This window comes from Roseateles sp. GW821-FHT09H10 (assembly GCF_059415865.1).
This window is the reverse complement of the sequence record NZ_JBWKOB010000001.1, coordinates 1,088,252-1,144,441: the sequence shown is the minus strand read 5'-3', so window position 1 is coordinate 1,144,441 and position 56,190 is coordinate 1,088,252. Positions and strand designations below refer to the sequence as shown.

Sequence of the window (56,190 nt, the reverse complement as noted above, 5' to 3'; positions counted from 1 at the left end):
GGCGCGCGCCCTGCTGCAATCGCCCGATCTGATGGAGCGCGCCGGCCTGGGCATCGCCAAGCTGGCACTGGCGCTGCGCCACGGCTGCGGCCCCGTCTGGATCGCCTGCGGCCCCGGCAACAACGGTGGCGACGGGCTCGTCGCCGCGCGCCGCCTGGCAGAAGCCGGCGTGCCTGTGCATGTGAGCCATGAGGCACCGATTCGCCCCTCACTCGTCATCGACGCCCTGCTGGGACTGGGCCTGAACCGCGGCCCGTCGGCCGAGATGCGCATCACCATGGCTGCCATCGCCGGCTGTGGCGCGCCCGTGCTGGCGGTGGACCTGCCCAGCGGCCTGCTTGCCGACACCGGCCAGCCGGCCGGCGAACACGCCGTGCGCGCCGATCACACCCTCACCCTGCTGACCCTCAAGCCCGGCCTCTTCACCGGCGAGGGCCGGGCGCATGCCGGCCGCATCTGGTTTGACGACCTCGGCATCGCGCCCGACGAGACGCCGACGGCCGAGCTGCTGGGGCCCGCCCCGGCGCCGCGGCGCAGCCCGACCAGCCACAAGGGCAGCCACGGCCAGGTGCTGGTGGTGGGCGGCGCACCCGGCATGCAGGGCGCTGCCCGCCTGGCAGCCCGCGCGGCCCTCGCCTGCGGCGCGGGGCGGGTCTATGTCGACCTGTTCGGCCTCGGCGCCGGCGAAGTCGCGGACCCGGGCCGGCCCGAGCTGATGCGCGGGCGGCTCTCCGATGTGCCACAGGCGGTGGGGGTCGTCGGCTGCGGGGCTGGCGAAGGCGTCGCCCCTGCCCTGCCCTTGCTGCTGCAGGCGTTGCCGCGCCTCGTGCTCGATGCCGATGCCTTGAATGCCGTCGCCGCCGAGCCCGCCCTGAAAGCGCTCGTTCGCGCGAGGCCGGCCGGGTCCACGCTGCTGACGCCGCATCCCCTGGAAGCCGCCCGCCTGCTGAATCGCAGCACGACGGCCGTCCAGGCCGACCGCCTCGCGGCGGCCCGCGATCTCTCGCAGCAGCTGGGCTGCACCGTCATCCTCAAAGGCTCGGGCAGCGTCATCGCCTCGCCCAACGAGCGGCCGGCCATCTGCGCGAGCGGTGGCCCGGCCCTGGCCACGGCGGGCACCGGCGACGTGCTCGCCGGCTGGCTGGGCGGGCTGTGGGCACAGCAGCCGGATGCGAGCGCGCAGGCAATAGCCTGCGCGGGCGTGGACGCCCATGGCCGGGCCGGCGAGGTCGACGGCGTGCTGCGCGCCGACGACCTCATCGAGCGCCTAGCGGCGCTTGCGCGGCGCTGACTTCGTCGCCGTTTTCTTGGACGCCTTGTTGGCCGCGCGCTTGGCGGCCTGCTGCGCCGCCTTGACGGGGTGCAAGGACGCGACGACTTCCTTGCGGCTCTTCTTCACGTCGCGGTCGGTCTGACGCACGTCCTCCAGCTTCTCGACGGCGGTCTTGGGCGTGCGCTTCTTGGCCACGGGCTTGCCAGCGGCCTTGCCGGTCGGCTTGGGTGCGGCCCCACGGGCGATGTGGCGCAGATCGTCGTCATCGCGCACGAGGCGGAAGTCGATGCGGCGACCGTCCAGGTCGACACGGCTGACCTGCACCTGCACGCGCGCGCCGGTGGCATAGCGCATGCCGGTGCGTTCGCCACGCAGCTCCTGGCGGGCGTCGTCGAAGCGGTAGTACTCGCCGCCCAGCTCGGTGATGTGCACCAGGCCTTCGACATAGAGCTCGTCCAGCTGCACGAAGAGGCCGAAGCTCGTGACGGCGGACACCGTGCCGGCAAACACCTCGCCGAGGCGGTCGCGCATGTAGCGGCACTTCAGCCAGGCCTCGACGTCACGGCTGGCCTCGTCGGCCCGGCGCTCATTGGCGCTGCAGTGCGCACCGACGACCTCCCAGCGCTCGGCCTCGTTGCGGGCCTCGGCCGGATTGGGCGGCGGCGGACGGCCCGGGCGCTTGGGCGCCTGCGGCACGTTCATCTTGGACGCGTCCAGCGTGTAGCGCTTGTTCGCCAGCAGGCATTTGATGACGCGATGGACCAGCAGGTCCGGATAGCGCCGGATCGGGCTGGTGAAGTGGGTGTAGGCCGGGTAGGCCAGGCCGAAGTGGCCGGAGTTGGTGCCGGTGTAGATGGCCTGCTGCATGGAGCGCAGCAGCATGGTGTGGATCTGCTGGGCGTCGGGGCGGTTCTTGGTCGCCTCGGCCAGCTGCTGGAACTCGCGCGGCGACGGGTCGTCGGAGATGCCGGCCGAGATGCCCAGAGAGCGCAGGTAGTTCTGCAGCGTCTGGCGCTTCTCCGGCGTCGGGCCTTCATGAACGCGGTACAGCGAATGGTGCTTGCTGGATTGGATGAAATCCGCCGAGCAGGTGTTGGCGGCCAGCATGGCCTCCTCGATCAGCCGGTGGGCGTCGTTGCGCGTGCGCGGCACGATCTTCTCGATGCGGCCGTTGTCGTCGCAGACGATCTGCGTCTCGGTGGTCTCGAAGTCGATGGCGCCGCGGCGATGGCGTTCGCCCAGCAGGGCGCGATAGACCTCGTGCAGATGCAGCAGATGCGGCACCAGCTCGCGGCGCTTGGCGGCCTCGGGCCCATGGGTGTTGGCCAGGATGGCCGCCACCTCGGTGTAGGTGAAGCGCGCATGCGAGCAGATCACGGCCGGATAGAACTGGTAGGCCGTGACCGTGCCGTCGCTGCTGACCAGCATGTCGCAGACCATGCTGAGCCGGTCTTCATACGGGTTCAGCGAGCACAGGCCGTTGGACAGCTTCTCCGGCAGCATCGGGATGACGCGGCGCGGGAAGTAGACGGAGGTGGCGCGCTCGTAGGCATCGCCGTCCAGCGGCTCGCCCGGCTTCACATAGTGCGACACGTCGGCGATGGCAACCAGCAGGCGCCAGCCCTCGATGGCCTTCTTGCCGCGGCCTTGCTTGAAAGGCTCGCAGTAGACGGCGTCATCGAAATCGCGCGCATCCTCGCCGTCGATGGTGACCAGGGGCACGTCGCGCAGGTCGATGCGGTGCTTGAGGTCGGCGGCACGCAGCTTCTCGGGCAGCTTGGCGCTCTGCGTCAGCGTCTCGGGGCTGAAGCGGTGCGGCACGTCGTACTTGCGCACCGCGATCTCGATCTCCATGCCGGGGTCGTCGATTTCCCCTAACACCTCAACCACGCGGCCGACGGGCTGCGAGTACAGCGACGGCGGCTCGGTCAGTTCGACGGCAACGACCTGGCCGGCCGTCGCGTTGGCGATGCCGTTCTTGGGGATGAGGATGTCCTGGCCCATGCGCCGGTCTTCGGGCGCCACCAGCCAGATGCCGGACTCGAGCAGCAGGCGGCCGATCAGCGGGCGCTTCTTGCGCTCGAGGATCTCGAGCACCTTGCCCTCGGGGCGGCCGCGCTTGTCGAAGCGCACGACGCGCACGCGCAGGCGGTCGCCGTGCATGACGGCATGGGTCTCCTGCGAGGAGAGGTAGATGTCGGCCGAGCCGTCGTCGGGGATCAGGAAGCCATGGCCGTCCCGATGGCCTTGCAGCGTGCCTTCGACTTCGCCGAGCAGGCCCGCGCCGTCGCCCGTAGGCGATGCAGTTGTGTTCTTCAAGTTTTTGATGATATAGTCTCTGTTTTCCTGAAACGGCTCAGGACTTCGCTAGAAGTTTTGAGCACCTTGCCCAGGTGGCGGAATTGGTAGACGCACTAGTTTCAGGTACTAGCGGGTAACTCCGTGGAGGTTCGAGTCCTCTCCTGGGCACCAAACAAAGAAGGCCAGCACGAAAGTGCTGGCCTTTGTCGTTTGGGGCTCAGGAAGCGATGTCCAGTGGACTGAGCCCGGACCGAGCAAAGGCCCTGCGGCCTTTGCGACGCCTGGCGAAGGACTTGGCGCATGCAAGCGCCAAGGCAATCGCGTGAGGGCTCGAAGGGTTCGGAGCCATGCTCCGAAGCGGGGTCGCGGAACGTGACCGAGTCCCCGACGATGCGCCCTCGATGGGCGCTTCGTCGAGTGGTGGCACAAACCGAGCTTCTTTCGAGTCGTGCCACGCAGTCACCAATCAAACGACGAACTTCTTCGCCAGCTGCTCCGGGCCCATGCCGTCGTACTCCTCGAACGGCTGGTGGATCCAGGGCGAGGTTTCCAGCATCTCGCAGTAGAAGTCCGGCGTGTAGGCCGACACCTTCTTGGTCCAGATGACCGCCGAGCGCAGCTCGGTGATGGAAGGCATGCCGCGCAGGCGCTCGACCACCGCCTTCAGCGTGACACCCGAATCAGCCAGGTCGTCCACCAGCAGCACGCGGCCCGCCAGCTCGCCCTTGGGCATGGTGATGTACTTGGCCATGTCCAGGCGACCCTGGATGGTGCCGGCTTCGGCGCGGTAGGAGCTGGTCGACATGATGCCCAGGGGCTTGTCGAAGACGCGCGACAGCACGTCGCCCGGGCGCATGCCGCCGCGGGCCAGGCAGAGGATCTGGTCGAACTGCCAGCCCGAGGCGTGCACCTTGAGCGCCAGGCGCTCGGTCAGCAGGTGGTACTCGTCCCAGGAAACGTAGAGGTGCTTGCCGTCGTCGGTCAACATGGTGGTGTTGTCTCCGTTGGTTTGATGGTGATCAGGCGCTGTTACGCCGAATAAGGATGGCGCAGCACGATGGTGTGCTCGCGGTCGGGGCCGGTCGAGACCATGTCGATGGGCGCGCCGATGACCTCTTCCACGCGCTTCAGATAGCTGCGTGCATTGGCCGGCAGCTTGTCCCAGGCGGTGACGCCGAAGGTGGTCTCGGTCCAGCCCGGGAAGGTCTCGAACACGGGTTCGCAGGCCTCGATCTCATCGGCGTCCAGCGGCAGGATGTCGAGCAGCTTGCCGTCGAGCTGGTAGCCCACGCACATCTTGATCTCGGCCAAGCCGTCCAGCACGTCGAGCTTGGTCAGGCACAGGCCGGTGATGCCGTTGATGATGATGGAGCGCTTCAGCGCTGCGGCGTCCAGCCAGCCGCAGCGGCGGGCGCGGCCGGTCACGGTGCCGCGCTCCTGGCCGACGGTGGACAGGTGGTAGCCGACGGTGCCGGGCTGCTCCCAGTCCAGCTCGGTCGGGAAGGGGCCGGAGCCGACGCGCGTCGTGTAGGCCTTGGTGATGCCCAGCATGTAGTGCAGCATCTGCGGGCCCACGCCGGCACCGGCGGCGGCATTGCCGGCCACGCAGTTGCTGGACGTGACATAGGGGTAGGTGCCGTGGTCGATGTCCAGCAGCGTGCCCTGGGCGCCTTCGAAGAGGATGTTGGCGCCGGCCTTGCTGGCCTTGTGGATCATGTAGCCGACGTCGGCCAGCATGGGCTTGATCTGGTCGGCCATCTTCATGGCCTGCTCGAAGATAGGCTCGAAGGCGAGCGGCTCACCCTTCAGATAGCCCGACAGCGCGAAGTTGTGCAGGTCCAGCAGCTCGCGCAGCTTCTTGCCAAAGCGCTCGGGATGCTTCAGGTCCTGGGCGCGCAGGGCGCGGCGGGCGACCTTGTCTTCGTAGGCCGGGCCGATGCCCTTGCCGGTGGTGCCGATCTTGCCGCTGCCGCTGGTCTCACGCAGGGCCTCGCGCGCCTTGTCGACGGCGACGTGGAAGGGCAGGATCAGCGGGCAGGACTCGCTGATGAAGAGGCGCGAACGCACCTCGACACCGGCCTTCTCCAAGCGCTCGATCTCGGACAGCAGATGGGTCGGGTCCAGCACCACGCCGTTGCCGATGTAGCAGGCCACGCCGTCGCGCATGATGCCGCTGGGGATGAGCTGCAGCGCGGTCTTCACGCCCTTGATGACCAGGGTGTGGCCCGCGTTGTGACCGCCCTGGAAGCGCACCACGCCCTGGGCGTGATCCGTCATCCAGTCCACGACCTTGCCCTTGCCCTCGTCACCCCATTGGGTGCCGACGACGACCACATTGCGTCCACGCGCGGTTTGGCTCATGTTGATTGCCTGTCTTGCTTGAAAGGATTGGTGGTCGCCGCGCCTTACAGCGTTCGGACAACCCACTGAGTGTGCTCGCGAACCAGCTCGCGGTCACAGTCGAATTCATCGGCCTCGTGCTCATGCCCGGGCAAAACGCACACCACCGTCTCGCCCTGCTCGCGCAGGTCGCGCACGGCCTGGCGCAGCGAGGCGTCCTCGCCCCAGGGCGCACGCACGGCGGCGCGCAGGGGCGTGGCCGGCACCAGGGTGACCAGCGTCTTCAGATCGAGGCTGAAGCCGACGGCCGGGCGGCGGCGGCCAAAGGCGGCGCCGACCTCGTCGTAGCGGCCGCCACGCAGCACGGCGTCGGAGCAGCCCGAGGCATAGGCGGCGAAGCGGATGCCGGTGTAGTAGGCATAGCCCTGCAGGTCGGCCAGGTCGAAACCCAGGCTGACCTCGGGGTGGACGGCCGCCAGATGACCGGCCAGCCAGTCCAGGTCGGCCAGGGCCGCCTTGATGAGGGGATGGTCGGGCAGGCGGCGGGCGGCTTCGGCCAGCACCTCACGGCCGCCGAACAGGCCCGGCAGGGCCAGCACCGCGTCGCGCGTCACGGCCGGCATGCTGGCCGTCAGATCGGTCAGCACACCCATGTCCTTGGCGGCCAGGGCTGCGGTCAGGGCAGCCAGCGTGTCGGCGGGCAGCTTGACGCCGTCCAGCACGCCCTGCAGCAGGCGCGCATCGCCCAGGTCCAGCATCACGTCGGTGAGGCCGGCGCGGCGCAGCGCGTCCAGGGCCAGTTCGTGCACTTCCAGGTCGGCTTCCAGGCCGGCATGGCCATAGATCTCGACGCCGAACTGCAGCGGCTCGCGGCTGGTGTTGAGGCCGTCGGGCCGCGTATGCGCCACGGGGCCGCAGTAGCACAGGCGGGTCACGCCCTGGCGGTTCAGCAGATGGGCGTCGATGCGGGCGACCTGGGGCGTCGTGTCGGCGCGCAGGCCCAGCGAGCGGCCGGAGAGCTGGTCCACCAGCTTGAACAGCTTGATGTCCGAGCCGCTACCCGTGCCCGACAGCAGGGAGTCCAGATGCTCCAGCAGCGGCGGAATGACCAGCTCGCAGCCGTAGCTGCGGGCCATGTCGAGCAGCTCTCTACGCAGCTCTTCGATGCGGCGCGCCTGCGAAGGCAGGACATCGGCGATGTGCTCGGGCAGCAGCCAAGCAGAGGACATGGGCGCAGGCTAGGCGGTTAAAAACGGCATTGTACCTATGCCCTCCCCCGCTCCAGCCCCGCGAGCCTTCAGATCAGCGCAACCACAGCAGTCCAAAAAGGCCCATCAGGATGCTGGCCAGGCCGATGAAGCGGATCTGGCCATCGCTCATGGCGAGGATGCGGCTGAAGACCTCCCGCCAGCGCACCGGGCTGATCAGGGGCATCAGCCCCTCGATGACCAGCACCAGCGCCAGCGCGGTCAGCAGCTCGTTCACTTGCGCGCGGGTGCGGCGGGTGCGGCGCCGGAGCCGCCCGAGCCTCTCATGGCCTTGAAGAAGTCGCTGGACGGGTCCACGACCATCACGTCGGCCTTCTTGCTGAAGCTGGCGCGGTAGGCCTCCAGCGAGCGGTAGAACTGGGCGAACTGCGGATCGCGGCCAAAGGCTTCCGCATACAGGGCCGAGGCCTTGGCATCGCCCTCACCCTTGATCAGCTGGGCGTCGCGATAGGCCTCGGCGACGATGATTTCGCGCTGGCGGTCCGCATCGGCCTTGATCTTCTCGCCCTCGGCCGCGCCGGTGGAGCGCGTCTCGTTGGCCACGCGCTTGCGCTCGGACTCCATGCGCTTGTAGACCGAATCGGTGATGGTGGACGCGAAGTCCACGCGCTTGATGCGCACGTCGACCACCTCGATGCCGAACTGCTTGGCTTCGTCGGCCAGGCGCTTGCGCACGTCGTTCATGATCTTGTCGCGCTCGGCGGACAGCACGCCGATGACGGTGCGCTTGGTCACTTCCTCGTTGAAAGCGGCCTGCACGATGGGAGCGAGGCGGTTCTCGACATTGCGGATGTCGGAGCCGTTGTTGCGGATGAACTGGCGCGGCTCGGTGATGCGCCACTTGATGAGCCAGTCGATGACCAGGCTCTTCTTTTCGGCCGTGAAGATGGGGCGCGATTCGGGGCTGTCCAGGGTCTGCACGCGGCGGTCCAGCATGACGACGTTCTGGACCGGCGGCGGCGCCTTCAGCTTCAGGCCGGGCTCGGTGATGACTTCCTTGATCTCGCCCAGCGCGTAGACGACGGCGAACTGGCGCTGGTCAACGACGAAGAGCATCGACGACGCGAGCATCAGCACGACGATGACGCCGGCGAGGATGGCGGCAATACGGTTCATTCGGATGGTCCTCGATCAGCGGCCGTCGCGGCTGCGCTGGTTGTCACGGCTGCGCGGGTCGGAAACGGCCGGCAGCGTCTGCGGCTCGGGCACGGCGGCGGCTTGCGGCGCGGAGACGGTCACGCTGCCGCTGCCCTGCTGCAGCAGCTTGTCCAGCGGCAGATAGAGCAGGTTGGACCCGCTCTTGCTGTCCACCATGACCTTGCTGACATTGGTGTAGACCTGCTGCATCGCGTCGATGTAGAGGCGGTCGCGCGTGACCTGGGGCGCCTTCTGGTACTCGGTCAATACGCTCTTGAAGCGCTGTGCATCGCCTTCGGCGGTCGCGATGACGCGGGCCTTGTAGCCTTCGGCCTGTTCGCGCAGACGAGCGGAATCGCCGCGGGCACGCGGGATCACGTCGTTGGCATAGGCCTGGGCCTCGTTCTTCAGCTGCTCGCGGTTGGCATTGGCCTTGAACGCGTCCTCGAAGGCCGCCTGCACCTGCTCGGGCGGCTGCACGCTCTGCACGTTGACGTTCTTGATCTGGATGCCGGCCTTCAGGCGGTCCAGCTGAGCCTGGATGGAGTTGACCAGATCGGTGGCGATGGCGTCGCGCTGCTCGTAGAGCACCGAGTCCATGGTGTTCTTGCCGACGATCTCGCGCACGGCCGATTCGGCCGCCAGCAGCACGGCCTGCTCGGGATCGCGGTTCTCGAACAGGAAGTCGCGCAGGTCGCGGATGGTGAACTGCACCGTGAAACGGATGTCGACGATGTTCTCGTCCTGGGTCAGCATGGACGAGTCGCGCAGGCCGGTGGCCGCAACGACCGACGTGCGGCCGACCTCGACCTGGCGCAGCTGCGAGACCGGCTGGATCTCATGGGCCTGGAAGGGATAGGGGCCGCGCCACTGGAAGCCGGCCTCGACGGTCTTGCTGTACTTGCCGAAGGACGTGATCACGCCCTGCTGGCCTTCCTGCACGATGAAGAAGCCGCTCGCCAGCCAGCCCAGCACGACAACGCCGGCGATCAGGCCGACGCCGATGCCGGCACCCTTCATGTCGGGCGAGCCGCCCGAACCGCTGGGGCCCGAAGGCCCGCCGGACTTGCCGCCGAACATGCCCGAGAGCTTGCGGTTGAAGTCACGCCAGAGCTCGTCGAGGTCGGGCGGGCCGTCATTGCGGCCGTTGTTCAGCAGCCGGCCCGCGGCGCGGGCGACCGGCGTCATCAAACGCTGGGCCCAGGTGCTGCGGGGAGGTGTTTGAGAAGTGCTGCTCATGCCTGGGAAGGGTCTGAGGAAGATTCGATATCCGACGGGTCAGCGTCGAAACGTGGGTCCCGTTCGTCGGGAATCAAGGGCTGGGTCTGCATGGCCGTCGCAATCAGCTGGCGCAGCTCGTTCAAGCCGCTGCCGTCGAGGGCGCTGACGAAGACGCGCGGCGTCGGCTCGGTGCTGCCGTTGGGGCGCAGCATGGCGTCGACGATGTCGCGCGGACGCTGGTCGTCGGGCAGCAGGTCCTGCTTGTTGTAGACCAGGATCTGCGGCACGCCGCCGGCGCCGATTTCCTCGAGCACGCGCTCGACTTCGACCATCTGCTCATCCAGCACGGGGCTCGCGGCATCGACGACATGCAGCAGCAGGTCGGCGTCGGCCGCCTCCTGCAGCGTGGCGCGGAAGGCCTCGACGAGCTTGTGCGGCAGATCGCGGATGAAGCCGACCGTGTCGGACAGCGACACGCTGGCCTGGGCCTGCTCGAGGTAGAGGGAACGGGTCGTCGTGTCCAGCGTCGCGAACAGCTGGTTGGCCGCATAGGCGCGCGCCTTGGTCAGCGCATTGAACAGCGTGCTCTTGCCCGCGTTCGTATAGCCGACCAGGGAGACCTTGAAGACGCCGTTGCGCGAGCGCGAGCGGCGCTGGGTGCTGCGCTGCTTCTGCACCTGCTTGAGGCGCTCCTTGGTCTTCTTGATGCGGTCGTCGATCATGCGACGGTCCAGCTCGATCTGGGCCTCGCCGGGGCCGCCGCGCATGCCGATGCCGCCGCTCTGGCGCTCCAGATGGCTCCAGCGCCGCACCAGGCGCGTGGCCAGGTATTGCAGCCGGGCCAGCTCGACCTGCAGCTTGCCTTCGTGGCTCTGGGCGCGGGCGGCGAAGATCTCGAGGATCAGCGCCGTGCGGTCAGCCACCGGCACGCCCAGCACGCGCTCGAGATTGCGCTGCTGGGCCGGCGAGATGGCCTGGTCGAACAGCACCGTGTGGGCCTGGTGGGCCTGCACGAGCAGCTTGATCTCGTCGGCCTTGCCGGAGCCGACGAACAGCGCGGCATCGGGCGCCTGGCGGCGCGCGATGATCTTGGCCACCGGCGTGTCGCCGGCGGATTCGGCCAGCAAGGCCAGTTCATCCAGGCTCTCGTCGAAACCCTGGGCGGCGCGGTGGCGACCGAAATCGACACCCACAAGAATGGCGCGCGCCGCCTCGGAGGGCGGCGTCGCGTCGTGTGCAGAGGTCGAGGACAAGGGGTGGGGATCAGGCGTCCGCGGGGGCGTCGCCGGCGTGGAAGTTGACTGCGCGGCCCGGCACGACGGTCGAGATCGCGTGCTTGTAGACCATCTGCGTCACGGTATTGCGCAGCAGGACAACGTACTGGTCAAACGATTCGATGTGGCCTTGGAGCTTGATGCCGTTCACGAGGTAGATCGAAACGGGCACATGCTCTTTGCGAAGCAGGTTCAAAAAGGGGTCCTGCAAAAGTTGGCCTTTGTTGCTCATCGGTATGCTCCGAGTTATCGGGGGGATGGGGGACTACGGGTAAGACCTTAACACAGCGTCTCTGCCCCTCCAGAGGTCAGCCTAGGTCTTTTCGTCGAAGGGATTCTTCGAAGAACGTAGCTCTATCTTCAGCGGCGTTCCGACCAACTTGTAGTGGGCGCGGATGCGGCCTTCCAGGTAGCGCTTGTAGACCTCGGTGACACCATCCAGCGCATTGCCGTGGATGACGACGATGGGCGGGTTCTGGCCACCCTGGTGGGCGTAGCGCATCTTGGGGCGCGAAACGCCTGAGCGCTTGGGCTGCTGGTGCTCGGTGGCTTCCTGGATGAGGCGGGTCAGCACCGGCGTGGTCATCTTGCGGTAGGCCGAGGCATAGGCATCGGCCAGCGAATTCCAGACCGCCGACAGCCCCTGGCGCTTCAACGCCGAGATGTTGTGCATGGGCGCGAACTTCAGGAAGGCCAGGCGCTGCTCGATCTGGCGCTGCAGCGTCTCGCGCTGGTAGCTGTCGACGGCGTCCCACTTGTTGAGTGCCAGCACGACGGCGCGGCCGCTGTCGAGGATGTAGCCGGCGATGTGGGCATCCTGGTCGGTCACGCCCTGCGTGGCGTCCAGCAGCAGCAGCACGACGTGGGCGTCGGCAATCGCCTGCAGCGTCTTCACCACCGAAAACTTCTCGATGGCCTCGAAGACCTTGCCCTTGCGGCGCAGGCCGGCGGTGTCGATGAGCTTGAACTTCTGGCCGTTGCGCTCGAAGTCGACGGCGATGGCATCACGCGTCGTGCCCGGCATGTCGAAGGCGACGAGGCGCTCTTCACCCAGCCAGGTGTTGATCAGCGTGCTCTTGCCGACGTTCGGGCGGCCGGCCACGGCCAGGCGGATGACGCCATCCTGCTGCGGGCCGGCGCCGAATTCCTCGCTGGTGTCCTCGAAAGGCTCCAGCACCGCGTCCAGCAGGCTGCGGATGCCCTGCCCGTGCGCCGAAGAGATCGGGTGCGGATCGCCCATGCCGAGTTCATGGAACTCGTTCATCAGCGGCGACTCGCTCATGCCCTCGGCCTTGTTGACGGCCAGGTGCACGCGCTTGTTGACGCTGCGCAGATAGCGGGCGATGTCGCTGTCGTGGGCCGACAGGCCCAGGCGGATGTCGACGACGAAGATGACGGCATCCGCTTCGGCCACGGCCTGCTTGGTCTGCTTGGCCATCTCCTTGACGATGCCGGTGCTGCTGTCGGGCTCGAAGCCGCCGGTGTCGATGCAGATGAACTCGCGATCGCCCAGGCGGCCGTCGCCGTAGTGGCGGTCGCGCGTCAGGCCGGCGAAGTCGGCCACGATGGCGTCACGCGACTTCGTCAGGCGGTTGAACAGCGTCGACTTGCCCACATTGGGGCGGCCGACCAGGGCGATGACTGGTTTCATTCGGCCTGGATGGCGAACAGGCCGCCATTCTTGGTGGCGACCAGGGCCGTCTCGCCCAGCAGGGCGATGGTGACGACCTGCGAGCCGTCGGTGGCCAGGCGCGAACGGGTCTTGCCGCTGTCGCGGTCCAGCAGATGGACCTGGCCATCGAAGTCCCCCACCAGTACCTGCTTTCCGAGCACCACGGGCTCGGAGAGCTTGCGGCGCTGGAACTGGTCGGCAGACCAGGCCAGGTCGCCGTTGGCCAGCTTCCAGGCCGACAGGCGGTCGGAGGCGTCGCCGGCGACGACGATCTGGCCGTCGGCACCGATGCCGTTGGCCCCACCGACGACGCGGTTCCACAGCGCGCTGCCGCGCTCGACGTTCACGCAGCCGACCGAGGACTGGAAGGCCCGGGCGCAGATCAGCTCGCCCTGGCGCACGGCCGGGCCGACCAGATCGGCCAGGCGCTCGACTTCATTGGTGCCACGCGGCGTGGCCACGCTGGCTTCCCAGCGCAGCTGGCCCTTCAGCGGGTCCACGCCTGCCAGGCGCGGGCCTTGGCCGACGATCAGCGTGTCCTTGTAGGCCAGCAGCACGCCGGCCTTGGCCAGCGTCAGCGGCTCGCCGGGGCGGCGCATCTCCCAGATCTTGCGGCCGTCCAGCGCGTCGAAAGCGAGCACCTGGCGGTCCAGCGTCAGCGCGAAGACGCGCTCGCCGGCCACCAGAGGCGCGGCGACGACGGGCGTCGGCAGGGCCTTCTTCCAGGCCACGCGGCCGTTGTCCAGCACCACCAGCTCGTTGTCGCGGTTGACGACGGCGGCAAAGCGGCCGTCGCTGCCGACACCGGCCAGCAGCTTGGCGCCGGCATCGCCCCGCCACAGCTCGCGGCCGTCGGCGGCCGCCAGCGCGCGCACCTGGCCGCCGCTGCTGGCGACGATGAAGCGGTCGCCCGGCGTGGCGATGCTGAGGTTGAAATTGACGTCGTCGCCCTTGGTGCTCCAGACGATGCGGCCGCTGGCCGGGCCGGACAGGGTCTCGAGCGCGGCCGGCTTGGTCTTCTCGTCGCCGAACCAGTTGTTCCACGTCGAGCTGATCGTGGAGCAGCCCGTCAGGGAAGCTGCCACCAGCGAAATCAGGACGGCGCGCCTCATTGGGCGGCTCCGGTCGTCTCGACGGCGGTCGGCACGCCCAGCGTGGCCAGCTTGGCCTCGATGATGCGGCGGTAGTCCTGGGTCTTCTCCATGGCGGCCAGGGCCTTCTGGTACTCGGCCTTGGCGGCGTCGCGCTTGTCCTGCAGCAGAGCCAAGTCGCCACGGCGGTCGGCCACCAGGGCGGCAAAGTCGCTCGACTTGACGGCGTCCAGGGTCTTGGCAGCCTCGTCGTAGGCCTTGGCGTCGACCTGCAGGCCGGCCAGGCGCAGGCGGGCGATGTCGCGGTAGGCGCCGGCCTCGGCACCCTGCTCCGCCACCCAGGTCAGGCTCTGCTTGGCGTCGTCGGCCTTGCCCTTGTCGAGCTGCAGCTTGGCCACCTGCAGGCCGGCCTGCGCCGCGTAACCGGTGCTGCCGTAGCGCGCCTTGAGGTCGCCAGCGGCCAGGGCGGCCTTGTCGACATCCTGGGCGACCAGGGCGCGATCGAACTCGTCGTACATCGCGGCAGCCTTGGTGGCCTGGTCGCGCTGGTACATCTGCCAGCCCTGCCAGGCGGCGAAGGTGGCGAGGACGGCGGTCAGCACCCAGGTGATGAGATTGCCCCAGCGCTTCCAGAACGCTTTGAGTTGATCAAGTTGTTCTTGTTCTTCGAGGTCGAGATGGGCTGCCATGGAGAAAACTTCGAGAGAAGGAAAAGGGGCTCGGAAGGCCCGGGATTATGCGGGGAGGAGGTCGGCGGCCCAGGCGGCGACGTCGGCGAGCGGCCGGCTGACCTGTTCGCCGCCTTCGCGCAGGGGTTTGACCGCCACTTCGCCGCGGGCCAGTTCGTCGGCACCGAAGACGAGGGCGAAGCGCGCCCCGGAGGCGTCGGCCTTCTTGAACTGCGACTTGAACGAGCCGCCGCCGGCATGCATCTGCACGCTGACGCCGGCTTCGCGCAGGGCCTCCAGGGCCAGCATGGCCTGGGGCAGCGCCGATGCATCGGGCAGGATGGCGTACGCATGGGACGCGGCCGACGGCACGGCCAGGCCCAGTTCGTCGATGAGCAGCAGCAGGCGCTCGATGCCGAGGCCGAAGCCCACGGCCGGCGTCGGCTTGCCGCCGAGTTGCTCGAACAGCCCGTCGTAGCGGCCGCCGCCACAGACCGTGCCCTGGGAGCCGAGCTGGTCGGTGACCCATTCGAAGACGGTCAGGTTGTAGTAGTCCATGCCGCGCACAAGACGCGTGTTGACGCGGTATTCCAGGCCGGCGGCATCCAGGATGGCACGCACGGCGTTGAAGTGGGCCAGCGTTTCCTCGCCCAGGAAGTCCATCAGCTTGGGGGCGGCCTCAATGACGGGCTGCATCGCCGGGTTCTTGCTGTCCAGGATGCGCAGCGGGTTGCTGTGCAGGCGCTTCTTGCCGTCTTCATCCAGCTTGTCGGCATGCGCCTCGAAGTGGGCAATCAGCGCCGCGCGGTGGGCGTTGCGCTCGGCCGGCTGGCCCAGGGAGTTCAGCTCCAGGCGCACATGCTGGCCGACGACCAGGCCCAGGGCCTGCCACAGCCGGCGCACCATCAGGATGATCTCGGCGTCCACGTCCGGGCCGGCAAAGCCCAGGGCCTCGACGTCGAGCTGGTTGAACTGGCGGTAGCGGCCCTTCTGCGGACGCTCGTGGCGGAACATGGGGCCCACCGTCCACAGGCGCAGCGGGCCGTTGTAGAGGGCGTTGTGCTCGACCATGGCGCGCACGATGCCGGCGGTCGCCTCGGGGCGCAGCGTCAGCTGGTCGCCGTTCATGCTGTCGGTGAAGGAATACATCTCCTTCTCGACGATGTCGGTCACCTCGCCCAGGCCGCGCACGAACAGGGCCGTCGGCTCGACGATGGGGGTCAGCATGTACTGGTAGCCGTAGCTGGACAGCACCTTGCGCAGCGTGGTCTCGAACCAGCTCCACAGTTCGCTGCTGGGCAGCTTGTCCTTGCGGGTGACGCTGGCCGGGAGGATGTCGTTCATCCCCTTGACCGCAGTAATCGCCTTGCTCATGCAGTTGCCGTGGCGCCGAAGCGCTTCTCGATGTAGTTCTCGACCAGCGCATGGAACTCGCTGGCAATGTTGTCGCCGCGCAGCGTCAGCGCCTTCACGCCGTCGATGAAGACGGGCGCCGCCGGCGCCTCGCCGGTGCCGGGCAGGCTGATGCCGATGTCGGCATGCTTGCTCTCGCCGGGGCCGTTGACGATGCAGCCCATGACGGCCACCTTCATCTCCTCGACGCCGGGGTATTTGTTGCGCCAGACCGGCATCTGCAGGCGCAGGAAGTCGTCGATCTGCTTGGCCAGCTCCTGGAAGGTGGTGCTGGTGGTGCGGCCGCAGCCCGGGCAGGCGGTGACGCTGGGGTTGAAATGGCGCAGGCCCAGCGATTGCAGGATCTCCAGCGCCACGACCACTTCCTGGGTGCGCGACTCGCCCGGCTGGGGCGTGAGGCTGACGCGGATGGTGTCGCCGATGCCCTCTTGCGCCAGGATGCCCAGGGCCACCGACGAGGCCACCGTGCCCTTGGTGCCCATGCCGGCTTCGGTCAGCCCCAGGTGCAGGGCGTAGTCGCAGCGGCGGGCCAGCTCGCGGTAGACCGAGATCAGGTCCTGCACGCCGCTGACCTTGCAGCTGATGATGATGTTGTCGGGGTTCATGCCCAGCTCGCCGGCATAGGCGGCCGACGTCAGCGCCGACTCGACCAGGGCCTGGTACATGACCGGCTTGGCGTCCCAGGGCTGAGCGCGCTTCGCGTTCTCGTCCATGAACTGGGCCAGCAGCTCCTGGTCCAGGCTGCCCCAGTTGACGCCGATGCGCACGACCTTGTCGTACTTCATTGCCGCCTCGATCATCTGGGCGAACTGCTTGTCCTTCTTCTCGCCCTTGCCCACGTTGCCGGGGTTGATGCGGTACTTGGACAGGGCCTGGGCCATGGCCGGGTATTCGGTCAGCAGGCGGTGGCCGTTGTAGTGGAAGTCGCCCACCAGGGGCACGTCGATGCCCATGCGGTCCAGCTGCTCGCGGATATACGGCACCTGCTCAGCCGCCTCGGGCGTGTTGACGGTGATGCGCACCATCTCCGAGCCGGCGATCGCCAGCTCCTTGACCTGGATGGCCGTGCCGATGGCGTCCACCGTGTCGGTGTTGGTCATCGACTGCACGCGCACCGGCGCGTCACCGCCGACCGTGACGACACGGCTGCCCCAGACGACGCGGGCCTGGCGGCTGCGGCGCGCCGCGGGGGCGGCCTCGGGAATGATCCATTCGCTCATCAATTCAACTCCAGTCGAGCGACGTTGTCCTTGCCGCGCGCGGCCAGGTCGATGACGGCACCGCGCCATTCGATCTGCGTGCCGCGCACATTGCCGACGCGCACCTTGTAGGGCGACGCGCCGCTGTATTCCTGCTGCTCGCCCTGGCGCAGCACGCGCGAGAACAGCACCTGGCCCTGGGCGTCGGTGACCTCGATCCAGGTATCGGCCGTGGCCGTCACGCGCAGCGGGCTGCCCGTCGCGGCGGCCACCGCCGTCCTCACGGCCGGCACGGAGGCCGGAACGGCGGCCGGCGGCGGGGCCACGTCGCGAACCTGCAGCGGCGCCGAGGCCACGGGCAGCGGCTGCGCTGCAGGCGCCGCTGCCGACACGGCCGGCTCGGAGGCGGCCGGGGCCGGGATGAACTCGACGACAGGCGCGCTCGCCGCGGCGGTGATGACGGTGCCGGAGGCCGCCGACGAGGCCGTCGCGCTGTCGCGCTCGGGCAGCCAGCCGGCCGGGATCCAGTAGATGGCGGCCGCGGCGACCAGCAGCAGCACCGGCGCCCAGACGACGGGCCGGGCCACCAGGGCCAGAACGCCACCATCGATGGGACCGGCACCGCGCTCGCGAAAGGGCTGGTTGAGCCCCGGGCGCACATCGAACTCGCGGTCGCGGGTGCGCGGCAGCAGGGCCAGCACGGGCGCGGCATCGACCTTGAGGGCGCGGCACATGGCCGTGGCCAGGGCGCGGGCGAAGGTGGCATCGGGCAACTGGTCGAAGCGGTCGGCCTCCAGGGCCTCCAGCTTGGACTGCGGCACCTTGAGCATGACGGCCAGGGCGGCAATGTGCAGGCCGCGCTGCTGGCGCGCGTTCCTGAGCCAGGCGCCGGCGGTGGCGGCCTGGCTGGCGGGTCCCTCGGAGATGGGTTCCATCGTCTCGTTCTTGTTGTGGGCCAAGGTCACGGCTCAGTCGTCGTAGCGCCCGGCATCCAGGGCCTGGGTCTCGGGGGCCTGGGGGTATTTGCGGCGCATCTGCATGGCCAGGTCTTCGACCGTGCCGGTGTGGCCCAGCTTGCGCTCGACGCGCAGCTGCAGCCACAGGCTCTGGGCGTTGACCTGCTCGGGCTGGGCGTTGACGCGCTTGGCGTAGAAGCGCGCGCGGTCCAGCTCACGGTTGCGGTAGAGCACTTCCCCCAGATTGACGGCGATGGCCGGGTTGCCGGGATCGAGTTCGAAGGCACGCGTCAGCGTCTTCTCGGCCACCAGCATGCGGCCGGCACGCGCCTCGCAGACGCCCTTGGCCAGCAGGGTGCGGGCCGGCGCGCGGTAGGTGGAGATGCCCAGGGCCTGGTCGAACAGCGAATCCGCCGTCGGCCAGCGCTGCTGCTGGCACATGAACCAGCCATAGTTGTGCAGGGTGTCGGGGTCGTTGGGATAGACGACCAGGGCACGGCGGAAGGCCTCCTCGGCGAGCTGGTGTTCGCCCATGGCGCCGTAGATCAGGCCGCGCAGATTGACGGCCTCGCGCATGTCCGGCTTGGCCTGCAGCGCCAGCTTGAGCTCGTCGAGCGCCGTGTTGAACTGGCCGCGCGAGAAATAGCCCTGGGCCAGTTCCAGCCGGATGGCGGCACGGCGGTCGCCGTCGGTCTGGTCGGAGTCGGTCTTGACCTCGCGCTCGGCGCTGGGGGCGGTGGTACCGGCGCAGGCGGCCAGCAGGGCGGTAGCCAGAACGATCAACAGTCGCTTCATCAAATCCTCGAAGGTGGCACCCGGGGGCATCAGCTGGATTTGGCCACCGTGACGGGTGCCCTGACCATGCGGATATGCGCGCGGGTGCGATCCTGCACTTCACCCGCCAGCTGGCCGCAGGCGGCGTCGATGTCGTCGCCGCGTGTCTTGCGCACGGTGGTGACGATGCCGGCCTGGATCAGCACCTCGGCAAAGGCCTGCACGCGCGCATTCGTGCTGCGGATCAGGCCCGAGGCCGGGAAGGGGTTGAAGGGGATCAGGTTGATCTTGCAGTTGACCTTGCCCTTGAGCAGACGCACCAGCTCACGGGCCTGCTCGGGCGAATCGTTCACCTCCTGCAGCATGCAGTACTCGAAGGTGATGAAGTCGCGCGGCGCCTTCTCGAGGTAGTTGTTGCAGGCGCCCAGCAGCTCGGCGATGGGGTACTTCTTGTTCAGCGGCACGAGCTGGTCGCGCAGCGGGTCGGTCGGTGCGTGCAGACTGACGGCCAGGGCGACCGGGCAGTCCTCGCGCAGGCGGTCGATCATGGGCACCACGCCCGAGGTCGACACGGTGACGCGGCGGCGGCTCAGGCCGTAGCCATGGTCGTCCAGCATGGTCTTGAGCGACGGCACGAGCTGGTCGTAGTTCTGCAGCGGCTCGCCCATGCCCATCATCACCACGTTGGAGATGACGCGCTCATCGGTGTTCTGGCGCTTGCGCAGCGAATGTTCGGCAAACCACAGCTGGGCCGTGATCTCGGCCGTCGTCAGGTTGCGGCTGAAGCCCTGGTGGCCGGTGGAGCAGAAGCGGCAGCCCACGGCGCAGCCGGCCTGGCTGGAGATGCACAGGGTGCCTCTGTCGTCTTCGGGAATGAAGACAGCCTCGACGGCATTGCCGGCGCCGACGTCGAACAGCCATTTGATGGTGCCGTCCGTCGAGACATGCTCGGAAATGACCGGCAAGGCGGCGATGTGGGCACGGCCCTTGAGCTTGTCGCGCAGCGACTTGGCGAGGTCGGACATCTGGTCGAAGTCCGACGCGCCTTTCTGGTGGACCCAGCGGAACAGCTGGGTCGCACGGAACTTCTTTTCGCCCAGTTGCTCGCAGTAGGCGGCCAGGCCTGGCAGATCAAAACCGAGCAGGTTGACCGCTTCCATACGAACTTCCTGGGCCGGGGTCACCGACCCCGTTGGGGGCAATTAACGGCCGGCGTAGACGTTCATGCCGGGGAAGAAGAACGCCACTTCGACAGCGGCCGTTTCGGCGGCGTCGGAGCCGTGCACGGCATTGGCGTCGATGCTGTCGGCGAAGTCGGCGCGGATGGTGCCCTTCTCGGCCTTCTTGGGATCGGTGGCGCCCATCAGGTCACGGTTCTTCAGGATGGCGCCTTCGCCTTGCAGGGCCTGGATCATCACGGGGCCGCTGATCATGAAGTTGACCAGGTCGTTGAAGAAGGGGCGGGCCTTGTGGACGGCGTAGAACTGTTCGGCTTCGACGCGCGACAGGTGCACCATCTTGGCGGCCACGACCTTCAGGCCGGCGCCTTCGAAGCGGGCGTAGATCTGGCCGATGACGTTCTTTGCCACGGCATCGGGCTTGATGATGGACAGGGTGGTTTCGATCGCCATGGGGTTCTCCTGATGGGGCGTATTGGACAAAGCCTGCGATTGTAGCGGGCAGGGATGACCCTAGTCAGGTCATCCCCAGGTTTCAGCGCCGGCCGCCGTAGCCGCCGCCGGAGCGGCCACCACCACCGCCGCCGCCGCCACCACCCTTGCCGCCACGGCCACCACCACCGCCGCGACGCAGATAGGCGTCACCGCCGATATAGCCGACCGAGGTCTGCATCGGATCGGGCTCACGCGGGCCGCCACCCTTGTTGCCACCGCCCTTGGCGGGGCGGTCGTGCTGCTGGCTGCCGCCGGCGCCGAAGCCCTGCGGCAGGCCGCGCTTGCCGCTGGTCGCATGACGGCGGTCGAAGGTCTGCTCCAGCGGATTGACGTGGTGGGGGATGAAGCCGTCGTCCTCCTCGTCATCGTCACGGCGCTGGACGCGCTCCTCGCGGGGCGGGCGCGGCTGCTGCGGCTCGGGCGGGCGGCTGGGGCGCGGGCCGACGCCGGCATGGCGGTCATCGTTGCGGCGCTTGTTGCGGTCGTTCTTGCCGCCTTGCTGCTGCTGGCCCCTGCCTTGCTGGCCCTGGCCCTGGCCTTGCAGCTGCTGGACCTGGCCCTGGCCGCTGTTGTTCGTGTGGCCGGCCAGGCGGCGGATGATGCGAACGTCGTCGTCGCCCAGCTCCACCCAGACGCCGCGCTTCAAGCCGCGCGGCAGCACGACGGTGCCGTAGCGGATGCGGATCAGGCGGCTGACGACCATGCCGACGGCCTCGAAGAGCTTGCGCACTTCGCGGTTGCGGCCTTCCGTGATGGTGACGCGATACCAGCGGTTGGCACCCTCGCCGCCGCCGTCCTCGATGGCCTTGAACGCGGCCGTCTGGCCGTCGACATTGACGCCCTCCAGCAGCTTGGCGCGCTGCTCATCGCTGAGCGCGCCCAGCACACGGGCCGCGTACTCGCGCTCGACGCCGAAGCGCGGGTGCATCAGCTGGTTGGCCAGTTCGCCGGAGTTGGTGAACAGCAGCAGGCCTTCGGTGTTGATGTCCAGGCGGCCGACGGACTGCCATTTCTGGCCCTGCACGCGCGGCAGCGAGCGGAACACGGTCGGGCGGCCCTCGGGGTCGTTGAAGGTGGAAACCTCGCCGGTGGGCTTGTGATAGGCCAGGATGCGCGGATTCGGCGGCGAGATGCGCACGCGCACTTCCTTGCCGTTGACACGCACGCGGTCGCCAAAGGAGATGCGCTGGCCGACGTGGGCCACTTCGCCGTTGACCTCGATCTTGCCTTCGGCGATCCAGTCCTCGATGTCGCGGCGCGAGCCGATGCCGGCCTGGGCCAGCACCTTCTGCAGCTTGGGTGCATCGGCGTCCGGCGCCAGCACACGCTTGGCCTCGCCTTCCGCGCCCTCCTCGGCCGCCTCCTCGGGCTCGGGCCGCAGCTGCGGCGGCTCGCCCACGGGGCCTTCCGATTCGGCGTCCAGATTGCCCGACAGCACGTCGGCGAAGCGCGCCCCCGCGGCCTCGACGAGCTCCGGTGCCAGCACCGGGCCAGGCGCCTCGGCACCACCACCGCCCGTTGCCTGCGCGGCGGCCTGGCGCTCGGCGCGCTCCTTGCGGTTGCGCCGGCGGTTGCGGCTGCGGCCACCGCGCTCGCCGTCCTCGCCCTCGCCTTCATCGTCGTCCCCGTCCTCGTCCGCGTCTCCCGCCGGCTCGGCCGCCACGGCGGGCGCCGCCTCGGCCAGCGTGAAGACGGGAGCCGGCGCCGCGACCGGCGCAGGCGCCTCGGCCACGACGGCCGGGGCCGCTTCCTCGGCGACTGCGGCCGCAGCCGTCTTGCGCGGCGCGCGCTTGCGGGCCGGAGCCGGCGCTTCCTCGGCGGGTGCGGCCTCGGGGGCCGGAGCAGCCTCCTCCGTCACGGCCTCGGCGGCCTTGCGGCGGGTGCGCTTCGCGGGCACGGGCGCCTCGACGGGTTCAGCGGCAGCCTCGGGGGCCGCCTTGGCCGTCGTGCGGCGACGCTTGGGCGCGGCAGGCGCGTCGGCATCGGCAGCGGAAGGCAGGGGCTTGTCTTGATCGGCAGCGTCGTTCATGCGGATTCGGGCTGGGGTTGCGGGGGCGGATCGTTGGGGTCGGGATTGGGGAGGGCGGGCGTGCCGTCATCGCCGAACAGGCTCAGCGAGGGCGCGGGCGCCTCCTCGGGCGGCATGTCGGCAGGCAGCGCATCGGCAGGCGGCGCATCGGCGGAAGCTTGCGGCGCTGGCGCTACTTCAGCAGGCGCTTCTTCAGCAGGCGCTTCTTCAGCAGGCGCTTCTTCAGCAGGCGCGTCTTCAGCCACGTCGAGCAGCTGGCCCTGCAGGGCCTCGAAGGCCGGCGGTTCGCTGCCGACTTCCAGGGCCGGCAGCTGTTCCAGGCTGGCCAGGCCGAGGTCGTCGAGGAAGGCCTTGGTCGTCGCGTACAGGGCCGGGCGGCCCGGCGTCTCGCGGTGGCCGATGGCCTCGATCCAGCCGCGGTCCTCGAGCTGCTTGACGATCTGGCTCGCGACGACGACGCCGCGGATGTCCTCGATGTCGCCGCGCGTGACCGGCTGGCGGTAGGCAATGATGGCCAGCGTCTCGAGCACCGCACGCGAATAGCGCGGCGGCTTCTCGGGATGCAGGCGGTCGAGATATTCGCGCAGCTCGGGGCGGCTCTGGAAGCGCCAGCCCGAGGCCAGCGCGACCAGCTCGACGCCCTTGCCTTCCCAGTCGCGGCTCAGCTCGTCGAGCAGGCCGCGCAGGGTATCGGCGCCGAGCTCGTCGGCGAACAGGCTGCGCATCTCGCGCACCGTCAAGGGTTGCGAGGCACAGATCAGCGCGGTCTCGAGGACGCGCTTGGCATCCTGGGTGTTCATGAACGCAAATGCGCCCTCAATCAAGCCAAGTCTGGCAATCCGTCCGGGCCTGTGCGCTCACAGCGTTCATCAGGCGAAGCGGACGGGGTCTGTCCGGGCGTCACCGTGGGGCTCAGCAGCCTTCCAGCGGGACGCGTTCGGGGTGGTTGACCGGCGGGCGGATGGACTGCTGACCGCGCGGGTCGCGCCGATTCCGGCGCGCTGGCTGCCACGACAACCGGAGTGCATTGTAGCCATGTCATCGGCGCCCGGCCGCGCGAAGCAGATGGCGCGCCCCCTCGGTGGGAGCGCGCAGGGCGTGCGTGGGGGCTGAATCATTCAGCCGGGCAGGCCGTCCGCACCGATCTGGGCCCAGGCCGCAGCCATGTCGGCGGACAGCGGCGCGGTCAGCACCAGGGCCTCGCCCGTGATCGGGTGGGTGAAGGAAAGACGCGCCGCATGCAGGGCCTGGCGCGCCAGGCCCAGGGCTGGCGTGCCGCCGTAGAGCGTGTCGGCCAGCATGGGGTGGCCGCTGTGCATCAGGTGGACGCGGATCTGGTGGGTGCGCCCGGTGTGCAGCACGCAATGCACGGCGCTGACCGGCCTGCCCTGCCCGCCGTTCTCGACCATGCCCACGCCCAGCGGGAAGAAGTCGGTATGCGCCGGCTTGCCCAGGTTGGCCGGGGCGATGGCCATCTTCACCCGCGACACCGGGTCGCGGCGCATGGCCTGGTTGACGACGAAGGCCTCCTCGATGCGGCCCCAGGCCAGGGCCAGGTATTCCCGATGCACCTCGCGTGCGGCAATCATGCGGCTCAAGGCGGTGACGCCTTCCAGCGACTTGCCGACCACCATCAGGCCGCTGGTGTCCTTGTCCAGCCGGTGCACGATGCCGCCACGCGGCAGACCGGCGGCGGCGGGGTGGTGGGCCAGCAGGCCGTTCATCAGCGTGCCCGACCAGTTGCCCGCGGCCGGATGCACGACCAGGCCGGCCGGCTTGTTGACGACGGCCAGGTGCTCATCCTCATAGATGAAATCCAGGGCCATGGCTTCGGCGCGGAAGGCCCGGCTCTCGTCGGTGGGCAGCAGCTCCACCTCGACCTGCTGCCCGGCGCGCAGCTTGTGGGCGGCCTTGATCAGCACCTTGCCGTCCACCGTCACGCAGCCGCGCTCGATGAGGGACTGCAGATGGTTGCGCGAGAACTCGGGGGCCTGCGTCGTCAGCCAGCGGTCCAGGCGCTCGCCATGGCCCGTCGCATCGACTTCCGATGCGCGCCTTTCAGCCCCGCCATCGTCCTCGGCGTCCTGCTCGAAGTCTTCCTGACCCCCCACCCTATACTCCGCGTCCATCGTTTCCTGTGACCAGCCGGCAGCATCGCCGTCGACTTCAGACATGTTTGTTGAGAAATTCAAGGCCGGCCGCATCGTCGCCGGCGCCGTGCTGATGGCCCTTGCACTGGGCCTGAGCGGCTGCGGCTCCACGGCCAAGGAGGATCCAAACTCCCAGGCGGCCCTGGACAAATTGTATGCAGACGCCAAGGACGACCTCAGCGCCGGCAGTTACGACCGCGCCATCAAGTCCCTCGAGAAGATCGAAGGCCGCGCCGCGGGCACGACGATGGGCCAGCAGGCCACGCTGGATCTGGCCTGGGCCTACTACCGCTCGGCCGAGCGCGCGCAGGCGATCTCGACGCTGGACCGCTTCATCAAGCTCAACCCCTCCAGCCCGGCGATGGACTATGCCCTCTACATGAAGGGCATCGTCAACTTCAACGAGGACCTGGGCCTGTTCGGCCGCATCGCCAACCAGGACGTCTCCGAGCGCGACCAGCAGGCCTCCCGCGAGGCCCTGCTGGCCTTCCGCCAGCTCGTCGAGCAGTTCCCCGAGTCCAAGTACGCGGCCGAAGCGCAGACCCGCATCAACTTCATCACGAACACGCTGGCGGCCTACGAGATCCACGTCGCGCGCTACTACTTCAACCGCAAGGCCTATGTGGCCGCGGCCAACCGCGCCCAATCCGCCGTGGCCGAGTTCCAGTACGCGCCCGGCATCGAGGAAGGCCTGTTCATCATGGGCGAGAGCTATGACAAGCTCGGCCTGACCCAGCTGCGCGACGACGCCCGCCGCGTGCTGGACAAGAACTTCCCGAACAGCGTCTACGCCTCCGGCAACTCAGGCAAGCGCAAGCCCTGGTGGCAGCTCTGGTAAGTTGAATCCAACGGGCCTGTCAGGCCCGTTCTTCATTGAGCAGCTGCAACCACGCGATGGCCTCGGCCTCGCTGGCCACCGGCGTCATCGGCGGCAGGGCCGCGCGCAGGCGGCGCCCGTAGTTCATGCCCGCCATGCGCGGATCGCAGACCACCAGCAGCCCGCGGTCGGTCTCGGTGCGGATCAGGCGGCCAGCGCCCTGCTTCAGCGCAATGGCGGCCTCAGCCACGAAATACTCCGAGAAGGCATTGCGCCCCTGCGCCTCCAGCCGCTGCACGCGCGCCTCGACCAGCGGGTCGTTGGGCGGCGGAAAAGGCAGTTTGTCGATGACGACGCATTGCAGCGCGTCGCCCGGCACGTCGATGCCTTCCCAGAAACTGGCCGAGCCCACCAGCACGGCGGCCGGGTTCTCCAGGAAGCGCTGCAGCAGCATGCGTTTGGGCATGGCACCCTGCTGCAGCACGGCAATCGCATCGCCGGCCTCCTCGAAACGCTCGCGCAAACCATCGGCCACGGTCTGCAGATTGCGCAGCGTCGTCGTCAGCACGAAGGTCCGGCCACCCAAGGCGCGCGCCAGCCGTGAAGCCAGCAGCGCGACGCTCGGGGGATGGCTGGGCTCGCTGGGCTTGGGGAAGCCACGCGGCACATACAGGCGCGCATGAGCGGGGTAGTCGAAGGGGCTGCCCACGCGCAGCACCTCGGCGTCGGTGAGGCCGGCCGGCTCGGTGAACCAGGTCAGGCCTTCGTCGTCGCCCAGCGTGGCCGAGGTGAACACCCAGGCCTTGGGAGGGCCTTCCAGCTGCTGCTGCATCGCGTCGCGGATGTCCAGCGGCGACTCCACCAGGCGGGCCGAATGCGGACTGATATCGATCCAGCGCACATCGCCCGGGTCGGGCTCGGCAGCGAAGGTCTTGGCCAGGTCGCGCAGCTCCTGGGCGCGCTCGCAAAGACGTGCAAAGTCAGGTGCCGCCTCGCGCACGGCGGTCAGCGCCTCGAGAGCCGCCGCCACGGCCGTGCCGACGCCTGCCAGCGCGGCCGCGAAGCCGGGCTGGTTCGCCCTCTCCTTCCAGCCCAGCTTCAGCGTGCCGCGCAGCTCGCGCCCGGCAGTGGCCAGCGGCCCCGCCGCGGCCAGGCGCAGTTCGCGGGCCGCCTTCTCGACGCCGGCATGCAGGGCCTGCCAGTCGTGCACGCCACGCGCATGGGCCAGGCCCTGGGCCAGCACATCGCGGGCGAAGTCGATCAGCGAGGCCGTGCCCAGCACGGTACCGAGGAATTGCACGCCGGCCTCGGCAAGCTGGTGGGCCTCGTCGAAGATGGCGATCTCGACGCTGGGCAGCAGCTCGGCCACGCCGGTGTCGCGCAGCGTCATGTCGGCGAAGAAGAGATGGTGGTTGACGACGACGACGTCGGCCTCCATGGCCTCGCGGCGCGCCTTGACGACGTAGCAGGCCTTCCAGTCGGGGCATTCCTGGCCCAGGCAGTTCTCGCGGCTGGAGCTGACGATGGGAATGATGGGCGCACGCTCGTCCAGGCCGTCGATCTCGGCAAAGTCGCCCGTCGCCGTGCCCAGGGCCCAGCGCTCGATGCGGGCCAGCGACAGCGCCGTGCGCCGGTCCGGGAATTCGCCGGAGACACGCGCCTCCTTCATGCGGTGCAGGCAGAGATAGCTGCTGCGGCCCTTCAGCAGGGCCAGGCGCACCGGTGTGTTCAAGGCCTTGATCAGCCGCGGCAGGTCGCGCATGAAGAGCTGGTCCTGCAGGCTCTTGGTGGCGGTGCTGATCAGCGCCCGGCTGCCGGCCAGCAGGGCGGGCACGAGATAGGCAAAGGTCTTGCCCACGCCGGTGCCGGCTTCGACGACCAGGGCCTGGCGGCGGCTGAGGGCGCGGGCGACTGCCCGGGTCATCTGCAGCTGCGGCTCGCGGGGCTTGTAGCCCGGATCCAGGCGCGCCAGCGGCCCGGCCACGTCGAAGGCGGCCAGGACGTCCTGTTCGAGTTCGTCGGCGGCAGGCGGGGCGGGAGGGGTGGCCTGATCGAGTGCGTCCAGCCAGTCGTCGAGGTCAGGCGAGGTCATCGGGCTCCGTGGTGGCCTCCAGCCGCGCAATCATGTCCTTCAGGGCCAGCCGGCGCTTCTTGAGCCGCTGCAGTGCCAACTCGTCCACGGGCGGTTGTTCGACCAAGCGGTCGATCATCGCGTCGAGGTCGCCATGCTCCATGCGGAGCTCAATCAGCCGCCGTGGCAACGAGTGAAGTTCTTCATCCATCCAAGGGTTTACGAAGGCGGTTTGATGCGGGCAAAAGCTCACCGACCAGTATAGTTTTCGGCATGCCCACCCCCACCGCTGTCGGATTCCGACTCAACGCCGCCACCGGCACCCATCGCGGGGACCGGGCCTATCAGCAGGACCAGGTGGCCGTCATCGCCCACCCGCGCATCGCGGGCTGCGTGATGGGCATCGTGGCGGACGGCATGGGGGGCAAGAGCGGCGGCCGCAAGGCGGCCGACCAGGTCATCCTGACGGCGCGCCAGCTGTTCGAGCGCTTCTCGCCCGAGGACGAATTGCCCACCGAGCTGCTGGGCCAGATCCTGTCCGAGGCGCATCTGATGATCAAGCTGACGGCCATCTCCGCCGAGGAGGAGCCGCACAGCACCATCGCCAGCTTCATCGTCACTGGCGACCGCTGCGCGCACTGGATCCATTCCGGCGATTCACGCATCTACTGGTTCCGCGGCGCCCGCCTCGTCAAGCGCTCCATGGACCACTCCTATGTGCAGCGCCTCGTCGACGAGGGCCAGCTGACCGAGGCCGAGGCCAGCTCGCATCCGCAGAGCAACCTGCTGACGGCCTGCCTGGGCACCGTGCAGGACCCGACCTCGACGTCGGAGCGCTTCGAGAACCTCGAGGTGGGCGACACGCTGATGTGCTGCAGCGATGGCCTGTGGCACTACTTCACCGCCCAGGAGCTGGGCAGCGTGCTCTACAGCCTGCCGCCACGCGAGGCGGCGGAACTGCTGGTCAGCAAGGCGCGTCAGCGCGCGCGCGGTGGTGGCGACAACCTGTCCATCGCCATCGTCAAGCTCGAGAACCTCGACTAGGGCCTTGATGCCGCCGAAGCGCCCGGCAACGGCAGGGGCGCAGCCGCCGGCTTGACGCGATGCTTCTCGCGCGCCTCGTGCTCGGCCACCAACTGCTGCTGGCGCCGCTGGCGTGCGTCGGCCTGCTCGCGCCGCCTGGCGGCATCGGCCTCGGCCTTGTTGACCGTCTGCAGGCGCTGCCGCTCGGCAGCGTCGGCACTTAGCGCCTTGGGCGTGCGCGGCGCGGGCGTGACCGCCGAGGCGGGCGGCGCTGCCATCAGCAGGCGCTCGCGGCGCTGGCCCTCGTCCTGGGCCGCCGACAGCTCGCGTTCGCGTACTCGCTGGGCCTGGGCTGCGGCGCGCTCACGGCGCTCCCTGGCCGCGAGCTGATGCTCATGCCTGACCAGCGGGGCCAGGGCCTCCTGGCGGCGCTGGCGCACGTCTTCCAGGCAGGTGGCCACCGAGAAACGCTGCTCGCATTCCGACTTCTCGGCGGCAAAGCGCTGCTCGATGGCGGCGCGCTGGGCGGCCACCTCGGCTCGCGTCGCCAGCTGGGGCGCCGAGGCCGCAGCAGCCAGCAGGAACAGGGCGGGCAGGTTCATGTCAGCGAAGTATCGACCTCGCGGCGCGCCAGGGCCAGGTATTCGGCCGAGCGCATTTCCTGCAGACGTGACACGGTGCGCGGGAACTCGTGGGCCAGCGGGCCTTCGGTGTAGAGCTGTTCGGCCGGCACGGCGGCGGAGATGATGAGCTTGACGCGGCGGTCGTAGAGCACGTCCACCAGCCAGGTGAAGCGGCGCGCCTCGCTGGCCAGGCGCACGGGCATCTCGGGCACCTCGGACAGGATGACGGTGTGGAACTGGCTGGCCAGCTCCAGGTAGTCGTTCTGCGAGCGCGGACCGCCACAAAGGGTTGCGAAATCGAACCAGACGACACCGCCGGCGCGCCGCCGCGCATACAGGGCGCGGTGCTCGATCATCAGCTTGCGGTCCTCGTCCTTGGCCTCCGCGAGCGCCTCGAAGGCCTTGGTCAGCGCGGCCTCGTTGCCCTCGCTCAGCGGCGTCAGGTAGAGGTTCATGTCCTCCAGCGAGCGGCGCCGGTAGTCGGTGCCGGCGTCGACGTTGATGACCTCCAGCTGGGCCTTGAGCAGCGCGATGGCCGGCAGGATGCGGTCGCGGTGCAGGCCGTTGGGATAGAGCTCGTCGGGGTGGAAGTTGGACGTCGTGACGATGCTGACGCGGTTGCGGAACAGCGCGTCCAGCAGGCGATGCAGGATCATCGCGTCGGTGACGTCGGCGACGTGGAACTCGTCGAAACAGATCAGGCGGAACTTGCGCGCGATGCGCTTGCCCAGCTCCTCCAGCGGGTCGGCGATGCCCTTGAGCTCCTGCAGCTCGCGGTGCACCTCGCGCATGAACTCGTGGAAGTGCAGCCGCGTCTTGCGCGTCAGCGGCACGGCCTGGAAGAAGCAGTCCATCAGGAAGCTCTTGCCGCGGCCCACGCCGCCGTACATGTAGACGCCGCGCGGGATGGGCGGGCGCACCAGCAGCTTGGTCACCGCATTGGCGCGGCGGGCCTTGTAGCTGGCCCATTCGTCCTGGCAGCGCTGCAGCGACGCAATCGCGCGCAGCTGCGCCTCATCGGCGCTGAAGCCGCGCTCGGCGAGGGTCTGCTGGTAAAGCTCAGTGACAGAGGTCATCGCAAAAAAAGGGGCGACTGTCTGGCCGCCCCTTTGTTCTCGCTACGTTCGATCAGAAGTTCAGCGTGCGCTTGTCCACGGCCAGGGCCGCCTCCTTGGTCGCCTCGGACAGCGACGGATGGGCGTGGCAGATGCGGGCGATGTCCTCGGCCGAGGCCTTGAACTCCATCGCCACCACCGCTTCGGAGATCAGCTCCGACGCGAACGGGCCGATGATGTGCACGCCCAGGATCTCGTCGGTCTTGGCGTCGGCCAGGAACTTGACGAAGCCGGTCGTGTCGCCCAGGGCGCGGGCGCGGCCATTGGCCAGGAAGGGGAACTGGCCGGCCTTGTAAGCCACGCCTTCAGCCTTCAACTGCTGCTCGGTCTTGCCGACCCACGCGATCTCGGGGCTGGTGTAGATGACCCAGGGGATGGTGTTGAAGTTGACGTGGCCATGCTGGCCGGCCATGCGCTCGGCCACCGCCACGCCCTCTTCCTCGGCCTTGTGCGCCAGCATGGGGCCGCGCACGACGTCGCCGATGGCCCAGACGCCCGGCAGATTGGTCTTGCACTCGTCGTCGACGACGATGGCGCCACGCTCGTCCAATTTCAGGCCGATGGTCTCGGCCCCAAGGCCGATCGTGTTCGGCACGCGGCCGATGGAGACGATGAGCTTGTCGACTTCCAGCGTCTTGGCCTCGCCCTTGGCATCGGTGTAGGCGACGCTGACACCCTTCTTGCCCGCCTTCACTTCGCCGACCTTCACGCCGAGCTGGATGTCCAGGCCCTGCTTCTTGAAGACCTTGGCGGCTTCCTTGGCGACGCTCTCGTCCACCGCGCCGAGGAAGGCCGGCAGGCCTTCCAGCACGGTGACTTCGGCGCCCAGGCGGCGCCAGACCGAGCCCATCTCCAGGCCGATGACGCCGGCGCCGATCAGGCCCAGCTTCTTGGGCGTCGCGCCAACACGCAGGGCGCCGTCGTTGGAGAGGATGTTCTCTTCATCGAAGGGCACGCCGGGCAGCGCGCGGGCATTGGAGCCGGTGGCAACGATGACCTGCTTGGCGGCGATGGTTTCCTCGCCGGCCTTGAGCTCATAACCGCCGTCCTTGGCGGCAAGGAAGGAACCGCGGCCGTGGAAGAACGTGACCTTGTTTTTCTTGAACAGGTAGACGATGCCGTCGTTGTTCTGCTTCACGACCTGGTCCTTGCGGGCCAGCATCTTGGCGACGTCGATCTTGACGTTGTCGGCCGTGATGCCGTGGTCGGCGAAGTGGTGGTTCAGGTGCTCGTAGTGCTCGCTGGATTGCAGCAGCGCCTTGGACGGGATGCAGCCGACATTGGTGCAGGTGCCGCCCAGGGCGGGGCCGCCCTTGTCGTTCTTCCACTCGTCGATGCAGGCCACGTTCATGCCCAACTGGGCCGCGCGGATGGCGGCGATATAGCCGCCGGGGCCGCCGCCGATGACGACGACATCGAATTGCTTGGTGCTCATGCGGTTCGTTCCTTGTCGTTCTTAGATGTCGAACAGCAGGCGGGCCGGGTCTTCCAGCGCTTCCTTCATCGTGACCAGGCCCAGCACGGCTTCGCGGCCGTCGATGATGCGGTGGTCATAGGACATGGCGAGGTAGTTGATCGGGCGAACCACGACCTGGCCGTTCTCGACGACGGCGCGGTCCTTGGTGGCGTGCACGCCCAGGATGGCCGACTGGGGCGGGTTGATGATGGGCGTGGACAGCATGGAGCCGAAGACGCCGCCGTTGGAGATGGAGAAGGTGCCGCCCGACAGTTCTTCCAGAGACAGCTTGCCGTCCTTGGCCTTCTGGCCGAATTCGGCGATCTTCTTCTCGATGTCGGCGAAGCTCATCTGGTCGACATTGCGCAGGATGGGCACGACCAGGCCGCGCGGCGAGCCGACGGCGATGCCGATGTCGAAATAGCCGTGGTAGACGATGTCGTTGCCGTCGACCGAGGCGTTCAGCACCGGGTACTTCTTCAGCGCGGCGACGGCGGCCTTGACGAAGAAGCTCATGAAGCCGAGCTTGACGCCGTGTTCCTTCTCGAACTTCTCCTGGAACTTCTTGCGCATCTCCATGACCGGGGCCATGTTGACTTCGTTGAAGGTGGTCAGGATGGCGTTGGTGGCTTGCGACTGCAGCAGGCGCTCGGCGACGCGGGCGCGCAGGCGGGTCATGGGCACGCGCTGCTCGGGGCGGTCGCCGAGGTTCTGCTGCACCGGCGCGGCAACAGCGGGGAGCGGCTTGGCGACGGCGGGCGTGGCGGGCACGACCAGCGGCGCGGCGGCGGGCTTGGCGCCGGCGGCCAGGGCGTCGCCCTTGGTCACGCGGCCGTCCTTGCCGGAGCCGGCCACGTCGGTGGCGGCCAGGCCCTTCTCGGCCAGGATCTTGGCGGCGGCTGGCATGGCCACGTCGCCCTTGTTGCCGCCGGTGGCGGCGGCAGCGGGTGCAGCAGCGGCAGCGGCCGGCGCGGCGACCGAAGCGGTGGTGGCGGGCGCGGCGACGCCGGCCTTGCCTTCGGTGTCGATCTTGGCGAGCAGCTGCTGGCTGGTGACGGTGCTGCCGTCAGCGACGCTGATCTCGGCCAGCACGCCGGAGGCGGGTGCCGGCACTTCGAGCACGACCTTGTCGGTCTCGATCTCGACGAGAGTCTCGTCGACCGTGACGGCTTCGCCGGGCTTCTTCTTCCAGGTCAGCAGCGTGCCCTCGGAAACGGATTCGGAAAACTGGGGAACTTGGACGTCAACGATGGCCATGGTGTGAGGCTCCGTGTTCTTTATTCGGTGTGATGTGGTGCAGGCGCGAACAGGCGCAGCGCCTGAGTCCTCAACAAAGGAGGGGCGCTGCGCGTTGCAGTCTTATTTCGTCAGGATGAAGCCCTTGAGCTTGGCGAAGGCCTGATCCAGCAGCGCCTTCTGCTGCTCCTGGTGCAGGTGGGCATAGCCGCAGGCCGGGCTGGCGCTGGCCGGGCGGCCGGCGTAGCCAAGCTTCTGGCCTTCGGTCATGTTCTCGTGCACATAGTGCTGCACGAAGAACCAGGCGCCCTGGTTCTGGGGCTCGTCCTGGCACCAGACGATGTCCGTCGCGTTCGGATACTTCTTCAGCTCCGCCGCGAAGGCCTTGTGCGGGAAGGGATAGAGCTGTTCGACGCGGACGACGGCGACGTCGTTGGCCTTCTTCTCGGCACGCGCCTTGACCAGGTCGTAATAGACCTTGCCCGAGCAGACGATGACGCGCTTGACCTTGTCGCCATTGATGGCGGCGTCCTGCTCACCGATGACGGTCTTGAACTCGCCCTTGGTGAAGTCGGACAGCGGCGAGGTCGCATCCTTGGCGCGCAGCAGGCTCTTGGGGGTCATGATGACCAGGGGCTTGCGGAACATGCGCAGCATCTGGCGGCGCAGCACATGGAAGATCTGCGCCGCGTTGGTCGGCTGCACGATCTGCATGTTGTTGTCCGCGGCCAGCTGCATGAAGCGCTCCAGGCGGGCCGAGCTGTGCTCGGGGCCCTGGCCTTCGTAGCCGTGCGGCAGCATCATCGTCAGGCCGTTGGAGCGGCCCCACTTCACTTCGCCGGAGGCGATGAACTGGTCGATGACGACCTGGGCGCCGTTGACGAAGTCGCCGAACTGGGCTTCCCAGATGGTCAGCGTGTTCGGTTCGGCGGCGGCGTAGCCGTACTCGAAGCCCAGCACCGCCTCTTCCGACAGGATGGAGTCGATGACGGTGAAAGGCGCCTGACCCTCGGCGACGTTCTGCAGCGGGATGTAGGTGCCGTCGTCCCAGTTGGCGCGGTTCTGGTCGTGCATGACCGCGTGGCGGTGGGTGAAGGTGCCGCGGCCGCTGTCCTCGCCGGACAGGCGCACCGGGTAGCCCGAGGCCACCAGCGACGCGAAGGCCATCGACTCACCCATGCCCCAGTCGACGTTGACCTCGCCACGGCCTTGTGCCGCGCGGTCGGCGTAGAGCTTGGCCACCAGGTTGTGGGCGGCGAAGTCCTTGGGCAGCGTCGTCAGCTTTTCGGCCAGACGCTTCCACTCGGTGACGGGGATGGCCGTGTCGCAGTTGTCCGTCCACTTCTTGCCCAGGAAGGGCGACCAGTCGGTGGCGAACTTGCTCTTGAAGTTGGTCAGCACCGGGTCGACGGTGTGGCGGCCTTCGTCCATGGCGGCGCGATAGGTCTTGACCATCTCATCCGGGCCATCGGCCGGCAGCACGTTCTGGGCGACCAGCTTGTCGCCATAGACCTTGCGCGTGCCGGGGTGCTGGCCGATCTTCTTGTACATCAGCGGCTGGGTCAGGGCCGGCGTGTCCTGCTCGTTGTGGCCCAGCTTGCGGAAGCAGACGATGTCCAGCACGACGTCCTTCTTGAACTCGGCGCGGTAGTCCATGCACAGCTGCGTGGCCCACACGACGGCTTCGGGGTCGTCGCCATTCACGTGCAGCACCGGGGCTTCGATCATCTTGACGACGTCGGAGCAGTACCAGGTGGAGCGCAGGTCGCGCGGGTCGCTGGTGGTGAAGCCGATCTGGTTGTTGATGACGATGTGGACCGTGCCGCCGGTGCGGTAGCCACGGGTCTGGGCCATGGCCAGGGTTTCCTGCACCACGCCCTGGCCGCCAAAGGCCGCGTCACCGTGCACCAGCACCGGCAGCACCTGGGCGCCGACGCTGTCGCCACGGCGGTCCTGGCGGGCGCGCACGCTGCCTTCGACGACCGGGTTGACGATTTCCAGGTGGGAGGGGTTGAAGGCCAGGCTCAAGTGCACCGGGCCGCCCTTGGTCGACACGTCGGAGCTGAAGCCCTGGTGGTACTTCACATCGCCGGCGGGCAGGTCTTCCGCGGCCTTGTGCTCGAACTCGGCGAACAGGTCGGCGGGCATCTTGCCCAGGGTGTTGACCAGCACGTTGAGGCGGCCGCGGTGGGCCATGCCGATGACGATTTCCTGCACGCCGCGCTCGCCGCCGCGCTGGATCAGCTCGTCCATGGCGGCGATGAAGCTTTCGCCGCCTTCCAGCGAGAAGCGCTTCTGGCCGACGTACTTGGTGTGGAGATAGCGCTCCAGGCCTTCGGCGGCGGTCAGGCGGCCGAGGATGTGCTTCTTCTCTTCGGCCGTGAAGGTGGGCTTGCCGCGCGCCTTCTCCAGGCGTTCCTGCCACCAGCGCTTTTCACCGGGGTCGGAGCCGTGCATGAACTCGGAACCGATGCTGCCGCAGTAGGTCTCGCGCAGGGCCTGCACGATCTGGCGCAGCGTCATCGTCTCGCCGCCGAAATAGCTGTTCACGGCGCTGAACGAGATGTCCATGTCGGACTCGGTCAGATCGTAGAACGCGGGGTCGAGTTCGGGAATCTTGGGGCGCTCGGCGCGCTTGAGGGGGTCCAGCTCGGCCCAGCGGTTGCCCAGGAAGCGGTAGGCCGCGATCAGCGACTGGACGTGGACCTGCTTGCGGGCGACGGCGAGGTCGGCGCTGGAGGCCTTGTTGGCGAAGGCATTGGCCTTGGCACGCTGCGCGAACGACTCGATGACCGGCGCATGGGCCACATCGCGGGCCTCGCTGCCGTCAACGGCGGGAACGTGCTGGAGGGCGTCGAAGTAATCGCGCCAGTTGTCGGGCACGGAGCCCGGGTTGTCGAGGTAAGCCTCGTACATCTCCTCCACATACGGCGCGTTTCCGCCGAACAGGTAGGAGTTGGACCTGTATTGCTGCATCATCTTTCGCTCACCTCATGCCCCGGTTTCCAGGGAGTTGGCTGGTTGAAGAACCTTCCGCGACACGGCTCGACCGGTTGGCGGATTGCGACCCACCTCTGCTGTCGCCAGCAAAAGGGACGGGAAGGACCGAAAAGTCTCAGGGGCCGAACTCTAGCACTCCGGGTTTGCCCGACAAGGTCTCCGGGTTGCGACAAAGTTCACTGTTCGAGGTTTGCAAAAGTTGACTGACTCGTAAACTTGCGCCCGCGACAGCCCCGCGATTGAATGGCTGCGCCACGGGACAAATCCAGGAGATCCCAGATGCAAGTCCAGGTTGTTGACTACCGCGCGCCCGACGCCGCCGAGAAGTTCACCCGCTCCCTGCACGAGACCGGCTTCGGCGTGCTGACCAACCACCCCATCCGCCAGGCCCTGGTCGAGAAGATCTATGCCGACTGGCTGGCCTTCTTCAACGGCGACGGCAAGGACGCCTACGCCTTCTCCAAGGAGACCCAGGACGGCTGGTTCTCCACCGCCATCTCCGAGACCGCCAAGGGCTCGACGCAGAAGGACCTGAAGGAATACTTCCACATCTACCCCTGGGGTCGCATCCCGCCCCAGCTGAAGGAAGACGCCCTCACCTACTACCGCGAAGCCAATGCGCTGGCCGAGGAGCTGCTGGGCTGGGTCGAGAAGTACACGCCGCCGGACATCGCGGCGCGCTACCGCGAGCCCCTGTCCAACATGATCAAGGGCAGCACCAAGACGCTGCTGCGCGTGCTGCGCTACCCGCCGCTGAGAGGCGATGAGCCGGTGGGCTCCATCCGCGCCGCGGCGCACGGCGACATCAACCTGCTGACCATCCTGCCGGCCGCCAACGAGCCCGGCCTGCAGGTGCTGGGCACCGACAACGCCTGGCACGACGTGCCCTGCGACTTCGGCACGCTGACCATCAACATCGGCGACATGCTGCAGGAAGCTTCCGAGGGCTATTACCCGTCGACCCAGCACCGCGTCGTCAACCCCACCGGCGAAGGCGCCAAGAAGAGCCGGGTGTCGCTGCCGCTGTTCCTGCACCCGCGCGACGACGTGGTCTTGAGCGATCGCTATACGGCGAACAGCTATCTCGATGAGCGGCTGCGGGAGCTGGGTGTGAAGACCTGAGGCGCAGGCTGGCCTGCAAGGACCAAAGGGCGCCGCGGGCGCCCTTTCTCTTGTTGGCGCTGCTACGCTGCACGACATGCGGGCGATGACCTGCGACAGGGAGATTCGATGAGCTTGCGACGCCGGGCGGTTGACGCCACGACGGTGGCTTTTGCATTGACGACGCTCGGCGCGCACGCCGAATGTTCGGTGGGGATCCCGACGGTGTGGGCCAAGGCCAGGCTGCTGTCCTGCCAGGCCTTCACGGTACAGGCCTCGACGCTGAAGATGAACGACCTGGAAGACCGGCAGCCGACGATCTACGCCGACGCACCGGGGGCGGAATTCCGCGGCACGCTGGTGCAGGTGCTGTTCGACGAAGTCACCGGCCCCACCACGGGTGCGGCGCGCGACTGGAAGCCCGGCGCCGTGACCACGCTGTTCTCCCGCCAGCCCGCGGCTGAGGTTTGCCGGCCACAGAAGACCACGCGTCTGGTCATCGACACGCGGTGCTGCGACACCTTCCCCCGGCGCGGTTCCTGCCTGGTGCGCGGCCTGCAGCGTGTCTACGTCAATCCGTCGGACGAGCAGATGCGGCCGGTGGAGGCCGGCGGCTACTTCACAAGCGGCCTGAACGATTAGCGGAGCAAGGCGGCATTGGGCCCACCCGGCATAGCCTCGAGCGCCCGATACACCAGCAACGACGCATGCGCATCATTGGCCGCGTACTGCAGCTGCTGGGGGCTGAGCTTGGACGCAGCCCAGTTGGAGGTGGTGACCTTCTTGGACTTGGGCATGCGCTGCCCCAGCACGATGGCGACCGCGGTCTTGAGGCCGACGGCCTGCTTGAAACCGAGGCGCCGCACCATGAACGACACATCCACGCCGCCGCCCAGCTTCACGCCCAGCTTGCGCAGCAGGGGCGACCGGTCGGATGCGATGCCGAACCCCACCTTGGCCAGAGTCTCCGACTCGAGCATGGCGCGCAGGAAATCGGCCGTCTCTGGCAGTTCCGTGTGCACGATGAAAGCGCGATCCACGGTTGCGAACTGCACGATATGCGGCCCCGTGGGCACGCCGCCGGCCACGAACATGGGCTTGCTCTCGGTGTCGAAGCCGACATGGCCCGCCAGGCGCAACTCGCCCTCGGCGAACTCGCATTGCGCCGCGTCACGCAGTACATGGATGCGATCGAGCGGCAACGCGGGGTAAGGCGGCAATGCCGCGATCTGTTCGCTGGTGGGTCTCTCCATCCATCGAGTATCAGCGGCAGACGATCACACCCGCGAATCCACGGCAAGCCAGTTGACCTCCCACGTCTTGCCGCCGTCCGCCGAAAACGCCTGCTCGAAGCGGCAGCGGTCGGTGCTCATGGACTCGATGGCAAAGCGCACCAGGATGGGCCGGCCGTTGAAATCCTCGGCGCCGTAGAACAAGCCACGCGGGCTGCCACCAAAGCCACCCACCATGGGCGCAGCAAGCGTGCCGGAGGCCGCGTTGGAGAAGTTGAGGGTCCAACGCTGTCGCTGCAACTCGAAGAGCCGCAGCGACAGGCCCTGGATGCGCCCCTCGGGGCCTGAGACATCGAGCTCGACGAGATTGGCGCGGCCACCCAGGAGGGGACGCACCAGGCTCGTGCCGGTGTACTCGGCCCACGCATCAGATCCGCTCAAGGGCCGCAGGCGGCGGCGCAGCGACGTCTGCCAGCTGCCATGTTCAAAATCGAAGTCCTGCGGCGAACCCTGTGGTGCAGCGGGCAAGCTGGGCGCGGCCATGGCGCCGGCACCGACGGCAGCAAGTGCGGCAACGGCGGTGCGACGGGTGGTGGATGCGGGCATGGATCAAATGGGTGACTAGACTGACCCGACCCACTCTAGGCAGCTCCATGTCCCTCGCCAAGAAGGCACCTGCAGGTAACCGCCCTCGCCCGGCTCGAGGCAACGCCATTCCGGGCTGCGCGCTGACGGCCGCACTGGCGGCCCTCGGCGGACGCTGGAAGCTGTTCGTCGTCTACCGGCTGGTTGATGGCCCGCTGCACTTCGCCGCACTGCGCCGCAGCCTGCCGGATGTCTCGGCCAAGGTGCTGACCGAGCAACTGCGCGAACTGCAGGCCGACGGCCTGGTCAGCCGCGAACGCACCGGGCCCGTGCCGGCCGTCGTGCGCTACGCGCTCACGGCGCATGGGCGATCCGTGCTGCCGGTGGCCGAAGCCCTCCGCGGCTGGGGCATGGCCCATCAGGCCGCAAGGGCTCCTGAGGCGTCGCAGGGTACCGCTGACCCTCGCGCAGCCTGCAATTCGCCCGTCCTCAGCGGCGTCGGGCGCTAGGGGTTCACATGCCGCCTGCCGAGCGAATCATCCAGATCCACCCCGACGCCCCACCCAAGCCAGCCGTCGGCCAGACCTGCAATGGCTGTGGCGTCTGCTGCCTGGCCGAACCCTGCCCCCTGGGCGTCCTGCTGAGCCGGCGCTTCCAAGGTGCATGCGTGGCCCTGCGCTGGGACGGTGCACGCTATGTGTGCGGGGCGCTAGCGGCCCAACCGCGCGGCATCATCGGGAAGTTGGGCGGCTGGCTGGTGCGGCGCTGGATCGCCGCCGGCGCTGGTTGCGATTGCTCACTAGAACCTGGGGGCAAGCCCTAGCCGGCCGCCGCAGGCTCACCGCTACATTTTTTGGCTTCTGCCGACCAAGGAAGCCGCATGAAATCCGCCGTCCGTTCGATCTCGCGTCTCCTGCCCCTGCTGGCCGCCCTGGCCGTGGCCACCGCCACCGCCAACCCGCTGCGCTGGGCCGCGCAGAACGACATCCTGACGCTGGACCCGCACTCGCAGGACCACAACACCTCCAACGCCATCGGCGCCCACATCTACGAGGGCCTGACGCGGCTGGGCCGGGACTACCGCCCCGAGCCCTCGCTGGCCACCAAGTGGACCTATCTGTCCCAGACCCAGGTGCGCTTCGAACTGCGCAAGGGCGTCAAGTTCCATGACGGCTCGTCCTTCACGGCCGACGACGTCGTCTTCAGCTTCGGCCGCATCACCCAGCCCCAGGGCACCAAGCAGACCTATGTATCGGGCATCAAGGAGGTGAAGAAGATCGACGACCACACCGTCGACCTCATCCTCGAGGCGCCGACGCCGATGCTGCTGCAGAACATCATCAGCTTCCCCATCATGAGCAGGGCCTGGTCGGTGAAGAACAACACCACCAACACCCAGGACTACAAGGCCAAGGAAGAGAACTTCGCCTCCCGCAATGCCAATGGCACGGGGCCCTACAAGCTGATCGGCTGGCAGCCCGACCAGGCCGTCAAGATGGTGGCCAACAAGGACTGGTGGGACAAGAACCCCGGCAACGTCACCGAGCTGAGCTATCTGCCCATCAAGAGCCCGCCGACGCGGGTGGCGGCCCTGCTGTCGGGCGATGTCGACCTCGTCACCGACCTGCCGCCGCAGGACTTCTTCAAGCTCAAGGAGGACGGCAAGGTCAGGCTGCTGGAAGGCTCGGAGATCCGCACCGTCTTCTTCGTCATGGACCAGGGCAGCGAGGAGTTGCGCGAATCCAGCGTGAAGGGCAAGAACCCCTTCAAGGACAAGAAGGTGCGCGAGGCGCTGAACCTGGCGCTGGACCGCGAGGCGGTCCGGCGCACCATCATGCGCGGCCTGTCGGTGCCGGCGGCGCTGATGATCGCGCCGGGCGTCAACGGCTATGACGCGGCCCTGGATGCGCCGCTCAAGCCCGACCTCGACAAGGCCCGCAAGCTGCTGGCCGAGGCCGGCTACCCGCAGGGCTTCGAGGTGCCGCTGCACTGCCCCAACAACCGCTACGTCAACGACGAGCAGGTCTGCCAGGCGGCGGTGTCGATGTGGGCCAAGATCGGCGTCAAGGTGCGACTCATCGCGGCGCCCTTCTCCACCCACAGCCAGACCTTCCAGCGCATGGAATCGCCCTTCTACATGCTGGGTTGGGGCGTCTCCACCTACGACGCCCTCTACGGCATGCAGGCCTGGGGCCACACGCGCACCACGGGCGCCGACGGCAACTTCAACTTCGGCCGCGTCAGCGACGCGACGCTGGACGGCCTGATCCAGAAGATCAAGTTCGAGCCCGACGTGCCCAAGCGCAATGCCCTCATCAAGGAGGCGCTGCTGCGCATCCGCGACGAATACCTCTTCGTGCCCATCCACCACCAGATCCGGCCCTGGGCGATGAAGCCGGGCGTGGAGACCATCCACCGCTCCAACGACTATTTCGAAGCCCGCTACACAACCGTCAAGTGAGGTCTCTCGCCACCCTGATCTGCGGACTGCTCGCGGCCTTGTCCGCCAGCGCGGCGCCGCTGCGCTGGGCCGCGCAGAACGACATCCTGACGCTGGACCCGCATTCGCAGAACCACACCACCTCGCTGACCATCGCCGCGCACATCTACGAGGGGCTGGTCAGGCGCGCCGAGAACAACCAGCCCGAGGCGTCGCTGGCGACACGCTGGACCCATGTCTCGCCGACGCAGGTGCGCTTCGAGCTGCGCAAGGGCGTCAAGTTCCATGACGGCAGCCCCTTCACGGCCGACGACGTCGTCTTCAGCTTCGCGCGCATCCGCGAGCCCCAGGGCGCGATGCAGGCTTATGTGTCGGGCATCCGCGAGATCCGCAAGCTCGGCGACCACAGCATCGACGTGATGCTGGAGGCGCCGACGCCGCTGCTGCTGCAGAACCTCGTCAGCTTCTGCATCATGAGCAGGGCCTGGGCGTTGAAGAACAAGGCCGACCACGTCGAGGACTTCAAGGCCAAAGCCGAGAACCACGCCTCGCGCAACGCCAACGGCACCGGCCCCTACCGCCTCGTCAGCTGGCAGCCCGACCAGGCTGCCCAACTGGTCGCCAACAAGGACTGGTGGGACGTCAACAAGGGCAATGTCACCGAGCTGACCTATCTGCCGATCAAGTCGGCCCCGACGCGTGTGGCCGCCCTGCTGTCGGGCGACGTCGACCTCGTCACCGACGTGCCGCCGGCCGACCATCAGCGCCTGAAGCAGTTGACGGCCGACGCCCGCCTCAAGCTCGTCGAAGGCCCCGAGGTGCGCACCGTCTTCTTCGCAATGGACCAGGGCAGCGACGAGCTGCGCGAGTCCAGTGTGAAGGGCAGGAACCCCTTCAAGGACAGGCGGGTGCGCGAGGCGCTGAACCTGGCCCTGGACCGCGAGGCCATCCGGCGCAGCATCATGCGCGGCCTGTCGGTGCCGGCGGCGCTGATGATCCCGCCGGGCGTCAACGGCCACGACGCGTCGCTCGACACGCCCCTCAAGCCCGACCCCGACAAGGCGAGGAAGCTGCTGGCCGAGGCCGGCTACCCGCAGGGCTTCGAGCTGCCGCTGCGCTGTCCCAACAACCGCTACGTCAACGACGAGCAGATCTGCCAGGCGGCCGTGGCGATGTGGGCACGCATCGGCGTGCGCGCGCGCCTCGTCGCCCAGCCGATGAGCCTGCACATCCAGGCCCTGGAGCGCTTCGAGTCGCCCTTCTACCTGATCGGCATCGCCATGCCGACCTATGACGCCCACCAGGGCCTGCAGGGCTGGGGCCACAGCCTGGACACGCGCGGCAATGGCGGCCAGAACTTCAACCGCCTGGCCGACCCGACGCTGGACGCCCTCATCGAGCGCATCCAGTTCGAGCCCGACACCGCGCAGCGCAACGCCCTCATCCGCGAGGCCCTGCTGCGGGTGCGCGACGAGTTCTTCTTCATTCCCGTGCACCACCAGATCCGTCCCTGGGCCATGAAGCCCGGCGTGCAGACCCTGCACCGCTCCAACGACAGCTTCGAGGCGCGCTTCACCTCGGTCAACGCGCCATCGCCCTAGGCCGCGTGCGAAACAATCCGGCAGCTTGCAGAAACCCGTCGGCAATCGGCGATCATCACGGTTCCGAATCAACGAGGATTCCCGAAATGAAACTGCGTCTGGCCGCCGTTGCCGCCCTTCTGGCGTGCGCCTCCCTCACCGCTTCTGCACAGACCCTGCGCTGGGCCGCGCAGAACGACATCCAGACGCTGGATCCGCATTCGCAGAACCACTCGGCGACAACGACGATCTCGGGCTATGTCTACGAGGGCCTGACCCGCTACACGGAGACCTTCGACGTGGAGCCGGCCCTGGCGGCCAAGTGGACGATGGTGTCGCCCACGCAGGTGCGCTTCGAGCTGCGCAAGGGCGTCAAGTTCCATGACGGCACACCTTTCACGGCCGACGACGTCGTCTTCAGCCTGCAGCGCATCAAGCACCCGGCCAGCAACATGGTCATCTACGTCTCCGGCATCAAGGAGGTGAAGAAGATCGACAGCCACACGGTGGACTTCGTCCTCGAAGGCCCCAACCCCGTGCTGATGCGCAACCTGACCTTCGTGCGCATCGTCAGCAAGGCCTGGGCCACCAAGAACCGCTCCGAGAACCCGCAGGACTTCAAGGCCAAGGAAGACACCTATGCCTCGCGCAATGCGATGGGCACGGGGCCCTTCAGGATCACCAGCTGGACGCCCGACCAGAAGGTCACCATGGTGGCCAACAAGGACTGGTGGGACAAGCCCAAGGGCAATATCAGCGAAGTCACCTATCTGCCGATCAAGTCCGACGCCACCCGCGTGGCGGCCCTGCTGTCGGGCGACCTGGACCTGCTGACCGACCTGCCGCCCCAGGACGTCGCCAAGCTCAAGGCCGACCCGCGCCTGAAGGTCATCGAAGGCCCCGAGAACCGCACCATCTTCTTCGCGCTGGACCTCGGCAGCGACGAGATCAAGGGCGCCAGCGTGAAGGGCAAGAACCCCTTCAAGGACAAGCGCGTGCGCGAGGCCATGTCGCTGTCCATCGACCGCGAGGCCATCAAGCGCAGCCTGATGCGCGGCCTGTCGGTGCCGGCGGCCATCATGGTGGCGCCGGTGGCCTATGGCTACTCGGCCGAGCTCGACGTGGTGGCCAAGCCCGACGTGGCGCGCGCCAAGCAGCTGATGACGGAAGCCGGCTACGCCGACGGCTTCGAGGTGCCGCTGGCCTGCCCCAACGACCGCTACGTCAACGACGAGGAGATCTGCCAGGCCGTGGTGTCGATGTGGGCCCGCATCGGCGTGAAGGCCAAGCTGCAGACCCAGCCGATGACCCAGCACTCGGCAGCGCTGCAGCGCTTCGACCTGCCGCTGTACATGTACGGCTGGGGCGTGACGACCTTCGATGCGCAGTACACGTTGCAGGACATCGTCCACACCAAGACGACCGGCGCTGACGGCAAGGGCAACTATTCGCGCGTCAGCGACGCCAAGGTGGACGCCCTGGTGCAGCAGATGAAGGTCGAGACCGACGTGCCCAAGCGTCTGGCGCTGATGCAGGAGGCGCTCAAGCGCACCCGCGACGAGTTCCTCTTCATCCCCATCCACCACCAGGTGCGCCCCTGGGCGATGAAGACCGGCGTCACCATCCCGCACTCGGCCAACGATGCGCCGCAAGCTCGCTGGGCTACGGTGAAGTGACGTGAAATGATGCGGGCGCAACTGAGGCACCCTTCGCGCTGCGCGCTGTCCCGCCAAGCGGGAGCGGAGCCCCTTCGAGCGGCCGTGCGGGGCTCTTGAAACCGCCCGTCATCAACTTCTCGACGATCCAGTCCGTCGTCGAGATCACCGCCACCCTCGCCTTCGCGCTGTCCGGCCTGCTGGCCGGCGCGCGCAAGCACCTCGACGTCGTCGGCCTGTGCATCGTCGCGGGCCTGTCGGCCTTCGGCGGCGGCACGCTGCGCGACGTGCTGCTGGACCGGCGGCCTTTCTTCTGGGTCGAGCATGCCGACTGGCTGTGGGCGCTGATGGCCCTGTCCTTCGCCGCCATGCTCTTGCTGCGCCGCCGCCATCTGGCGCTGACCGAGAAGGCCATCCAGTGGCCCGATGCCCTCGGCCTGGGCCTGTTCACGGCCAACGGCACGCTGATCGCGCTGGACATGGGCCAGCCGGCCATCGTCGCCGTGCTGATGGGCGTCATCACGGCCACCTTCGGCGGCGTGCTGCGTGACATCGTCTGCAACGAGATCCCCGCCGCCTTCCACGATCACCGCCCCTATGCGCTGTGCAGCTTCGTCGGCGCCTGGGCCCTGGTGGCCGCCGTGCGCCTGGACGCGCCGCAATGGGCCGCCATCACGGCGGCGGCTGCCACGGCGGTGCTGCTGCGCGGACTGGCCCTGTGGACGGGCTGGACCCTGCCGGCCTGGCGCATCAACGCCAAGCGCTGAAGAAAAGAAAAGGCCCCGCAACGCGGGGCCTTCTCGTTGAAGGACCTTGTCGGTCCTGCAGGCTTACCAGCCGATGGTGTAGGTCACCGTCGTCGGCGCCGAGGTGTGCAGCGACGGGCTGAAGTCGCCCACGTCGTCATAGGCAAAGCCATAGGCCTTCTTGTTGATGCTGTGGTCGTGCCAGAACTTGGCGTACCAGTTGCCCAGCTGGCCGGCGGGGTAATGCGCGGTCTGCACATACCAGTTGGCCGGCTGCTCCATCACATGGCGGTTCAGGGCCGCGCAGATCTGGGCCTGGATCTGCAGCTGCGTGCCGATGTTGGTCGGGTTGCCGCTGGCGTCGGCCAGCAGGCCCGCGCCCAGCAGCACCATGGCGGTGTCGGGCTTGCCATTGATGTAGAAGGTGCCGGCCGGCGAACCACCCGTGAAGGTGAAGCGGTCGCCGCTGATGCGGCCACGGAAGGTGCCCAGGTTCTGCAGCGTAAAGACGAGGTCTTCGTTGCGGTAGCGGGCCCACACGGCATCGATATAGGGCTGCAGGTAGTTGGCATTGGCCTGGCCGGGCTTGAAGGTGGCATGCGCCGGCGCAATGATGCGGTAAGGGGCGTGAGGCGCGGTGGCCAGCGGGCGGAACTGCGCCGGCACTTCGGCCTGGTAGCGGCTGAAGATCTGGTCGCGGGTTTCGGTCAGCGCCTCGCCAACGGTCTGGTCGTAGCCGCCCAGGCCTTGCACGCGCAGCTTCAGCGGGAAGCCGAAGTGGTCGACGCGCGTCGTGTTGATGAAGATGCCCTGGTTGGCATGGCCCACCGGCAGGATGGCCATCTCGCCGAAGTCGAAGTAGACGTCGATGTTGGGGTCGGTCGGGTTCTCGATGTTGGCGCCGGCATAGCCGATGTTGCCGTTGCCGTCGACGACGACCTTGATGTACATCGGCGAGCCCACGGACAGCATGATGCGGGCCGAGTCCAGCGCCGGGATGGTCACCGAGCGGGTGTTGCTGAGCTTGTGGAAGTAGTTGGTGTAGGTCTGGCCACCCTTGGTCAGCGCGCCGTTGTCGGCGGTGGACATGGGGATGAGGTTGCCGGCGGCATCCACACGCACGAAGCGGCCCGTGGCCCAGTCGCGGCCGATGATGGACCAGTAGACCTGGTCGTCGGCCCAGCGGCCGCCCGTCTGGTTGACGATGTTGAAGGTGGTGCGGCCGTTCCAGGTGCCGGGGTTGGTGTTGGTGCCGACGCGGAAGGAAGACGTCAGGTCGTTGAAGCCGCGGTTGACGAGGTTGGGCTCGTCGCCGGTCAGCACGAGCGAACCACCGCCGTAGCTGATGTCGTTGAACAGCGTGGCCTTGTAGCCGGCCTGCACCTTGACGGACGACACGCGGTCGTTCCAGGCGCTGCCGATCCAGCTCGAATCCGCGCTGGCGCAGAAGCTGGCACCGGTGTAGTTGACGTCGGCGTAGAAGCACACGGGGCCGGTCGCCACGGGGGGCGTGCCCACCGTGTAGCTGAACTTGGGCGTGTCGTAGGCCGGCGTGCCGTTGTTGTAGGTGAACCAGTAGCTGATCACGTTGCCGGTGGCGACGGTGACCTTCTGCTCATGGCGGCCGTTGGCGGCCGTCATGCGGATGTTCTGTTGCGGGCCGTTGTTGACGGTGTAGTGGGCGTCGACCCAGGTGGTCGACACATTGGATTTGAACCAGATCGTGGCGGTCGAACCGCTGACCTCGACGCCCTGGGTGTAGTCCTGGGCCAGGGCCGGTGTGGCACCCAGCAGGCCGAGGGCCAGCAACCAGCAGACGCCCAGCAGGCGCATGCAACGCAAAACAAGATTCACCTTTGTCTCCTTGCCCGCTCGTCGTGGGGATCGGCGGGTCGTTCGGGTCCCAACATGGGGAGGGGCGGAATGGCCCTTCCCTGGCCGGTATCGCGACTGCGAAGACCTACTGCGGGCCCCTGCATGCAGCCGCTGCCGGGGTCAGGTCGCCATCGGAAAGCACCCATGAAAGCGCTTTCAAATTTGCCGAGCATCCTCCTGGGAGAAGCGCGAAAGCGGTTTCATGGAAAACCCGTGCGAGACGTTTTCATGAGTCGCCAGGTTCAGGGACAGTCGATCCCTGAAGCGCCGTGAAATGACGCGCCGCGGCCGGCTCTCAGCCCGGTAGCCAGAGCTTGCGGAAATCCATCCACCCACAGCGCGCCAGCGACACGCCGCCGAGATGCGGTGCGTGCTCCAGCTGCTGCACGATATGGCGCATGGGCAGCAGCGCGCCGGCCCGCGTGACCTGGGCGAAGCCGGCCTCCATCGCGGCCAGGCGGCGAGCCGGCGAAGGCTCGGCGGCGATGGCCTGGCAGTGCCTGGCCAATGTGCGCTTCAGCCCGTCGGGCAGCCAGGCGTGGAAGCCGGAGCTGTTGGACAGGTGCTCGAACATGCCGAACTCCATGTCATCGGACAGCACTTCGCCCGACACCGCCATGTCGGCATGCCGATACCAACGGCGCGTCGCGAACTCGGGGGCCGGCAGCACCTCCAGCTGCACGCGCGTGCCCACCGCTTCCCAGGCCGCAGCCACGCTGCGCGCCAGCGCGATGAGGTCGGCCAGCTCATAGGTCACCAGCAGCAGTTGCCGCGGCGGTGCCAGCGCCCGGAGGCCGCCGGCCGCAGGCACAGGCGCGTGGTCCCAGCCCGGCCGCCAGCCGGTCGCGATGCGGAAGCGCTCGCCGAGCGCCGTGCGGGCGACGTGGCCGCGCAGCCAGTGGCCGATGGCGCAGCGCGCCGTGCTGGTGGCGAAGGTGGCGCGCGCCGGGTTGAGCAGCAGGAACTCGCAGCCCTGTTCGGCCTGCGCCATGGTCCGCCAGGCCGGCGCCTCGGGCGCCGCGCGGGCCATCTGGCCCATCTTGATGTCCACCGTCGGCAGGTCGCCGCCGCTGGGCACCACCCACAGGTCGATCTCGTCGATCAGCGGCCGCACGCCCCAGTAGCCCTCGAAGGCCACCAGCGTCGCGCGGTGTTCGTTGTTGCGAACCATGCGGAAGGCCCCGGCGCCGATGGGCAGGCCTTCGAAGTCGGCGCGATGCCAATCGCCCTCGGGAAGGATGACGCAGCTGTGGTGGGCCAGGCGGTGCGGCATCAAGTGGTCAGGCACGCCCAGCCGCAGGTCGATGCGCTGACCGACGGCGTTCACGGACAGCAGATGCGCCATCAACGCCCGATGCGGCCCAGGCGCGTCCCGCAGCCGCAACAGCGTGGCGGCCACGTCCTGGGCTCGCAGCGGCCGCCCGTCCTGGAAGCGCAGGCCCGGCCTCAGCCAGAAGCGCCACTGCCGCCCCTCGTCGCCAGCCTCCCAGTGGTGAGCCAACGCAGGACGGACGGACTCCAGCTCGCGGTCATACATCGTCAGCCCGTCGCACAGCTGGCTGACGATGTGCGACTCGGTGCGCCGCGTCACGCCCTGCGGATCCAGCGCGTGCAGCGGCCGGTAGAAGGGGATGCGCAGACCGCCACCGGGCGTGGCACCGAGAAAGGCCGGCAGCGCCTGCCGGATGCGCGAGCGCGCGGCCACCGGCAGGCCGGTGAAGGCCGCCTCCACACGGCCTTCCTCGAGCAGCCGCTGCAGCTGCTGCACGCGCAGCACGGCCGGGTCCTGGCGCAGGCTCAGCGCCGACAGCTGCCCTCGCCCGCGCCCCGGCTTCCAGGTCAGCCAGCCCAGAGCCTGCATGCGGGCCAGCAGCAGCCGCGCATTGCGCTCGCCGCAGCACAGCCTCTCGGCCACCGTGGCCAGCGGCAGCTGCGAACGCTCGGGCAGGCCTTCGGCCAAGCGGACGTACTGCTCCACCAACTGCGTGGGAGGCTGGGAAGCGGGCGGCATGGAGACGAAAGCAAAAAGCGGAAATCGAGGCCACATTCTGTCCTCTTATGTTTTCCGCCTTGAGTCGACACTCGCGCCGCATCCTGGCTTGGCACCTCGCAATGTCCGCGTCCCCGCTCTGGCAACACCTCGGTTTTCGTCGCCTCTATCTCTCTTCGGCCAGCTTCACGCTGGGCACGCAGGTCTACCAGCTGGCCCTGCCACTGATCTTCTACGAGCTGACGCGCTCGGCCGCAGTGATGGCCACGGTGCGAGCCGTCGAGTTGTTGCCCAATCTGCTGCTGGCCATGTTCATCGGCGTCTGGGTGGACCGCATCGACCGCGGCCGCTGGGCGCGGCGTGCGATGGCCGGCATGGTGGTGCTGATGGGCCTGCAGGCCCTGCTGCTGCCGCAGGGCGCGCAGATGCTGGCCCTCTTCCTGCCCTGCACCTTTGCGCTGATGACGCTGAACTATCTCTACGCCATCTGCCGCATGGGCCTGGTCAAGGAGATGCTGCCGGAGCCCCTGCTGCTGCCGGCCACCGGCCAGCTGACGGTGCTGGCCCAGGTCGCGGCCGTCGTCGGCCCGGCGCTGGCCGGCGTGCTGGTGAGCTGGCAGCTGTCGATGGGCTTGTGGGTGCCGATGGCCCTGCTGCTGTTCGCGGCGGCCCAGCTGCGCGGCCTGAACCTGCCGGAGCGGCCCTTCGTGGCGGCCGGCTTCTGGCAGGACTGGCGCGACGGCATCCGCATGCTGCGCGCGAACCGGCCGCTGTGGCAGCTCACATGGCTGGTGGTGCTGATCAATGCCAGCACCGGCGTCGTCGAAGTGCTGTTCCTGTTCCGCGCCCGCGACGAGCTGGGATTGCCGCCCGCCACGCTGGGCCTGCTCTACGCGATGGCGGGCCTGGGCGGCATCGTGGGCGGCCTGTGCTGCAGCCGCCTGCGCGATCGCTTCGGCCTGGGGCGGCTGATGGTGCTCGGCCTGGGGCTGGAGGCGGCGAGCATGCTGATGCTGGCTTGGGGCCACACCCTGCCCGCCCTCGTCGGCGCCCTCACCCTCAACAGCTTTGCCATCGTGACCGGCAATGTCTGCGTCTGGGGCTACCGGCAGGAAAGCACGCCCGGCCACTTCATCGGCCGCATCTCGGGCCTGACGGGCTCGATCTTCAAGCTGGCCATGCCCTTGACCCTGCTGCTGTCGGGCCAGCTCGCGGTCGACCAAAAGCTGGGCGGCCTGCTCAGCGCCTGTGCAGCGGCCCAGCTGCTGACCATGCTGGCCATGCGCTTCTCGGCGGTCTATCCGGTGCGCTGAAAAGCAGACGGCCGCCCGAGGGCGGCCGCCATGCACACAACGTCAGCTCAGAGTGCCAGGCGCGCGCGCGCCGCGGCGTACTCGCGCTTGAGGCGGCCGATCAGCTGCGCCGCCGGCACGACTTCCTTGACGGCACCGATGCCCTGGCCGCTGCCCCAGATGTCCTTCCAGGCCTTGGCCGCACTGCCGCCGAAGTTCATCTTGCTGGGGTCGCTCTCGGGCAGGTTCTCGGGATCCAGGCCCGCGGCGACGACCGAGCCGCGCAGGTAGTTGCCATGCACGCCCGTGAAGAGGTTGCTGTAGACGATGTCGTCGCTGTTGCTGGCGACGATCATCTGCTTGTACTCCTCGCTGGCGCGCGCCTCTTCGGTGGCGATGAAGGCCGAGCCGATATAGGCCAGGTCGGCACCCATGGCTTGCGCCGCCAGGATGGCGTCGCCCGTGCCCATCGAGCCCGACAAGGCAACCGGGCCGTCGAACCACTCGCGGATCTCGTGGATCAGCGCGAACGGGCTCTTCACGCCCGCATGGCCGCCCGCACCCGCAGCCACCGCGATGAGGCCGTCGGCGCCCTTCTCGATGGCCTTCCTGGCGAACTTGTTGTTGATGATGTCGTGCAGCACGATGCCACCCCAGCCATGCACGGCCGCATTCACGTCTTCACGCGCGCCCAGCGACGTGATGACGATGGGCACCTTGTACTTGGCGCAGACCTGCATGTCGTGCTCCAGGCGCTCATTGCTCTTGTGCACGATCTGGTTGATGGCGAACGGCGCGGCCGGCTTGTCCGGATTGGCGCGGTTGTAGGCCGCCAGCGTCTCGGTGATCTCGGCCAGCCACTCGTCGAGCAGTTCGGCCGGCCGGGCGTTGAGCGCCGGCATGGAGCCGACGACGCCGGCCTTGCACTGCTCGATGACGAGCTTGGGGTTGCTGATGATGAAGAGGGGCGAGCCGATGACGGGCAGCGGCAGGTTCTTCAGGATCGGTGGCAATGCCAATTCAGTCTCCTCAGAAGGATTCGAGCGACAGCTCGGTCACGCTGTCCGCACCGTCCACGATGGCGGCACGCAGCGAAGCGGTGCGCGGCAGGATGTGTTCGGCATAGAAGCGCGCCGTCGTGATCTTGGCGGCCATGAATTCCTTGTCAGTCGCCAAGGCGTCTTCGGCGGCGAGCGATGCGCGCGCGAGTTGCCAGCCGGCGACGAGATTGCCCGCCAGCATCAGATAGGGCACCGAGCCGGCATAGGCGGCGTTGGGGTTGCCCTTGGCGGAGGCGCCGATGAACTCGACCACGGCGAGGAAGTCCTCGCGAGAGGCGCGCAGCGCTTTCAGCACGGCGCGGGCGGCGACGCTGTCACGCTTGGCCAGGGCCGCTTCCGTGACTTCGATCTGGCCCGCGATGCCGCGCGCCAGCTGGCCGCCGTCGCGGGAGGTCTTGCGGCCCACCAGGTCATTGGCCTGGATGGCCGTCGTGCCTTCGTAGATGGTCAGGATCTTGGCGTCGCGGTAGTACTGCGCCGCGCCGGTCTCCTCGATGAAGCCCATGCCGCCATGCACCTGCACGCCGAGCGAAGTGACTTCCAGGCTCATCTCGGTGCTGTAGCCCTTCACGAGCGGCACCATGAAGTCGTAGAAGGCCTGGTTCTGCTTGCGGGCCTCGGCATCGGGATGGTGGTGGGCCGCATCGAACGCAGCCGCGGCCGTGCTGGCCATGGCGCGGCAGCCCTCGGTCAGCGAGCGCATGGTCATCAGCATGCGGCGCACATCGGGGTGATGGATGATGGCGGCGCTGCCGGCCACCGAGCCGTCCACCGGACGCGACTGCACGCGATCCTTGGCGTAACCGACGGCCTTCTGATAGGCGCGGTCGGCGATGGCGATGCCCTGCAGGCCGACGCCGTAGCGGGCCGCGTTCATCATGATGAACATGTATTCCAGGCCGCGGTTTTCCTGGCCGATCAAGGTGCCGATCGCGCCGCCGTGGTCGCCGAACTGCAGCACCGCCGTCGGGCTGGCCTTGATGCCCATCTTGTGCTCGATGGACACGCAGTGGGCGTCGTTGCGCGCACCGAGCGATCCGTCGGCGTTGACCATGAACTTCGGCACCAGGAACAGGCTGATGCCCTTCACGCCCTCCGGCGCGCCGGCCACACGGGCCAGCACGAGGTGGACGATGTTCTCGGCCATGTCGTGCTCGCCATAGGTGATGAAGATCTTGGTGCCGAAGATCTTGTAGGTGCCGTCACCCTGCGGCTCGGCGCGCGTGCGCACCAGAGCCAGGTCGGAACCGGCCTGCGGCTCGGTCAGGTTCATCGTGCCGGTCCAGGAGCCGTCCAGCAGCTTGGGGATGTAGACGCTGCGCTGCTCGTCGCTGCCGGCGGTCAGCAATGCTTCGACGGCGCCGTCGGTCAGCAGCGGGCACAGCGCAAAGCTCATGTTGGCCGACTGCAGCATCTCATTGCAGGCCGCCGCAATCGTCTTGGGCGCGCCCTGGCCACCGAACTCCGTCGGATGCACCAGACCCTGCCAGCCGCCCTCGGCATAGGCGCGGAAGGCCTGCTTGAAGCCGGGCGTGGTTGTGACCACGCCGTCCTTCCAGCTCGACGGGTTCTTGTCGCCCTCGAAGTTCAGCGGCGCGATGACGTCCTGCGTGAGCTTGGCGCACTCTTCCAGCACGGCGCCGGCGGTGTCCAGGCCGAAGTCGGCGAAGGCAGGGACTTGTTGGGTCAAGGCCTCCAGGCCAGCCAAATGCTGGATGTTGAAGAGCATGTCCTTGACGGGGGCGCGGTAACTCATTCGTTACTCCTCTGAGAGACAAAAAGGGCGCCGCGACAGACGAAGTCGGGGCGCCCGGAGTGCGGTCGGCGCTTGGGTTTACAGCGCGTTGACGAGTTCCGGCACGGCCGTGAACAGGTCGGCTTCCAGGCCGTAGTCGGCCACCGAGAAGATCGGGGCTTCCGGATCCTTGTTGATCGCGACGATGACCTTGGAGTCCTTCATGCCGGCCAGATGCTGGATGGCGCCGGAAATGCCGCAGGCCACATAGAGCTGGGGCGCGACGATCTTGCCGGTCTGGCCGACCTGCCAGTCGTTGGGGGCGTAGCCTGCGTCGACCGCGGCGCGCGAGGCACCCAGGGCGGCGCCCAGCTTGTCGGCCAGCGGCGTCAGCACTTCCATGAACTTGTCGTTCGAGCCCAGGGCGCGGCCACCGGACACGATGATCTTGGCGGCGGTCAGCTCGGGGCGGTCGCTCTTGGTGACTTCACGGCCGACAAAGCTGCTCTTGCCGGAGTCAGCGGCGGCAGCGGCGGATTCGACGGCGGCCGAGCCACCGGTGGCAGCGGCCGGGTCGAAGCCGGTCGTGCGCACGGTGATGACCTTGGTCGCATCCGTGCTCTGCACCGTGGCGATGGCGTTGCCGGCGTAGATCGGGCGCTCGAAGGTGTCGGGGCTGAGCACCTTGGTGATGTCGCTGATCTGGCCCACGTCCAGCAGGGCAGCAACGCGCGGGGCGACGTTCTTGCCGGCAGCGGTGGCGGGGAAGAGGATGTGGCTGTAGCTGGACGCCAGCGCGATGACTTGCGCGGCGACGTTCTCGGCCAGGCCTTCGGCCAGTGCGGCGGCGTCGGCGTGCAGGACCTTGGCGACACCGGCGATCTGCGCGGCGGCAGCAGCCGCAGCGCCAGCGTTGTGGCCGGCCACCAGCACGTGCACGTCGCCACCCAGGGCGGCAGCGGCGGTGACGGTGTTCAGCGTGGCGGGCTTCAGGGTGCCGTGGTCGTGTTCGGCAATGACGAGTGCGGTCATCTCAATATCTCCAGATTCTTTTGAATCAGTTGAGGACAGAGCTGGCGGCTGCGCCGCTGCGGTCTGTCCCGCAAAGTCTTAAAACGGCGCTTAGATGACCTTGGCTTCGGTCTTCAGCTTCGTCACCAGCGTGGCGACATCCGGCACCTTCACGCCAGCGCCGCGCTTGGGCGGCTCGCTGACCTTCAGCGTCTTGATGCGCGGGGCCACGTCCACGCCCAGGTCGGCCGGCTTGACGATGTCGAGCTGCTTCTTCTTGGCCTTCATGATGTTGGGCAGCGTGACGTAGCGCGGCTCGTTCAGGCGCAGGTCGGTCGTCACGACGGCCGGCAGGCTCAGGGACACGGTCTCGAGGCCGCCGTCCACTTCGCGGGTCACGTTGACCTTGTCGCCGGCCACTTCCACCTTGGAGGCGAAGGTGCCTTGCGGCATGCCGGTCAGCGCGGCCAGCATCTGGCCGGTCTGGTTGCAATCGTCATCGATGGCCTGCTTGCCGAGGATGACCAGCGAGGGGCCTTCCTTGTCGACCAGGGCCTTCAGCAGCTTGGCGACGGCCAGCGGCTGCAGCTCCGCGTCGGTTTCAACCAGGATGGCGCGGTCGGCGCCGATGGCCATGGCGGTGCGCAGAGTTTCCTGGCACTGGGTGACGCCGCAGGACACCGCGATCACCTCGGTGACGGCGCCCTTTTCCTTCAGGCGCACGGCCTCTTCGACGGCGATCTCGTCGAAGGGGTTCATCGACATCTTGACGTTGGCGATATCAACGCCCGTGCCGTCGCTCTTCACGCGCACCTTGACGTTGTAGTCGACGACACGTTTGACAGGGACCAAGACCTTCATCGAAAACTCCAGCTCGAATTGACGTAAACGTTAATCAGATTCTAAGGGGCGCTCCTCAACGGAGCGATGCTTAAAAAAGCACGATCGTTCGATTCTAGCCAGACCCTTGTTGGCGGTGGACGAAGCTTTTTTGGAGAGGCCTCTCGAATTCGTGAAGCTAGACTGCTTTTGCCCATGCAGATTGACTCCTCCCCGAGCCGCGAGATCGGCGTCTTCGACTCCGGTGTCGGCGGCCTGACCGTGCTGCGCGAACTGCGCACGCTGTTGCCCACGGTGCGCCTGCGCTACCTCGCCGACACGGCCTACGCCCCCTATGGCAACCGCAGCCCCGAGGAGATCCGGGCGCGCAGCATCGCCATCACCGGGCACCTGATCGACAGCGGCGCCGAACTCATCGTCGTGGCCTGCAACACCGCCACGGCCCACGCCATCGAGACCTTGCGTGCGCGCTGGCCTGCCCTGCCCTTCGTCGGCACCGAGCCGGGCATCAAACCGGCCGTGGCCGCGACGCGCAACGGCCGCATCGGCCTGCTGGCCACGCCGGCGACGGCAGCAAGCGCCAGGCTGCGTGCGCTGATCGACAGGCATGTCGGCGATCGACAGGTCGTCGTGCAGGGCTGCGCCGGCGTCGTCGACCGCATCGAGGCGGGTGACCTGGACAGCGCCGAGTTGCGGGCCCTCGTCGACCATTATTGCGAGCCCCTGCGCGAAGCCGGCGTGGACACGGCACTGCTGGGCTGCACCCACTATCCCTTCATCGAATCCTTGTGGCGGGCCGCGCTCGGTCCCGAGGTCGAGTTGCTGCGCATCGAGACGGCCGTCGCGCGTCGGGCGGTCAGCCTGTGGACGCCCATCGAGGGTGACACGCCCGCACTGGACATCGAGACCAGTGGCGATCCCCTCGTCCTGCAGCGTTGGATCGACCGCGTGCTGGGCTGGCAAGGCACGACAGTGCATGCCTGGCAGCCGGAAACAAAAACGGCCAGCAGCTGCTGACCGTTGAGAGGCTTGGTGCGCGGGACGGGACTTGAACCCGTACGTCCCTCTCGAGACGGCGGATTTTAAGTCCGCTGCGTTTACCGATTTCGCCACCCGCGCGGCGGGCTGGATTATCCGGGGGCCGGACAAAAGAAAACGGGAGATTCGACGTCATCGAATCTCCCGTGAGTTTGGAGCGGGTAACGAGGCTCGAACTCGTGACCTCAACCTTGGCAAGGTTGCGCTCTACCAACTGAGCTACACCCGC

General features: G+C 68.0%; 48 protein-coding genes and 3 tRNA genes (1 of these 51 running past the window's edge). 13 read left to right on the top strand and 38 right to left on the bottom strand.

Translation table 11 applies throughout. From position 1 onward, the window contains the following. Positions 1–1,291, top strand: the 3' portion of a protein-coding gene (locus tag AC07OY_RS05280; protein ID WP_495041467.1) for an NAD(P)H-hydrate dehydratase. Its footprint begins 68 nt before the window's first position; only the last 1,291 of its 1,359 coding nucleotides appear in the window; its start codon lies off the left edge, out of view; the stop codon is at positions 1,289–1,291. Here the strand turns inward: AC07OY_RS05280 and rnr are convergent. Beyond that, positions 1,268–3,592, bottom strand: a complete 2,325-nt coding sequence (rnr, locus tag AC07OY_RS05275) for a ribonuclease R (RefSeq protein ID WP_495041466.1) — start codon at positions 3,590–3,592, stop codon at positions 1,268–1,270. The two genes, AC07OY_RS05280 and rnr, sit on opposite strands and share 24 nt — an antisense overlap. 68 nt (positions 3,593–3,660) lie before the next feature. Here rnr and AC07OY_RS05270 point away from each other — a divergent pair. After that, positions 3,661–3,745: transfer RNA gene (locus AC07OY_RS05270), tRNA-Leu, on the top strand. A gap of 295 nt (positions 3,746–4,040) precedes the next feature. Here the strand turns inward: AC07OY_RS05270 and AC07OY_RS05265 are convergent. From AC07OY_RS05265 to AC07OY_RS05170, 20 genes are all read right to left on the bottom strand, one after another. Beyond that, positions 4,041–4,562 (bottom strand): phosphoribosyltransferase, encoded by a 522-nt coding sequence (locus AC07OY_RS05265; protein WP_495041465.1) that lies wholly within the window; start codon positions 4,560–4,562, stop codon positions 4,041–4,043. A gap of 41 nt (positions 4,563–4,603) precedes the next feature. Then, the gene (locus AC07OY_RS05260) at positions 4,604–5,935 is read right to left on the bottom strand and encodes an adenylosuccinate synthase (RefSeq protein ID WP_495041464.1); all 1,332 of its coding nucleotides are present in this window, start codon (positions 5,933–5,935) and stop codon (positions 4,604–4,606) included. A gap of 44 nt (positions 5,936–5,979) precedes the next feature. Next, positions 5,980–7,143 carry an ATP phosphoribosyltransferase regulatory subunit gene (locus AC07OY_RS05255; RefSeq protein WP_495041463.1) on the bottom strand — a complete coding sequence of 388 codons (1,164 nt, stop codon included), beginning with the start codon at positions 7,141–7,143 and terminating at the stop codon, positions 5,980–5,982. 73 nt (positions 7,144–7,216) lie between these two features. Further along, positions 7,217–7,399 (bottom strand): DUF2065 domain-containing protein, encoded by a 183-nt coding sequence (locus tag AC07OY_RS05250; RefSeq protein WP_495041462.1) that lies wholly within the window; start codon positions 7,397–7,399, stop codon positions 7,217–7,219. Next, complete coding sequence (gene hflC, locus AC07OY_RS05245) at positions 7,396–8,298, bottom strand: protease modulator HflC (protein ID WP_495041461.1); 903 nt, start codon at positions 8,296–8,298, stop codon at positions 7,396–7,398. The genes AC07OY_RS05250 and hflC overlap by 4 nt, the downstream gene beginning before the upstream one ends. Before the next feature lie 15 nt (positions 8,299–8,313). Next, complete coding sequence (gene hflK / locus AC07OY_RS05240; protein ID WP_495041460.1) at positions 8,314–9,507, bottom strand: FtsH protease activity modulator HflK; 1,194 nt, start codon at positions 9,505–9,507, stop codon at positions 8,314–8,316. A 47-nt stretch (positions 9,508–9,554) separates the two neighbouring features. Next, positions 9,555–10,793 (bottom strand): GTPase HflX, encoded by a 1,239-nt coding sequence (hflX, locus tag AC07OY_RS05235; RefSeq protein ID WP_495041459.1) that lies wholly within the window; start codon positions 10,791–10,793, stop codon positions 9,555–9,557. Between the two features lie 10 nt (positions 10,794–10,803). Next, positions 10,804–11,046, bottom strand: coding sequence for an RNA chaperone Hfq (hfq, locus tag AC07OY_RS05230; protein WP_056198163.1), 243 nt, complete (start codon positions 11,044–11,046; stop codon positions 10,804–10,806). Between the two features lie 81 nt (positions 11,047–11,127). After that, positions 11,128–12,465, bottom strand: a complete 1,338-nt coding sequence (der, locus tag AC07OY_RS05225) for a ribosome biogenesis GTPase Der (protein ID WP_495041458.1) — start codon at positions 12,463–12,465, stop codon at positions 11,128–11,130. Then, entirely contained in the window at positions 12,462–13,598 is a 1,137-nt protein-coding gene (gene bamB / locus AC07OY_RS05220; protein WP_495041457.1) for an outer membrane protein assembly factor BamB, read from the bottom strand. Before bamB ends, der begins: the two co-directional genes overlap by 4 nt. Then, entirely contained in the window at positions 13,595–14,266 is a 672-nt protein-coding gene (locus tag AC07OY_RS05215; RefSeq protein ID WP_495041456.1) for a YfgM family protein, read from the bottom strand. Before AC07OY_RS05215 ends, bamB begins: the two co-directional genes overlap by 4 nt. A 45-nt stretch (positions 14,267–14,311) precedes the next feature. Beyond that, positions 14,312–15,619, bottom strand: a complete 1,308-nt coding sequence (hisS, locus tag AC07OY_RS05210; protein ID WP_495041455.1) for a histidine--tRNA ligase — start codon at positions 15,617–15,619, stop codon at positions 14,312–14,314. Continuing rightward, positions 15,616–16,878 (bottom strand): flavodoxin-dependent (E)-4-hydroxy-3-methylbut-2-enyl-diphosphate synthase, encoded by a 1,263-nt coding sequence (gene ispG, locus AC07OY_RS05205; protein WP_495041454.1) that lies wholly within the window; start codon positions 16,876–16,878, stop codon positions 15,616–15,618. Before ispG ends, hisS begins: the two co-directional genes overlap by 4 nt. Further along, entirely contained in the window at positions 16,878–17,822 is a 945-nt protein-coding gene (locus tag AC07OY_RS05200; protein WP_495041453.1) for a helix-turn-helix domain-containing protein, read from the bottom strand. Before AC07OY_RS05200 ends, ispG begins: the two co-directional genes overlap by 1 nt. A 3-nt stretch (positions 17,823–17,825) precedes the next feature. Beyond that, positions 17,826–18,608 carry a type IV pilus biogenesis/stability protein PilW gene (gene pilW, locus AC07OY_RS05195; protein ID WP_495041452.1) on the bottom strand — a complete coding sequence of 261 codons (783 nt, stop codon included), beginning with the start codon at positions 18,606–18,608 and terminating at the stop codon, positions 17,826–17,828. A 29-nt stretch (positions 18,609–18,637) separates the two neighbouring features. Then, positions 18,638–19,747: a dual-specificity RNA methyltransferase RlmN gene (rlmN, locus tag AC07OY_RS05190; protein ID WP_495041451.1), complete on the bottom strand. Its 1,110-nt coding sequence runs from the start codon at positions 19,745–19,747 to the stop codon at positions 18,638–18,640. A 42-nt stretch (positions 19,748–19,789) separates the two neighbouring features. Then, positions 19,790–20,218: a nucleoside-diphosphate kinase gene (ndk, locus tag AC07OY_RS05185; protein ID WP_477928435.1), complete on the bottom strand. Its 429-nt coding sequence runs from the start codon at positions 20,216–20,218 to the stop codon at positions 19,790–19,792. Between the two features lie 82 nt (positions 20,219–20,300). Beyond that, complete coding sequence (gene rluB, locus AC07OY_RS05180) at positions 20,301–22,289, bottom strand: 23S rRNA pseudouridine(2605) synthase RluB (RefSeq protein WP_495041450.1); 1,989 nt, start codon at positions 22,287–22,289, stop codon at positions 20,301–20,303. Then, positions 22,286–23,089: an SMC-Scp complex subunit ScpB gene (gene scpB, locus AC07OY_RS05175; RefSeq protein WP_495041449.1), complete on the bottom strand. Its 804-nt coding sequence runs from the start codon at positions 23,087–23,089 to the stop codon at positions 22,286–22,288. Before scpB ends, rluB begins: the two co-directional genes overlap by 4 nt. 318 nt (positions 23,090–23,407) lie before the next feature. Beyond that, positions 23,408–24,418 carry an RluA family pseudouridine synthase gene (locus AC07OY_RS05170; RefSeq protein ID WP_495041978.1) on the bottom strand — a complete coding sequence of 337 codons (1,011 nt, stop codon included), beginning with the start codon at positions 24,416–24,418 and terminating at the stop codon, positions 23,408–23,410. 43 nt (positions 24,419–24,461) lie between these two features. On the opposite strand from AC07OY_RS05170, the gene AC07OY_RS05165 reads away from it, so the two are divergent. Continuing rightward, entirely contained in the window at positions 24,462–25,277 is an 816-nt protein-coding gene (locus tag AC07OY_RS05165) for an outer membrane protein assembly factor BamD (RefSeq protein WP_495041448.1), read from the top strand. Between the two features lie 19 nt (positions 25,278–25,296). Here the strand turns inward: AC07OY_RS05165 and yoaA are convergent, their stop codons facing one another. Next, the gene (gene yoaA, locus AC07OY_RS05160) at positions 25,297–27,348 is read right to left on the bottom strand and encodes a DNA repair helicase YoaA (protein WP_495041447.1); all 2,052 of its coding nucleotides are present in this window, start codon (positions 27,346–27,348) and stop codon (positions 25,297–25,299) included. Then, positions 27,335–27,538 (bottom strand): YdcH family protein, encoded by a 204-nt coding sequence (locus AC07OY_RS05155; protein ID WP_495041446.1) that lies wholly within the window; start codon positions 27,536–27,538, stop codon positions 27,335–27,337. Before AC07OY_RS05155 ends, yoaA begins: the two co-directional genes overlap by 14 nt. Positions 27,539–27,600: 62 nt before the next feature. Here AC07OY_RS05155 and AC07OY_RS05150 point away from each other — a divergent pair, with 62 nt between their 5' ends. Then, entirely contained in the window at positions 27,601–28,371 is a 771-nt protein-coding gene (locus AC07OY_RS05150; protein WP_495041445.1) for a PP2C family protein-serine/threonine phosphatase, read from the top strand. Here the strand turns inward: AC07OY_RS05150 and AC07OY_RS05145 are convergent. The 5 genes from AC07OY_RS05145 to AC07OY_RS05125 all read right to left on the bottom strand — a co-directional run bounded on the left by AC07OY_RS05145 (position 28,368) and on the right by AC07OY_RS05125 (position 35,759). Next, entirely contained in the window at positions 28,368–28,952 is a 585-nt protein-coding gene (locus AC07OY_RS05145; protein WP_495041444.1) for a hypothetical protein, read from the bottom strand. The two genes, AC07OY_RS05150 and AC07OY_RS05145, sit on opposite strands and share 4 nt — an antisense overlap. Further along, positions 28,949–30,049: a cell division protein ZapE gene (gene zapE, locus AC07OY_RS05140; protein WP_495041443.1), complete on the bottom strand. Its 1,101-nt coding sequence runs from the start codon at positions 30,047–30,049 to the stop codon at positions 28,949–28,951. Before zapE ends, AC07OY_RS05145 begins: the two co-directional genes overlap by 4 nt. Positions 30,050–30,101: 52 nt before the next feature. Then, a complete protein-coding gene (gene lpdA / locus AC07OY_RS05135; RefSeq protein WP_495041442.1) occupies positions 30,102–31,523 on the bottom strand; it encodes a dihydrolipoyl dehydrogenase in 1,422 nt (473 codons plus the stop codon). Between the two features lie 21 nt (positions 31,524–31,544). Continuing rightward, the gene (odhB, locus tag AC07OY_RS05130; RefSeq protein ID WP_495041441.1) at positions 31,545–32,801 is read right to left on the bottom strand and encodes a 2-oxoglutarate dehydrogenase complex dihydrolipoyllysine-residue succinyltransferase; all 1,257 of its coding nucleotides are present in this window, start codon (positions 32,799–32,801) and stop codon (positions 31,545–31,547) included. Between the two features lie 102 nt (positions 32,802–32,903). Continuing rightward, the gene (locus tag AC07OY_RS05125; RefSeq protein WP_495041440.1) at positions 32,904–35,759 is read right to left on the bottom strand and encodes a 2-oxoglutarate dehydrogenase E1 component; all 2,856 of its coding nucleotides are present in this window, start codon (positions 35,757–35,759) and stop codon (positions 32,904–32,906) included. A gap of 300 nt (positions 35,760–36,059) precedes the next feature. Between AC07OY_RS05125 and AC07OY_RS05120 the strand changes: the two genes are divergently transcribed. Then, positions 36,060–36,902: an isopenicillin N synthase family dioxygenase gene (locus tag AC07OY_RS05120; RefSeq protein WP_495041439.1), complete on the top strand. Its 843-nt coding sequence runs from the start codon at positions 36,060–36,062 to the stop codon at positions 36,900–36,902. Between the two features lie 108 nt (positions 36,903–37,010). Beyond that, positions 37,011–37,523: a hypothetical protein gene (locus AC07OY_RS05115; protein WP_495041438.1), complete on the top strand. Its 513-nt coding sequence runs from the start codon at positions 37,011–37,013 to the stop codon at positions 37,521–37,523. Here the strand turns inward: AC07OY_RS05115 and AC07OY_RS05110 are convergent. Both AC07OY_RS05110 and AC07OY_RS05105 read right to left on the bottom strand, forming a co-directional pair. After that, entirely contained in the window at positions 37,520–38,134 is a 615-nt protein-coding gene (locus tag AC07OY_RS05110; protein ID WP_495041437.1) for a 3'-5' exonuclease, read from the bottom strand. The genes AC07OY_RS05115 and AC07OY_RS05110 overlap by 4 nt on opposite strands. A 24-nt stretch (positions 38,135–38,158) precedes the next feature. Then, positions 38,159–38,719 (bottom strand): DUF1579 domain-containing protein, encoded by a 561-nt coding sequence (locus tag AC07OY_RS05105; protein WP_495041436.1) that lies wholly within the window; start codon positions 38,717–38,719, stop codon positions 38,159–38,161. 47 nt (positions 38,720–38,766) lie between these two features. On the opposite strand from AC07OY_RS05105, the gene AC07OY_RS05100 reads away from it, so the two are divergent. From AC07OY_RS05100 to AC07OY_RS05080, 5 genes are all read left to right on the top strand, one after another. Beyond that, a complete protein-coding gene (locus AC07OY_RS05100) occupies positions 38,767–39,207 on the top strand; it encodes a winged helix-turn-helix transcriptional regulator (protein WP_495041435.1) in 441 nt (146 codons plus the stop codon). A gap of 371 nt (positions 39,208–39,578) precedes the next feature. After that, positions 39,579–41,159 carry an ABC transporter substrate-binding protein gene (locus AC07OY_RS05095; RefSeq protein WP_495041434.1) on the top strand — a complete coding sequence of 527 codons (1,581 nt, stop codon included), beginning with the start codon at positions 39,579–39,581 and terminating at the stop codon, positions 41,157–41,159. Continuing rightward, on the top strand, positions 41,156–42,739 hold the full coding sequence (locus AC07OY_RS05090; protein WP_495041433.1) for an ABC transporter substrate-binding protein: 1,584 nt from the start codon (positions 41,156–41,158) through the stop codon (positions 42,737–42,739). The genes AC07OY_RS05095 and AC07OY_RS05090 overlap by 4 nt, the downstream gene beginning before the upstream one ends. An 86-nt stretch (positions 42,740–42,825) precedes the next feature. Next, complete coding sequence (locus tag AC07OY_RS05085) at positions 42,826–44,394, top strand: ABC transporter substrate-binding protein (protein WP_495041432.1); 1,569 nt, start codon at positions 42,826–42,828, stop codon at positions 44,392–44,394. Positions 44,395–44,489: 95 nt separating this feature from the next. Continuing rightward, positions 44,490–45,140: a trimeric intracellular cation channel family protein gene (locus tag AC07OY_RS05080; protein ID WP_495041431.1), complete on the top strand. Its 651-nt coding sequence runs from the start codon at positions 44,490–44,492 to the stop codon at positions 45,138–45,140. 63 nt (positions 45,141–45,203) lie between these two features. Here AC07OY_RS05080 and AC07OY_RS05075 read toward each other — a convergent pair whose 3' ends face one another. Beyond that, positions 45,204–46,973: a beta-1,3-glucanase family protein gene (locus tag AC07OY_RS05075; protein WP_495041430.1), complete on the bottom strand. Its 1,770-nt coding sequence runs from the start codon at positions 46,971–46,973 to the stop codon at positions 45,204–45,206. Between the two features lie 316 nt (positions 46,974–47,289). After that, positions 47,290–49,005 (bottom strand): ABC transporter substrate-binding protein, encoded by a 1,716-nt coding sequence (locus tag AC07OY_RS05070; RefSeq protein ID WP_495041429.1) that lies wholly within the window; start codon positions 49,003–49,005, stop codon positions 47,290–47,292. Positions 49,006–49,106: 101 nt separating this feature from the next. Between AC07OY_RS05070 and AC07OY_RS05065 the strand changes: the two genes are divergently transcribed. Next, a complete protein-coding gene (locus AC07OY_RS05065) occupies positions 49,107–50,297 on the top strand; it encodes an MFS transporter (protein WP_495041428.1) in 1,191 nt (396 codons plus the stop codon). A gap of 47 nt (positions 50,298–50,344) precedes the next feature. Here the strand turns inward: AC07OY_RS05065 and AC07OY_RS05060 are convergent, their stop codons facing one another. From AC07OY_RS05060 to AC07OY_RS05045, 4 genes are all read right to left on the bottom strand, one after another. After that, positions 50,345–51,295: an NAD(P)H-dependent flavin oxidoreductase gene (locus tag AC07OY_RS05060; protein WP_495041427.1), complete on the bottom strand. Its 951-nt coding sequence runs from the start codon at positions 51,293–51,295 to the stop codon at positions 50,345–50,347. 10 nt (positions 51,296–51,305) lie between these two features. Beyond that, the gene (locus tag AC07OY_RS05055) at positions 51,306–53,093 is read right to left on the bottom strand and encodes an acyl-CoA dehydrogenase (RefSeq protein ID WP_495041426.1); all 1,788 of its coding nucleotides are present in this window, start codon (positions 53,091–53,093) and stop codon (positions 51,306–51,308) included. 78 nt (positions 53,094–53,171) lie between these two features. Further along, positions 53,172–54,104, bottom strand: a complete 933-nt coding sequence (locus AC07OY_RS05050; RefSeq protein WP_495041425.1) for an electron transfer flavoprotein subunit alpha/FixB family protein — start codon at positions 54,102–54,104, stop codon at positions 53,172–53,174. Between the two features lie 90 nt (positions 54,105–54,194). After that, positions 54,195–54,944: an electron transfer flavoprotein subunit beta/FixA family protein gene (locus tag AC07OY_RS05045; protein WP_495041424.1), complete on the bottom strand. Its 750-nt coding sequence runs from the start codon at positions 54,942–54,944 to the stop codon at positions 54,195–54,197. Between the two features lie 174 nt (positions 54,945–55,118). On the opposite strand from AC07OY_RS05045, the gene murI reads away from it, so the two are divergent. Next, a complete protein-coding gene (murI, locus tag AC07OY_RS05040; RefSeq protein ID WP_495041423.1) occupies positions 55,119–55,940 on the top strand; it encodes a glutamate racemase in 822 nt (273 codons plus the stop codon). Between the two features lie 13 nt (positions 55,941–55,953). Here murI and AC07OY_RS05035 read toward each other — a convergent pair. Both AC07OY_RS05035 and AC07OY_RS05030 read right to left on the bottom strand, forming a co-directional pair. Further along, positions 55,954–56,042 (bottom strand) — tRNA-Leu (locus AC07OY_RS05035). Positions 56,043–56,114: 72 nt separating this feature from the next. Continuing rightward, positions 56,115–56,190, bottom strand: a tRNA-Gly gene (locus AC07OY_RS05030).

What these genes read in the sequence shown, in the direction of transcription:
- AC07OY_RS05150 (WP_495041445.1), top strand. Translation starts at nt 27,601, where the DNA reads ATGCCCACCCCCACCGCTGTCGGATTCCGACTCAACGCCGCCACCGGC.
- AC07OY_RS05255 (WP_495041463.1), bottom strand. Translation starts at nt 7,143, where the DNA reads ATGTCCTCTGCTTGGCTGCTGCCCGAGCACATCGCCGATGTCCTGCCT.
- rluB (WP_495041450.1), bottom strand. Translation starts at nt 22,289, where the DNA reads ATGAACGACGCTGCCGATCAAGACAAGCCCCTGCCTTCCGCTGCCGAT.
- hflK (WP_495041460.1), bottom strand. Translation starts at nt 9,507, where the DNA reads ATGACGCCGGTCGCCCGCGCCGCGGGCCGGCTGCTGAACAACGGCCGC.
- ndk (WP_477928435.1), bottom strand. Translation starts at nt 20,218, where the DNA reads ATGGCGATCGAAACCACCCTGTCCATCATCAAGCCCGATGCCGTGGCA.
- AC07OY_RS05050 (WP_495041425.1), bottom strand. Translation starts at nt 54,104, where the DNA reads ATGACCGCACTCGTCATTGCCGAACACGACCACGGCACCCTGAAGCCC.
- AC07OY_RS05155 (WP_495041446.1), bottom strand. Translation starts at nt 27,538, where the DNA reads ATGGATGAAGAACTTCACTCGTTGCCACGGCGGCTGATTGAGCTCCGC.
- AC07OY_RS05215 (WP_495041456.1), bottom strand. Translation starts at nt 14,266, where the DNA reads ATGGCAGCCCATCTCGACCTCGAAGAACAAGAACAACTTGATCAACTC.
- AC07OY_RS05165 (WP_495041448.1), top strand. Translation starts at nt 24,462, where the DNA reads ATGTTTGTTGAGAAATTCAAGGCCGGCCGCATCGTCGCCGGCGCCGTG.
- AC07OY_RS05065 (WP_495041428.1), top strand. Translation starts at nt 49,107, where the DNA reads ATGTCCGCGTCCCCGCTCTGGCAACACCTCGGTTTTCGTCGCCTCTAT.
- rlmN (WP_495041451.1), bottom strand. Translation starts at nt 19,747, where the DNA reads ATGGAAGCGGTCAACCTGCTCGGTTTTGATCTGCCAGGCCTGGCCGCC.
- AC07OY_RS05115 (WP_495041438.1), top strand. Translation starts at nt 37,011, where the DNA reads ATGAGCTTGCGACGCCGGGCGGTTGACGCCACGACGGTGGCTTTTGCA.
- hflC (WP_495041461.1), bottom strand. Translation starts at nt 8,298, where the DNA reads ATGAACCGTATTGCCGCCATCCTCGCCGGCGTCATCGTCGTGCTGATG.
- AC07OY_RS05170 (WP_495041978.1), bottom strand. Translation starts at nt 24,418, where the DNA reads ATGGACGCGGAGTATAGGGTGGGGGGTCAGGAAGACTTCGAGCAGGAC.
- AC07OY_RS05045 (WP_495041424.1), bottom strand. Translation starts at nt 54,944, where the DNA reads ATGAAGGTCTTGGTCCCTGTCAAACGTGTCGTCGACTACAACGTCAAG.
- pilW (WP_495041452.1), bottom strand. Translation starts at nt 18,608, where the DNA reads ATGAAGCGACTGTTGATCGTTCTGGCTACCGCCCTGCTGGCCGCCTGC.
- AC07OY_RS05085 (WP_495041432.1), top strand. Translation starts at nt 42,826, where the DNA reads ATGAAACTGCGTCTGGCCGCCGTTGCCGCCCTTCTGGCGTGCGCCTCC.
- hisS (WP_495041455.1), bottom strand. Translation starts at nt 15,619, where the DNA reads ATGAGCAAGGCGATTACTGCGGTCAAGGGGATGAACGACATCCTCCCG.
- AC07OY_RS05125 (WP_495041440.1), bottom strand. Translation starts at nt 35,759, where the DNA reads ATGATGCAGCAATACAGGTCCAACTCCTACCTGTTCGGCGGAAACGCG.
- AC07OY_RS05070 (WP_495041429.1), bottom strand. Translation starts at nt 49,005, where the DNA reads ATGCCGCCCGCTTCCCAGCCTCCCACGCAGTTGGTGGAGCAGTACGTC.
- AC07OY_RS05105 (WP_495041436.1), bottom strand. Translation starts at nt 38,719, where the DNA reads ATGCCCGCATCCACCACCCGTCGCACCGCCGTTGCCGCACTTGCTGCC.
- AC07OY_RS05100 (WP_495041435.1), top strand. Translation starts at nt 38,767, where the DNA reads ATGTCCCTCGCCAAGAAGGCACCTGCAGGTAACCGCCCTCGCCCGGCT.
- hfq (WP_056198163.1), bottom strand. Translation starts at nt 11,046, where the DNA reads ATGAGCAACAAAGGCCAACTTTTGCAGGACCCCTTTTTGAACCTGCTT.
- AC07OY_RS05055 (WP_495041426.1), bottom strand. Translation starts at nt 53,093, where the DNA reads ATGAGTTACCGCGCCCCCGTCAAGGACATGCTCTTCAACATCCAGCAT.
- AC07OY_RS05095 (WP_495041434.1), top strand. Translation starts at nt 39,579, where the DNA reads ATGAAATCCGCCGTCCGTTCGATCTCGCGTCTCCTGCCCCTGCTGGCC.
- yoaA (WP_495041447.1), bottom strand. Translation starts at nt 27,348, where the DNA reads ATGACCTCGCCTGACCTCGACGACTGGCTGGACGCACTCGATCAGGCC.
- bamB (WP_495041457.1), bottom strand. Translation starts at nt 13,598, where the DNA reads ATGAGGCGCGCCGTCCTGATTTCGCTGGTGGCAGCTTCCCTGACGGGC.
- murI (WP_495041423.1), top strand. Translation starts at nt 55,119, where the DNA reads ATGCAGATTGACTCCTCCCCGAGCCGCGAGATCGGCGTCTTCGACTCC.
- der (WP_495041458.1), bottom strand. Translation starts at nt 12,465, where the DNA reads ATGAAACCAGTCATCGCCCTGGTCGGCCGCCCCAATGTGGGCAAGTCG.
- zapE (WP_495041443.1), bottom strand. Translation starts at nt 30,049, where the DNA reads ATGACCTCTGTCACTGAGCTTTACCAGCAGACCCTCGCCGAGCGCGGC.
- lpdA (WP_495041442.1), bottom strand. Translation starts at nt 31,523, where the DNA reads ATGAGCACCAAGCAATTCGATGTCGTCGTCATCGGCGGCGGCCCCGGC.
- odhB (WP_495041441.1), bottom strand. Translation starts at nt 32,801, where the DNA reads ATGGCCATCGTTGACGTCCAAGTTCCCCAGTTTTCCGAATCCGTTTCC.
- scpB (WP_495041449.1), bottom strand. Translation starts at nt 23,089, where the DNA reads ATGAACACCCAGGATGCCAAGCGCGTCCTCGAGACCGCGCTGATCTGT.
- AC07OY_RS05110 (WP_495041437.1), bottom strand. Translation starts at nt 38,134, where the DNA reads ATGGAGAGACCCACCAGCGAACAGATCGCGGCATTGCCGCCTTACCCC.
- AC07OY_RS05265 (WP_495041465.1), bottom strand. Translation starts at nt 4,562, where the DNA reads ATGTTGACCGACGACGGCAAGCACCTCTACGTTTCCTGGGACGAGTAC.
- AC07OY_RS05120 (WP_495041439.1), top strand. Translation starts at nt 36,060, where the DNA reads ATGCAAGTCCAGGTTGTTGACTACCGCGCGCCCGACGCCGCCGAGAAG.
- AC07OY_RS05145 (WP_495041444.1), bottom strand. Translation starts at nt 28,952, where the DNA reads ATGAACCTGCCCGCCCTGTTCCTGCTGGCTGCTGCGGCCTCGGCGCCC.
- ispG (WP_495041454.1), bottom strand. Translation starts at nt 16,878, where the DNA reads ATGAGCGAATGGATCATTCCCGAGGCCGCCCCCGCGGCGCGCCGCAGC.
- AC07OY_RS05260 (WP_495041464.1), bottom strand. Translation starts at nt 5,935, where the DNA reads ATGAGCCAAACCGCGCGTGGACGCAATGTGGTCGTCGTCGGCACCCAA.